This window comes from Aquamicrobium sp. LC103 (assembly GCF_001014615.2).
Lineage (GTDB): Bacteria > Pseudomonadota > Alphaproteobacteria > Rhizobiales > Rhizobiaceae > LBCQ02.
Map to the genome: position 1 here is coordinate 166374 of NZ_LBCQ02000006.1, position 55299 is coordinate 221672.

The 55299-nt window shown below is 64.3% G+C and carries 64 protein-coding genes (2 of these 64 running past the window's edge); 45 read left to right on the forward strand and 19 right to left on the reverse strand.

Annotation, left to right across the window (positions count from 1 at the left end; genetic code table 11):
* The 4 genes from XW59_RS13415 to XW59_RS29360 form a co-directional block, all read right to left on the reverse strand.
* On the reverse strand, positions 1-493 hold the 5' portion of the coding sequence (locus XW59_RS13415; protein ID WP_047145839.1) for a WecB/TagA/CpsF family glycosyltransferase. It extends 311 nt beyond the left edge of the window; 493 of the gene's 804 nt are visible here — the first part of the coding sequence; it begins with the start codon at positions 491-493; its stop codon lies off the left edge, out of view.
* Positions 494-497: 4 nt separating this feature from the next.
* A complete protein-coding gene (locus XW59_RS13420) occupies positions 498-1574 on the reverse strand; it encodes an NAD-dependent epimerase/dehydratase family protein (RefSeq protein ID WP_047145840.1) in 1077 nt (358 codons plus the stop codon).
* Between the two features lie 40 nt (positions 1575-1614).
* On the reverse strand, positions 1615-2607 hold the full coding sequence (locus XW59_RS13425; RefSeq protein WP_047145841.1) for a UDP-glucuronic acid decarboxylase family protein: 993 nt from the start codon (positions 2605-2607) through the stop codon (positions 1615-1617).
* Positions 2608-2893: 286 nt separating this feature from the next.
* Positions 2894-3214, reverse strand: coding sequence for a hypothetical protein (locus XW59_RS29360; RefSeq protein WP_170990150.1), 321 nt, complete (start codon positions 3212-3214; stop codon positions 2894-2896).
* Here XW59_RS29360 and XW59_RS13435 point away from each other — a divergent pair.
* A complete protein-coding gene (locus XW59_RS13435) occupies positions 3213-3833 on the forward strand; it encodes a helix-turn-helix transcriptional regulator (protein ID WP_170990151.1) in 621 nt (206 codons plus the stop codon). The two genes, XW59_RS29360 and XW59_RS13435, sit on opposite strands and share 2 nt — an antisense overlap.
* Positions 3834-3835: 2 nt before the next feature.
* Complete coding sequence (locus XW59_RS29630; protein WP_047145843.1) at positions 3836-4561, forward strand: helix-turn-helix transcriptional regulator; 726 nt, start codon at positions 3836-3838, stop codon at positions 4559-4561.
* On the opposite strand, the gene XW59_RS13445 is transcribed toward XW59_RS29630, so the two are convergent.
* From XW59_RS13445 to motA, 6 genes are read right to left on the reverse strand one after another with little or no spacing between them, the layout of a single operon-like run.
* A complete protein-coding gene (locus tag XW59_RS13445) occupies positions 4562-5002 on the reverse strand; it encodes a hypothetical protein (protein ID WP_047145844.1) in 441 nt (146 codons plus the stop codon).
* On the reverse strand, positions 4999-6087 hold the full coding sequence (flhB, locus tag XW59_RS13450; RefSeq protein WP_047145845.1) for a flagellar biosynthesis protein FlhB: 1089 nt from the start codon (positions 6085-6087) through the stop codon (positions 4999-5001). The genes XW59_RS13445 and flhB overlap by 4 nt, the downstream gene beginning before the upstream one ends.
* Positions 6088-6101: 14 nt before the next feature.
* The gene (locus XW59_RS13455) at positions 6102-7112 is read right to left on the reverse strand and encodes a FliG C-terminal domain-containing protein (RefSeq protein ID WP_047145846.1); all 1011 of its coding nucleotides are present in this window, start codon (positions 7110-7112) and stop codon (positions 6102-6104) included.
* A 42-nt stretch (positions 7113-7154) separates the two neighbouring features.
* Positions 7155-7562 (reverse strand): flagellar motor switch protein FliN, encoded by a 408-nt coding sequence (gene fliN, locus XW59_RS13460; protein ID WP_047145847.1) that lies wholly within the window; start codon positions 7560-7562, stop codon positions 7155-7157.
* 37 nt (positions 7563-7599) lie between these two features.
* Positions 7600-8535: a FliM/FliN family flagellar motor switch protein gene (locus XW59_RS13465; protein ID WP_047146043.1), complete on the reverse strand. Its 936-nt coding sequence runs from the start codon at positions 8533-8535 to the stop codon at positions 7600-7602.
* 36 nt (positions 8536-8571) lie between these two features.
* The gene (motA, locus tag XW59_RS13470; protein ID WP_047145848.1) at positions 8572-9447 is read right to left on the reverse strand and encodes a flagellar motor stator protein MotA; all 876 of its coding nucleotides are present in this window, start codon (positions 9445-9447) and stop codon (positions 8572-8574) included.
* A gap of 146 nt (positions 9448-9593) precedes the next feature.
* On the opposite strand from motA, the gene XW59_RS13475 reads away from it, so the two are divergent.
* The 37 genes from XW59_RS13475 (at position 9594) to XW59_RS13655 (ending at position 41082) form a co-directional block, all read left to right on the forward strand.
* Positions 9594-10715: a DUF1217 domain-containing protein gene (locus tag XW59_RS13475; protein ID WP_047145849.1), complete on the forward strand. Its 1122-nt coding sequence runs from the start codon at positions 9594-9596 to the stop codon at positions 10713-10715.
* Positions 10716-10725: 10 nt separating this feature from the next.
* Complete coding sequence (gene flgF / locus XW59_RS13480; RefSeq protein ID WP_047145850.1) at positions 10726-11451, forward strand: flagellar basal-body rod protein FlgF; 726 nt, start codon at positions 10726-10728, stop codon at positions 11449-11451.
* Positions 11452-11459: 8 nt separating this feature from the next.
* A complete protein-coding gene (fliI, locus tag XW59_RS13485) occupies positions 11460-12887 on the forward strand; it encodes a flagellar protein export ATPase FliI (protein WP_082137589.1) in 1428 nt (475 codons plus the stop codon).
* Between the two features lie 64 nt (positions 12888-12951).
* On the forward strand, positions 12952-13494 hold the full coding sequence (locus XW59_RS13490; protein WP_052958163.1) for a hypothetical protein: 543 nt from the start codon (positions 12952-12954) through the stop codon (positions 13492-13494).
* 76 nt (positions 13495-13570) lie between these two features.
* The gene (gene flgB, locus XW59_RS13495; RefSeq protein ID WP_047145851.1) at positions 13571-13951 is read left to right on the forward strand and encodes a flagellar basal body rod protein FlgB; all 381 of its coding nucleotides are present in this window, start codon (positions 13571-13573) and stop codon (positions 13949-13951) included.
* A 2-nt stretch (positions 13952-13953) separates the two neighbouring features.
* Positions 13954-14370, forward strand: a complete 417-nt coding sequence (gene flgC, locus XW59_RS13500; protein ID WP_047146046.1) for a flagellar basal body rod protein FlgC — start codon at positions 13954-13956, stop codon at positions 14368-14370.
* Positions 14371-14420: 50 nt separating this feature from the next.
* Positions 14421-14681, forward strand: a complete 261-nt coding sequence (locus tag XW59_RS13505) for a flagellar hook-basal body complex protein FliE (RefSeq protein ID WP_348639313.1) — start codon at positions 14421-14423, stop codon at positions 14679-14681.
* Between the two features lie 12 nt (positions 14682-14693).
* Positions 14694-15482, forward strand: coding sequence for a flagellar basal-body rod protein FlgG (gene flgG, locus XW59_RS13510; protein ID WP_047145853.1), 789 nt, complete (start codon positions 14694-14696; stop codon positions 15480-15482).
* 1 nt (position 15483) lies between these two features.
* Complete coding sequence (gene flgA / locus XW59_RS13515) at positions 15484-15957, forward strand: flagellar basal body P-ring formation chaperone FlgA (protein ID WP_047145854.1); 474 nt, start codon at positions 15484-15486, stop codon at positions 15955-15957.
* Positions 15954-17195, forward strand: a complete 1242-nt coding sequence (locus XW59_RS13520) for a flagellar basal body P-ring protein FlgI (RefSeq protein ID WP_047145855.1) — start codon at positions 15954-15956, stop codon at positions 17193-17195. The genes flgA and XW59_RS13520 overlap by 4 nt, the downstream gene beginning before the upstream one ends.
* Positions 17196-17204: 9 nt before the next feature.
* Positions 17205-17744, forward strand: coding sequence for a MotE family protein (locus tag XW59_RS13525; protein WP_136068231.1), 540 nt, complete (start codon positions 17205-17207; stop codon positions 17742-17744).
* Positions 17744-18445: a flagellar basal body L-ring protein FlgH gene (gene flgH, locus XW59_RS13530; protein WP_047145856.1), complete on the forward strand. Its 702-nt coding sequence runs from the start codon at positions 17744-17746 to the stop codon at positions 18443-18445. The genes XW59_RS13525 and flgH overlap by 1 nt, the downstream gene beginning before the upstream one ends.
* 13 nt (positions 18446-18458) lie before the next feature.
* Positions 18459-18944, forward strand: a complete 486-nt coding sequence (locus XW59_RS13535) for a flagellar basal body-associated FliL family protein (RefSeq protein WP_047145857.1) — start codon at positions 18459-18461, stop codon at positions 18942-18944.
* Positions 18941-19678, forward strand: coding sequence for a flagellar type III secretion system pore protein FliP (gene fliP, locus XW59_RS13540; protein WP_047145858.1), 738 nt, complete (start codon positions 18941-18943; stop codon positions 19676-19678). The genes XW59_RS13535 and fliP overlap by 4 nt, the downstream gene beginning before the upstream one ends.
* A 437-nt stretch (positions 19679-20115) precedes the next feature.
* On the forward strand, positions 20116-21372 hold the full coding sequence (locus tag XW59_RS29800; protein ID WP_047145859.1) for a flagellin: 1257 nt from the start codon (positions 20116-20118) through the stop codon (positions 21370-21372).
* Between the two features lie 230 nt (positions 21373-21602).
* Positions 21603-22862 (forward strand): flagellin, encoded by a 1260-nt coding sequence (locus tag XW59_RS13550; RefSeq protein WP_047145860.1) that lies wholly within the window; start codon positions 21603-21605, stop codon positions 22860-22862.
* Between the two features lie 115 nt (positions 22863-22977).
* A complete protein-coding gene (fliF, locus tag XW59_RS13555) occupies positions 22978-24627 on the forward strand; it encodes a flagellar basal-body MS-ring/collar protein FliF (protein ID WP_047145861.1) in 1650 nt (549 codons plus the stop codon).
* On the forward strand, positions 24627-25271 hold the full coding sequence (locus XW59_RS13560; protein ID WP_047145862.1) for a hypothetical protein: 645 nt from the start codon (positions 24627-24629) through the stop codon (positions 25269-25271). The genes fliF and XW59_RS13560 overlap by 1 nt, the downstream gene beginning before the upstream one ends.
* Entirely contained in the window at positions 25268-26506 is a 1239-nt protein-coding gene (locus XW59_RS13565; protein WP_047145863.1) for a MotB family protein, read from the forward strand. Before XW59_RS13560 ends, XW59_RS13565 begins: the two co-directional genes overlap by 4 nt.
* Positions 26506-27723, forward strand: a complete 1218-nt coding sequence (locus XW59_RS13570) for a hypothetical protein (protein WP_047145864.1) — start codon at positions 26506-26508, stop codon at positions 27721-27723. Before XW59_RS13565 ends, XW59_RS13570 begins: the two co-directional genes overlap by 1 nt.
* Complete coding sequence (locus XW59_RS29645; protein WP_052958164.1) at positions 27720-29015, forward strand: flagellar hook-length control protein FliK; 1296 nt, start codon at positions 27720-27722, stop codon at positions 29013-29015. The genes XW59_RS13570 and XW59_RS29645 overlap by 4 nt, the downstream gene beginning before the upstream one ends.
* On the forward strand, positions 28981-29535 hold the full coding sequence (locus XW59_RS13580) for a transglycosylase SLT domain-containing protein (RefSeq protein ID WP_047146049.1): 555 nt from the start codon (positions 28981-28983) through the stop codon (positions 29533-29535). The genes XW59_RS29645 and XW59_RS13580 overlap by 35 nt, the downstream gene beginning before the upstream one ends.
* 181 nt (positions 29536-29716) lie before the next feature.
* Positions 29717-30385 (forward strand): response regulator transcription factor, encoded by a 669-nt coding sequence (locus tag XW59_RS13585; RefSeq protein WP_047145865.1) that lies wholly within the window; start codon positions 29717-29719, stop codon positions 30383-30385.
* A 131-nt stretch (positions 30386-30516) separates the two neighbouring features.
* On the forward strand, positions 30517-31803 hold the full coding sequence (locus tag XW59_RS13590) for a flagellar hook protein FlgE (protein ID WP_047145866.1): 1287 nt from the start codon (positions 30517-30519) through the stop codon (positions 31801-31803).
* Positions 31804-31835: 32 nt separating this feature from the next.
* Positions 31836-33227 carry a flagellar hook-associated protein FlgK gene (gene flgK, locus XW59_RS13595; RefSeq protein ID WP_047145867.1) on the forward strand — a complete coding sequence of 464 codons (1392 nt, stop codon included), beginning with the start codon at positions 31836-31838 and terminating at the stop codon, positions 33225-33227.
* 5 nt (positions 33228-33232) lie between these two features.
* Entirely contained in the window at positions 33233-34294 is a 1062-nt protein-coding gene (locus XW59_RS13600; RefSeq protein ID WP_136068233.1) for a flagellar hook-associated family protein, read from the forward strand.
* Between the two features lie 39 nt (positions 34295-34333).
* Entirely contained in the window at positions 34334-34681 is a 348-nt protein-coding gene (flaF, locus tag XW59_RS13605) for a flagellar biosynthesis regulator FlaF (RefSeq protein WP_047145868.1), read from the forward strand.
* Entirely contained in the window at positions 34678-35115 is a 438-nt protein-coding gene (flbT, locus tag XW59_RS13610) for a flagellar biosynthesis repressor FlbT (protein ID WP_047145869.1), read from the forward strand. Before flaF ends, flbT begins: the two co-directional genes overlap by 4 nt.
* A 5-nt stretch (positions 35116-35120) precedes the next feature.
* Positions 35121-35513: a flagellar hook assembly protein FlgD gene (gene flgD / locus XW59_RS13615; protein WP_047145870.1), complete on the forward strand. Its 393-nt coding sequence runs from the start codon at positions 35121-35123 to the stop codon at positions 35511-35513.
* 4 nt (positions 35514-35517) lie between these two features.
* A complete protein-coding gene (gene fliQ / locus XW59_RS13620; protein ID WP_047145871.1) occupies positions 35518-35784 on the forward strand; it encodes a flagellar biosynthesis protein FliQ in 267 nt (88 codons plus the stop codon).
* Between the two features lie 97 nt (positions 35785-35881).
* Complete coding sequence (gene flhA / locus XW59_RS13625) at positions 35882-37972, forward strand: flagellar biosynthesis protein FlhA (RefSeq protein ID WP_137327024.1); 2091 nt, start codon at positions 35882-35884, stop codon at positions 37970-37972.
* A 4-nt stretch (positions 37973-37976) separates the two neighbouring features.
* Positions 37977-38735, forward strand: a complete 759-nt coding sequence (fliR, locus tag XW59_RS13630) for a flagellar biosynthetic protein FliR (RefSeq protein ID WP_047145873.1) — start codon at positions 37977-37979, stop codon at positions 38733-38735.
* Position 38736: 1 nt separating this feature from the next.
* Positions 38737-39123: a hypothetical protein gene (locus XW59_RS13635; protein WP_047145874.1), complete on the forward strand. Its 387-nt coding sequence runs from the start codon at positions 38737-38739 to the stop codon at positions 39121-39123.
* Positions 39124-39188: 65 nt separating this feature from the next.
* Complete coding sequence (locus XW59_RS13640; protein ID WP_047145875.1) at positions 39189-39737, forward strand: rod-binding protein; 549 nt, start codon at positions 39189-39191, stop codon at positions 39735-39737.
* Positions 39738-39788: 51 nt separating this feature from the next.
* Entirely contained in the window at positions 39789-40175 is a 387-nt protein-coding gene (locus XW59_RS13645) for a hypothetical protein (protein ID WP_047145876.1), read from the forward strand.
* Positions 40175-40678 carry a hypothetical protein gene (locus tag XW59_RS13650; protein ID WP_047145877.1) on the forward strand — a complete coding sequence of 168 codons (504 nt, stop codon included), beginning with the start codon at positions 40175-40177 and terminating at the stop codon, positions 40676-40678. Before XW59_RS13645 ends, XW59_RS13650 begins: the two co-directional genes overlap by 1 nt.
* A 122-nt stretch (positions 40679-40800) precedes the next feature.
* The gene (locus XW59_RS13655) at positions 40801-41082 is read left to right on the forward strand and encodes an SCP2 sterol-binding domain-containing protein (RefSeq protein ID WP_047145878.1); all 282 of its coding nucleotides are present in this window, start codon (positions 40801-40803) and stop codon (positions 41080-41082) included.
* A 25-nt stretch (positions 41083-41107) separates the two neighbouring features.
* On the opposite strand, the gene XW59_RS13660 is transcribed toward XW59_RS13655, so the two are convergent.
* Positions 41108-41719 (reverse strand): N-acetyltransferase, encoded by a 612-nt coding sequence (locus XW59_RS13660; protein ID WP_082137604.1) that lies wholly within the window; start codon positions 41717-41719, stop codon positions 41108-41110.
* A gap of 172 nt (positions 41720-41891) precedes the next feature.
* On the reverse strand, positions 41892-43025 hold the full coding sequence (gene odc2 / locus XW59_RS13665) for an ornithine/lysine decarboxylase (protein WP_047145879.1): 1134 nt from the start codon (positions 43023-43025) through the stop codon (positions 41892-41894).
* A 542-nt stretch (positions 43026-43567) separates the two neighbouring features.
* Between odc2 and XW59_RS13670 the strand changes: the two genes are divergently transcribed.
* From XW59_RS13670 to XW59_RS13685, 4 genes are all read left to right on the forward strand, one after another.
* Positions 43568-44767, forward strand: coding sequence for an amidase (locus tag XW59_RS13670; protein ID WP_047145880.1), 1200 nt, complete (start codon positions 43568-43570; stop codon positions 44765-44767).
* A gap of 3 nt (positions 44768-44770) precedes the next feature.
* The gene (locus XW59_RS13675) at positions 44771-45670 is read left to right on the forward strand and encodes a LysR family transcriptional regulator (RefSeq protein WP_047145881.1); all 900 of its coding nucleotides are present in this window, start codon (positions 44771-44773) and stop codon (positions 45668-45670) included.
* A gap of 98 nt (positions 45671-45768) precedes the next feature.
* Positions 45769-46413 (forward strand): DUF1007 family protein, encoded by a 645-nt coding sequence (locus tag XW59_RS13680; protein ID WP_281406229.1) that lies wholly within the window; start codon positions 45769-45771, stop codon positions 46411-46413.
* Positions 46414-46483: 70 nt separating this feature from the next.
* Positions 46484-47488 (forward strand): nickel/cobalt transporter, encoded by a 1005-nt coding sequence (locus tag XW59_RS13685; protein WP_082137605.1) that lies wholly within the window; start codon positions 46484-46486, stop codon positions 47486-47488.
* 12 nt (positions 47489-47500) lie between these two features.
* Here XW59_RS13685 and XW59_RS13690 read toward each other — a convergent pair whose 3' ends face one another.
* Genes XW59_RS13690 through XW59_RS13705 form a run of 4 tightly spaced genes read right to left on the reverse strand, consistent with a single transcriptional unit; the run spans position 47501 to position 50120 of the window.
* Positions 47501-47710: a hypothetical protein gene (locus XW59_RS13690; RefSeq protein ID WP_170990152.1), complete on the reverse strand. Its 210-nt coding sequence runs from the start codon at positions 47708-47710 to the stop codon at positions 47501-47503.
* On the reverse strand, positions 47707-48462 hold the full coding sequence (locus tag XW59_RS13695) for an SDR family oxidoreductase (RefSeq protein WP_047146053.1): 756 nt from the start codon (positions 48460-48462) through the stop codon (positions 47707-47709). The genes XW59_RS13690 and XW59_RS13695 overlap by 4 nt, the downstream gene beginning before the upstream one ends.
* 10 nt (positions 48463-48472) lie before the next feature.
* Entirely contained in the window at positions 48473-49426 is a 954-nt protein-coding gene (locus XW59_RS13700; RefSeq protein ID WP_047145884.1) for a cation diffusion facilitator family transporter, read from the reverse strand.
* Between the two features lie 10 nt (positions 49427-49436).
* Positions 49437-50120: a GNAT family protein gene (locus XW59_RS13705; RefSeq protein ID WP_047145885.1), complete on the reverse strand. Its 684-nt coding sequence runs from the start codon at positions 50118-50120 to the stop codon at positions 49437-49439.
* A gap of 84 nt (positions 50121-50204) precedes the next feature.
* Here XW59_RS13705 and XW59_RS13710 point away from each other — a divergent pair, with 84 nt between their 5' ends.
* Complete coding sequence (locus XW59_RS13710) at positions 50205-51398, forward strand: pyridoxal phosphate-dependent aminotransferase (RefSeq protein ID WP_047145886.1); 1194 nt, start codon at positions 50205-50207, stop codon at positions 51396-51398.
* Positions 51399-51407: 9 nt separating this feature from the next.
* Here the strand turns inward: XW59_RS13710 and XW59_RS13715 are convergent, their stop codons facing one another.
* Positions 51408-53186, reverse strand: a complete 1779-nt coding sequence (locus XW59_RS13715) for an SLC13 family permease (RefSeq protein WP_047145887.1) — start codon at positions 53184-53186, stop codon at positions 51408-51410.
* Between the two features lie 383 nt (positions 53187-53569).
* On the opposite strand from XW59_RS13715, the gene XW59_RS13720 reads away from it, so the two are divergent.
* On the forward strand, positions 53570-54193 hold the full coding sequence (locus XW59_RS13720) for a TetR/AcrR family transcriptional regulator (protein WP_047145888.1): 624 nt from the start codon (positions 53570-53572) through the stop codon (positions 54191-54193).
* A gap of 15 nt (positions 54194-54208) precedes the next feature.
* Here the strand turns inward: XW59_RS13720 and XW59_RS13725 are convergent, their stop codons facing one another.
* Positions 54209-54937, reverse strand: a complete 729-nt coding sequence (locus XW59_RS13725; RefSeq protein WP_047145889.1) for a tellurite resistance TerB family protein — start codon at positions 54935-54937, stop codon at positions 54209-54211.
* Positions 54938-55046: 109 nt separating this feature from the next.
* A protein-coding gene (locus tag XW59_RS13730; RefSeq protein WP_047145890.1) for a rhodanese-related sulfurtransferase crosses the window boundary here: on the reverse strand, positions 55047-55299 show its final stretch. Its footprint extends 677 nt past the window's final position; the window shows 253 of its 930 coding nt (coding positions 678-930); its start codon lies beyond the right edge, outside the window; it ends in the stop codon at positions 55047-55049.

Below are 55299 nucleotides of genomic sequence, written 5' to 3' on the forward strand. Positions count from 1 at the left end.
CGATCGCGGCGCCGCTGTCGCGGATTTCCTGCACGATCTGCAGTTTCTCCTCCGGCGTGCTCTTGCGGAACAGCGACGGCCGCCTGCCGCAGATCGTCAGGCCGGGAATTCTGATCGCCAGATTGGCCGCCAGCTCATCGAGCACCTCGGGCCGGCTGCCGTACAGGAAGACCGGCAGGTCTTCACGCGCTGCCTGCCTGCATACCTCGATGGTCAGGTCCGGGCCGTAGACGCGCTGGCGCAGGCCGCGGCGGTGGAGAAGGTTCATCGCCCAGCGCACCGGCTGGCCGTCAGGCGTGACGAGGTCGAAGCGGTTGAGCCGCCAGCGATGCAACGGATCCATGACGCCGGTCATGATACCGTGCACGGCAAGCGCCGTCACCTTCAGCGGGCGCTTCGCCTTGGCGGCGGCGATGATCGCCGCGGTCGCGCCGGCATAATCGACGCAGCTTACGCCGATGCCGAGAACGTTGAATTTGCCGTCGTTGCGCATGGGATCAGACCGCCTCCCGCCAGCGCAGGCGATTGGCCGCGTGGATTTCTTCGAGAATCTGGCCGACATCGTGCCTGATAGACCATTCGGGATAGTGCGAGCGGAAGCGGCGGGTATCCGATATCCACCAGATATGATCGCCGGCGCGATTGGTCTCGCTGTACTGCCAGTTCATCCGCTGCCCGGTGATCGCCTCGCAAAGCTCGATCGCTTCCAGCATCGAGCAGTTGCAGTCGCGCCCGCCGCCGATATTGTAGACCTCGGCGGAGCGCGGGTTCTGGAAGAACGACCAGAAGGCGTTGACGAGATCCTCGCTATGGATGTTGTCGCGAACCTGCTTTCCCTCGTAGCCGAAGACGGTGTAGGGTGTGCAGGTCGCAGCGCATTTCATCAGATAGGCGAGGAAGCCGTGCAGCTGGGTGCCGCTGTGGGCCGGCCCCGTGAGGCAGCCGCCGCGGAAGCACGCCGTCTTCATGCCGAAATAACGACCGTATTCCTGTACCAGGATATCGGCGGAGACCTTCGAGGCACCGAACAGGCTGTGCATCGACTGGTCGATCGACATGGTCTCGTCGATGCCGTGTTCGGCGAACGGATGCTCGCGGCCGAGCTCCCAGCGCCTTTCCTCTTCCACCAGCGGCAGGAAGTTGGGCCGGTCGCCATAGACCTTGTTGGTGGAGGTGAAGATGAACGGCGCCTCCGCGCAATAGCTCCGGCAAAGCTCCAGCAGGTTGAGCGTGCCGTTGGCATTGATGGTGAAGTCCGCCAGCGGATCGCGCGCCGCCCAGTCATGCGACGGCTGCGCCGCCGTATGGATGATCAGCGCGATACGCGGGGCGAACTGTCGGAAGACCTCCTCCAGCGCCGCCTTGTCGCGAATGTCGGCACTGACGTGGCGATAGGTGGGGATCTGCTCCTGGAGCTGCCGCCGGTTCCACGCCGTCGACGCCTCGGCGCCGAAGAGCTGCGCCCGCATATCGTTGTCGATGCCGACGACATGATATCCGCGGGCCGAGAAGAACCGTGTCGCTTCCGAGCCGATCAATCCGGCGGAACCTGTAACGATGACGACGTCGAGCACTGTGTTTCCTTTCGAAGAAGATCGATCCGGGGCGAGCGGCCTATTCGGCCGCCTGCCTGCTGTTCGCCTGCACGAGCAGCTTCTCGAAATAGGCGATCGTCCGCGTCAGCCCCTCGCGCAGCGAGATGCGCGGCTCCCAGCCCAGCGTAGCCTTGGCCTTGGTGATGTCCGGCCGGCGCTGCAGCGGGTCGTCCTGCGGCAGCGGGTGATAGACGATCTTCGATTTCGAGCCGGTGAGATCGATGATCGTGCTCGCCAGCTCGTTGATGGTGATCTCGTGCGGATTGCCGGTGTTGATCGGCGAACCGTCGGACGTTGGCTGGTCCATCACCCGCACGATCGCGTCGATCAGGTCGTCGACATAGCAGAAGCTGCGCGTATGCGTGCCGTCGCCATAGACGGTGATCGGCTGATCGGTCAGCGCCTGCATGATGAAGTTGGAGACGACGCGGCCGTCCTCCGGCTGCATGCGCGGCCCGTAGGTGTTGAAGATGCGGACGATGCGCGTGTCGACGCCATGAAGCTGGCGGTAATTGTGAAAGAGCGTTTCCGCCGAGCGCTTGCCTTCGTCGTAGCAGGCGCGCGGTCCCATCGTGTTGACATTGCCGAGATAGCCCTCGTGCTGCGGCGAGATCGTAGGATCGCCATAAACCTCGCTGGTCGAGGACTGCAGGATCTTGGCGCGCGTGCGCTTGGCCAGCCCGAGCATGTTGATGGCGCCGTTGATCGACGTCTTCATCGTGTGGATCGGATCGAACTGGTAGTGCACCGGACTCGCCGGGCAGGCCAGGTTGTAGATCTCGTCCACCTCGACGAAGAGCGGCATCGTCACGTCGTGCCGCATGAAGTCGAACCTGGAATGGCTACGCAGATGCTCCAGATTGGACCTGGCGCCCGAGAACAGGCTGTCGACCGCGAGCACTTCCGTCGTCTCGTCGGAAGCCAGCAGCCTGTCGCACAGGTGCGAGCCGAGGAAGCCCGCGGCTCCCGTCACCAATATTCTGCGGCCCGATGAAGTATTGAACCCACTCATTGCTACCTCGCTGACTCTCTGCCTTGCGGCGACACCCCGTCGGCGAGAGCTGTGCATGAAGCGTGCCAGAGGTTTTTTCTGTGGATTCAGCGCCGAAACGGCCGGCCATGGCCCGGTTTGAAACAGCAGCCTGCCCCAAATCGGGAACCGTCGCGAACATGACGAAATTCAGCCGCGCCAAGGCATCCAGCGGGTTCGATGCAAACGTGCAACAGCCGGAGATCACGGAAAATATCGAACTTTACAATAACTTGACGCGAATCAAGCGATTACCTAACACTTTGCATCAGGCGGGTTTCAAAGGGGCTGCAAGCGTCGGATCGACATCGATCCGGCTCGTTTGCAGGGGGTGAACGTATCTTCTCCTAAACGCCTGCTCCGCGGATTTCGTCCGCTCCATGTTGCGTTGGGTTTCCATCGTTTTCAGACCGTTCCAATCGGTACGGCTGCGGGTCGGTTTGCATCCGGATCCGAGCCGCCCGCCCGTGCGGACATGGCGTTGGGAGAGGTTTGCTTCGGCAATGGCAATGGCGAGTTTCGATACCCAGCCGGCTTCGACACGGTTCGCCTCCGATCCGGCGAGCCAAGGCGAGCTTTTCCGGCTCATGCGCGAGATCTGTCGCGACACCGATGCCGACCACTACATGATCGTCGAATTGGCACGCGAGCGCGGCCGGCAATACCCGAAGATCATAACCTCGAATTGGGTGTTCGACGCCATCGAGGCGCTCGGCTGCGAGGCAATCGAGAAGATCCTGGACAGCGCCCTGGCCACCGATGCTGGGCGGTCGCCCCTGCCCCTCGACGTCGCCATGATGAACCTGATCTGCGCTCGGCAGTCGGCATCGCTGCGCGAGCACGGACATGGCGAACTCTACTGCCTGAAGCTTCAGACGGGCAAGCGGCGCGTCTACGCGCTTCTGACCTCCGGCACGCCCGGCAAGATGAACGTGGCGGCGGTTTGGCGCGCGCAGATGGTCTGCTCCTATGCCATCAGCCGCCATCTCGCGGCGACCGCGAACGCCGCCACGGCCGACCGGCTTTCGGACCGCGAGCGCGAATGCCTTCGCTGGGCTTCGGAAGGAAAGACCACGGACGAAGTCGCGGTCATCCTCGGCGTCTCGTCCAACACGGTCAACAGCTACGTCGCCAATGCGATCCAGAAGATAGGCGCCAGCAATCGCGCCATGGCGATCGCCACCGCGATCCGGAACGGGATCATCTGAACATGTATGACGAGCCCAAACCCGCCGCCGCCGGTTGCTTCGCGCAAGCCGAGGCGGACACGTCGACCGGAATGCCGGATTGGGTTCGTCGATGCCGGCGCATCGCCGGCGAAATCGGCGCCGAGGAGTTCAGCCTGCTCCTCCTGGCTTCGAATGCCGACGGCACGCGGCTCGTTCCGGTTTTCGACGCCGGCTTCCCCGGAATAGCGGACCTGTCCAGGAAATTGTCCACGAGAGCCGCCGAGGGCTTTGCCCGCGCGGCGACGGCATCCTCCATTCCGATCTGGTGGAGCGGTTCCGCGAACAACTCCTCGCTGCAAGGGCTGCGCTGGGCACGGGAGACCGCCAGCGCGGATTTCGACGCGCCCGGGCTTGCCCTGCCCCTCTTCGAGGAAACCGGCAGATGCGGGCTCTTCGCCTGCTCCGGCCCGAACATCGAGCTGGACGACCGAATCCTCTGCGACGTCCACCTCCGCTGCCTCGCCGTCTTCGCCGAGGTGGTCAAACTGCGCATGACGGAGCTTTCCCGCTTTCCGGTGATTTCGAAGCGCGAGTTGGAATGCCTGAAGCTGACCGCCAACGGGCTCACCAGCGACGCCATCGCGAGCACGCTCGGCCTATCGGTCCACACGGCCAACCAGTATCTCACCAATACCACGCAGAAGCTCAATGCGGTGAACCGCATCCACGCCGTGGCGAAGGCGCTGAGAAGCGGCCTGATCGATTAGCTATTTGGCCATATCCGCGGGCTCGGTCTTCATGATCCGCACGTCGCGGATCGCCGCCTTGAGGAAATCGTCGTTCTCGAAAGGGTCGTCGGAGGGGTCGTCGAAGGCCACGTAGTTCACCTCGACGCTGGCATGGCGCGCCGTCATCGTCAGGGTGAAATAGACGGTCACGCCGCGCGGCCTCAGTTCGAGATCGAGCAGGATGCGCGGCAAGCTCGACCATGTCGCATGCGCCTCGCCGCCGTGGCCCAGCTTCAGCGCGCCGGGCATGAAATAGAGTTCGGTCGCGGAATCGACGATGTCGGCGATATTGGCGAACCGCTCCAGTCGTATGAAGGCGATGTAGTCGGCAACGTCGACCATGCGGAGTTCGCTGACGACCTCCCGGATGGCATCGGCTACGATCTTCTCGCGTGTCGAGGAATGTGGTTGACGGTTCATGTCAAGACCTTGCCAGCCGAAGGTGTCTTGTCTGCGTACACGATCCTAACAAGCTCGGCGACTGCCTGGTAGAATTGAGGTGGGATCATACTATCCACCGAAACTTGATTGTACATGGAGCGGGCGAGCGCCACGTCCTCGAAAATCGGTATTCCATGCTGCTCGGCGATTTCCCTGATCTTCAGGGCGACGAGGTCCTGGCCTTTGGCGATGACCACCGGGGCCGCCGTTTCCTCCCGCGCGTAGCGCAGCGCGATCGAGAAATGGGTCGGGTTGGCGATGACGAGCGTCGCGCGCGGCACGTCCGCCATCATGCGATGCCTCGCCCGGTCCCTGGCGATCGAGCGCATGCGCGCCTTCATGATCGGATCGCCGTCCGACTGCTTGATCTCGTCCTTGACCTCCTGCCGCGTCATGCGCAGGTCCTGGCGCCAATGGAAGCGCGACCAGAGGAGATCGGCGACCGCGATCACCACCATCAGCAGCGTGACGGCGAGCACGACGTCGATCGCGATGCTCCGGATCACGCTGGTGAATGCTTCCGGCTGGGTGATCATGCCGGAAAGCAGGTGATCCTTCGCCCCGCGCATCGCGAGCGCAAGGATGAGGCCGGCGAAACATAGCTTGGCCAGCGACTTCAGGAATTCGGCCATGCCCTTGGCACCGAACAGACGGTTCCAGCCCTCCTTCAGGGAAAGCCTGGACAGTTTCGGCTGCACTCTGTCGAGCACCAGGCGGGGGATGTTCTGGAAGACGGACGCGGCGACGCCCGCGAAGATCAGCAGCGCCATCAGCGCCGCGAGCAGCTTGGCGATCTCCCAGAAGACGAGCTGATAGAGCAGCATCGCGTCATGCTCGGTCGCCAGCGGCCAGGCTTCCGGCCGTTCAAGGAATATCGAGAGGAAGTTGCCCAGACGGACGGCCCCGCTCTCCGCGAAGAACACCATGAAGACGAGGATCGCCAGGAAGGAAGCCATGACAGGCACCTCCTTGGCGAAGGGGAGCTGTCCCTTCTCGATGCTGTCACGGATCTTCTTTTCCGTGGCTTCTTCGGTTTTGCTTTCCTTGTCGGGCTTTTCCGACATCAGGGCTCAGGCCTTCAAGCCGCCGACTGCACGTTGGGCAACTCGACGAGGCCCTTCGCTGCAAGCTCGATGGCCGCCTGCGCGATCTGCTTGCGCGCCCTGAGCACGTCGTCCTTCAGCACTCCGTCGACCATGATGCTGAGCTCCGATTCGATCATGCGGCGCGAGCGGGTGCCGATCGCCGAAAGCGCCGCCTCCATGAGCTCCGTGTCGGTATCGCGCAATGCAAGCGTGACCAGCTCGGTCGAAAGCCCGTCGAACAGCGCGACGCGCGACTTCTGGTTGAGCTGCACGATATCCTCGAACGAGAAGAGCCTGGCGCGGATCGCTTCGAGGCCGGTCGTGCCGGACGCCTCGAGATCCTGCATGAGCTCCTCGAGCTTCTCCTTCTCGAGCTCGTTGAGGAGGCTAGCGACGCGCGCCTGCCCGGCGGAGACGTCCTTGCCGGAAGCCTCGGCGATCATGGCCGCCCGGATCTGGTTCTCGACCAGCTTGCGCACCGCTGGCTGCACCGTCGTCATCGACAGCATACGCTTGAGAACTTCGCCACGCTGCTGCTTCTGGAAGGTCAGCAGCGCGTTTGCGGCGGCCTGCGGCTGGAGATTGGAGAAGATCATGGCGACCGTCTGCGGGTGCTCGTTCTCGAGCATGGCCCCGAGACGTTCCGGCTCGAGTTCCTCCAGTTCCGGCCAGATCGGCACGGATTCGTCCTGCGCCAGCGACGGCTTGCCCCAGCCCATCAGGGCGCTGAACTCTTCCGGAGACAGCGACTCGTTGAGGATCGTGTCCATCTGGTCGCCCGAATCGAGCAGACCCGCGCCCTCGGTAAACTCGTCCTCGAACTCGGCAACGATGTTTTCGAGCTCGCTTTGGGGAATGGTGCGCAACATGCGCGCCGCATCGATGAGCGCCTTGAGTTCCTCATGCTTGAAGAAGCGCAACAACCGGCCCGCCGACGGCTTCCCCATGGCGACCAGTACGGCAGCAGCTTTCTGAGCCTGCGTCAGCTTCCCCTCAAGGCTCATTGCGACCCTTCCCCGACTCGCTTTCACACGGATTATACATGCTTACCCGGGTTTGGTCGCATCGATGATCTGCGTCAGCTTGATGCCGAAGCGGGACGGATCGTTGTCCAGCACGGTGATCTCGCCGCAGGCGATCTTGCGCCCGTTGACGACGACGTCGACCGGCTCGCCTATCCGCCTGTTGAGGGCAACGGTGGAGCCCTTCTGCAGCATCATCAGCTCCGAAACCGGCATTTCCGCGCTTCCGAGCACGATCTGCACGTCGACCGGAATGCTCATGATGACGCCGGTGTTCTGCATCCGGCCTTCCGGCAATATCGTCTGGTCGACGGTCTCGGGCGCGGCCATGGCCTCGGCTTCCGGCTCATGCAGCACGCCGCGAAGCTCCTCGATAGCCTTGCTGAGCTCGTCTTCCTGAGAGTCCTGGGTTTCGGGTCGCGTCGAATTCATGATCGTTCTCCTTACGGGCGGGCTGCGGTGAAGCGGTTCACCGGGGCAGCAACCCGTCGATAAATTCCTGTCCTTCGTCGAACGGCTCGGTGATGCGAACGGTGAAGTTCTGCCCGAGCTTGCCGAACTCGCAGGTGAAGAGGCTCTTCTTTCGGGCCGACAGCCGCGTACGCGATTGCGCGCTCTCCGGGAATTCTATGACCTGTCCCACCACGAGCCGCGACAGCTCGTCGAGCGTCATTCGCGACAGCGGTATCGTGGCGTCCAGCCTGACGCTGGAGCGCATCACCTCTTCGCTGAACCTCGTCCGCCACCGCGCTTCCTGGGCGTGGTCGACCTGGCCGGAGCCATCCTCGCTCCTGTGCAGCAGCAGGACGCGCTGCGGCATCATCACCGTGAACCGCCCCTCGCCAGAAGGCGCCGTCATGGAGAAGGCGATGCGCACGGCGGGCCCGTCGCGTATCACCAGCTTCTTCAGTTCCTGGCCGGAGATCGCCGACTGCATCGGAAAGCGGATGCTGAGCGCGCGATCGCCCGAGCCGTTCAGCGCCTGCGCGGTGGCCTCGAAGACCACCGTCGCGAGCTCGAGCTCGATATTGGTGAGGTCGCGCTCGATCGGCAGCACCGGCATGTCGGGGTCGCCGCCGAACAGGGCGCTGACGAGAAGCGCCACCGCATGGGAATCGGCGATCAGCATCAGCGCGTCCGGCGAGGTCGCCGAGGAAGCGATCGCCAGCGCGTCGTTCGTAACGCCGGTCCGGCGCGCGTCGACCAGCCGGGCAAGCTCGACCGTGTCGACCTCGATCTCGATCGGATAGGAAAGCTGCTCGTTGAGGCTCTGCCGGATCGCGGGCAACGCCCTCATCGCCAGCGAGCGCGCAGCCATTATGATGTGCCCCGGTTCGCCGGTGTCCCCGACGAGCCGTTCGACGATGAAGCTGTTGGTATCCGCGGCCGCCGCACGTCCGGTCATCGTCACGCGGCCTTCTTTTCGCAAACAGGCATCGCGTCAGGCCGCCTTCCTGGTGATGTCGGCGCCATGAAGCGTGCTCTGCTCGACCGCGTCGATCGAGGGACGGTCGTAGGCCGAGATGGTCTTGCGTCCGAATTCGAGCGCGACCTGCGGCAGCGAACCGTTCATGTAGGCCAGCAGCGTCTGCTTGACGATCGTATAGAGGCGGTTCTTCTTCTCGCGCACGATCTTGATCTTGGTGGCGATCGGGCTGACCACGGCATAGGACAAGAAGATGCCGAGGAAGGTGCCGACCAGCGCGGCGGCGACCAGCGCGCCCAGGATCTCGGGCGATTGGTCGAGAGCGCCCATCGCCTTCACCACGCCGAGCACGGCGGCGACGATGCCGAGCGCCGGCAGGGCGTCGGCAACGGTGTTCAGCGCATGGTACGGCTTCAGCTTGTCGGTCTTGATCGTATGGATTTCCTCGTCCATCAGCGCTTCGATCTCGAACGGCCTGGCATTGCCGATGATGATGATGCGGCAATAGTCGCAGATGAAATGCGTGAGATCCTCGTTCCGCAGCACCGTGGGAAAGGCTTGGAAAAGAGGCGATTCCTGCGGATTGTCGATATGCGCCTCGACCTCGTTGCGCGACTTGGTGCGCAGTTCGCGCATCAGGCTGTGCAAGACGCCGAGCGTTTCGAGATAGTCCTGTTCGGTCGGAACCTGATGGCGGAAGGCCTCCATCATCGCCTTGCCGGTGTCCTTCACCGTGGCGAGCGGATTTGCGACGAGAAACGTTCCCAGCGACGCACCACAGATGATGACGACTTCCCAGGGCTGCAACAGCACCTCGATATGGCCGCCCATGGCCATGTAGCCGCCCAGCACGCAGCCGAAGGTAACGACCAGTCCAATAATGATGCCCAAGGTCCGCCCTCTTGCACGAATTTCCTCGTTGCTAATTACGGACCATGCCTTGCGCGAAGCTTGACCTTCGCTCACCTCGCCGGTTCAGCTTCGCGCAAGCAAGCCCGGCTACCCCTGCGTGACGGATTCGTATCGTGGGGGCACGAATGATCAACACCTATACCAACTACCAATTGATCACGCGTGACATCTCGAAGTCGCTTGCTCGGGTCCAGAACCAGCCGGTCGTGCAGCGCGAGACGCGGTATTATCTGGACAATATCGGCAAGGTCACCTCGATCGAGGAGTTCGTCAACGACACGCGGCTCTTCAACTACGCGATGAAGGCGCACGGGCTCAGCGACATGGCCTACGCCAAGGCCTTCATGGTCAAGGCGATGGAAGGCGGCATCGAGGACCCCGGCAGCTTCGCCAACAAGCTGACCGACAAGCGATACGCTGATTTCGTCCGCAGCTACAATTTCGCCGCCTACGGAAGCAGGGCGACGACGTACAGCCCCGCGCTCGACGGCACGGCGGACAAATATCTCGAAAAGGGGCTGATGGGACAGAACGGCATCCCGTTCCTGACGATGGAGGCCGACACCGCCTATTATCGGAAGAACATCGTCAACGTGCAGTCCGTCGACGATCTCCTGGCCGACGACCGGCTCTTCAACTACGCGATGCGCGCCCACGGCCTGCAGGATTTCATCGACGACGAGACCTTCATGCGGCGCGTGCTCGAGGGCGGGATCGAGGACCCGGACAGCTTCGCCAACCGGCAGGCCGACAAGCGCTTTGCCGAATTTGCCGGCGTATTCGATTTCGCCAAGCACGGCGAAGCAGCCATCGTCCACGTGCCATCGCACCAGGCCGTCGTCGACAAATACATGCGTCAGACGCTGGAGGAGGATGCCGGCGCGCAGAACGAAGGCGTGCGCCTCGCGCTCTATTTCGAGCGCAAGGCCGGGTCCATCACCTCCGCCTATCAGCTTTTGGCCGACACGGCGCTCGCCGAGGTCGTGCGCACCGTGCTGGGCCTGCCGGCTTCGATGGCCTCCGCCGACATCGACAAGCAGGCCGCGCTCATCAACGAGCGTCTCGACATCGCCGACCTCCAGGACCCGGAGAAGCTCGAAAAGCTCATGACGCGCTTCACCACCATGTGGGAGATCAACAACCCGAGCTCGCCCCAGATTTCGGCGGCGAGCATCCTGATTTCCCAACCGCTCGAATTCGGCATCTCGACGGATGCGCTGATGGCTATCGCCAAGATGAAGAGATGAGGCTGAAACATTGCAGATAGGTCTTTACGTTGGATTGTCCTCGCAACTGGCGCTCGACCGGCGCCTGAACACGATTGCCGACAATGTCGCCAACACCAGCACGGTCGGCTTTCGCGCGACCGGCGTGAAATTCGAGGACGTGGTGTCGGGCTTCGGCCAGCAGGCGATCTCGTTCGCCTCGACCGGCGACACCTATCTCTCGACGAAGACCGGCCCGTTGCGCGAGACCGGCAATCCGTTCGACTTCGCGATCCAGGGCGAGGCCTGGTTCGCGATCGAAACGCCGAGTGGTCCGGTGATGACGCGCGACGGTCGCTTCACCATGCTCGACACCGGCGAATTGGTGACGCTGGAGGGCTATCCGGTGCTGGACGCTGGCGGCGCCCCGATCCAGCTCGACGCGCAGGGCGGCCCCCCCGAAGCCGGAGCGGACGGAACGCTGCGCCAGAACGACCAGCTCATGGGCGCCATCGGCCTCTACGAGTTCCAGCCCGGGCTGAACTTCACCCGTTACGGCAATTCGGGCATCATACCGCAGGGCGAGCCCGAGCCTATCGTCGACCGCATCGACATCGGCATCGCGCAGGGCTTCGTCGAGGATTCCAACGTCAATCCCATCCAGGAGATCACCCGGCTCATCCAGGTGCAACGCGCGTTCGAGCAGGTCTCCGCCATGATGCGCGACAGCGAGAACGCGCTTGACCAGGCGATCTCGACGCTCGGCGGATCACGCTGAACCGCGCAATGGTCGACGCATTCTACGACCAGTCGGAAACGCCCGCCGCGCCAGATGACGAACCCGCCGCCGAGCCGAGGCCGGCCGGCGAGACGCCGCTGCACGATCTGGAACGCATCTTCAGGCGCTTCTCCGACGAACGCACCCTGCTTCGCGCGGGCGGCCGCATCGTGGAAATTTCGCCGAGCCACTTCCGCGTGAGCGGCATCTCGGCCAAGGCACGGCTGGGCGACGTGGTCGAGCACCGTTCGAGTTCGGGCGCGCGCGCGGGAGAGATCGTGCGCATAGGTCCCGACGACGTACTGGTCGCTCCCTTCGAACGCAGCGCCGACGCCGGCATAGACGACCCCGTCTTTCTTCGCGACGCCTATGGCGCCGCCCCGCACGAAAGCTGGCGCGGCCGGGTCATCGATTCGCTCGGCAGGCCCGCCGACGGCAAGGATCGCCTCGTGGACGGCACGCCGAGAGGAGCGACCGCTCCGCCCTCGGCCATGTCCCGCCAGCGCGTCGCGACCGGCTTCCGCACCGGCGTTCGGGTGATCGACATCTTCACGCCGATCTGCTTCGGCCAGCGGCTTGGCGTCTTCGCGGGCTCGGGCGTGGGCAAGTCCACGTTGCTCGCAATGCTCGCCAGCGCGGACGCCTTCGACACCGTCGTGGTTTCGCTGGTCGGCGAACGCGGGCGCGAGGTTCGTGAGTTTCTCGAGGACACGATCGGGCCGGCCCTCGCCAAGACGGTGGCCGTGGTGGCGACCAGCGACGAAAGCGCCATGATGCGCAAGCGCGCGCCGGACATGGCGATGCGGGTCGCAGAATTCTTCCGCGACCGCGGCGACAGGGTGCTTCTCATCATCGATTCCATCACCCGCTTCGCGCATGCCCTGCGCGAGGTGGCGATCGGCATCGGCGAGCCGCCGGTGGCGCGCGGCTATCCCGCCTCCGTCTTCACCGACCTGCCCAAGCTGCTCGAGCGCGCCGGTCCCGGCATCGACGGCACCGGCTCGATAACGGCGATCCTGTCCGTGCTGGTCGACGGAGACGATCACAACGACCCGGTCGCCGATTCCATTCGCGGCATTCTCGACGGCCATGTGGTTCTCAGCCGATCGATCGCCGAACAGGGCCGTTACCCGCCGGTCGATCCGCTTGCCTCGATCTCGCGGCTTGCGCCGAAGGCATGGACCCGCGAGCAGCGCGTACTGGCCGAGCGGCTGAAGAGCATGATCGCCCGTTTCGAGGACACCCGCGATATCCGCCTTCTGGGCGCCTACCAGCCGGGAACCGACCCGGAACTCGATCAGGCGGTCCGTCAGGTCCCCTGGATTTACGAAGCGCTGATGCAGTCACCGCAGGACGACCCCTCGCCCGATCCGTTCACCGATCTCGCGCGACACCTGAAGAGCAAGGAGCAGCCGGTCGATGAAGCGTCCGAGTAAGTCCATCCTCTCGGCCTGGAGGCGAAAATCCGCTTCCCCGGCGCAAGAAGGAAGCGATGCCGCGATGGCGGCACTCTTCCCCGCGCAGCCGACGCCGAAGATACCGCGCAAACGCGGACCTTCGAGCGATCTCATCATCGCCGGCGCCGGGGTGGCGCTCGGCCTCACCTGCGCGCTGTTTCCCTGGTACATCTTCATCAACCAGGACGAATTCGGCGTGACCGCTCTGAAATTCGACGGCGACAATTCGACCAGTTCGCGCTCGGGCGTCCAGCACGACGCGGTGGTTGCGAGCGGAGAACCCGTCGCCGACGATGCGCTGGCCATGCAGTTCGACCTGTTTCCGACCGGCACCTTGCCCGACAGGTCGCGGGAGCGGCCGGAACCTGTTTCCGTGGCGGAACAACCCTTTCCCGCAAGCCCGGCCGACTTCAAGCTCCTCCACGTCGCCAATGGCCGTGCCCTCATCGAGGATGAGGACGGCCTGTGGGTGATGCGGCCGGGCTCACGACTCCCCGATTCAAGCAGGGTCGTCTCGATCGAACAGCGCGAAGGGCGCTGGGTGGTGGTGAATTCGCTCGACCAGACCATCGAGATAACCCGCTAGCCAAACCGTCGGGAGCACGCAAGTTCCGCGCAAGACTGGCTGACTAGAGTGCCGGCTATTCGCCAAAGGAGTAGCGATGCAACCCGTCAACCTGTTCGAAGTGGCAGCGCAGCAGGCAAGATGGCTGACGGTCCGCCAGACGACCGTCGCCAGCAATGTCGCGAATGCCAATACCCCGAATTATCGGGCGCTGGATGTCGAGCCGTTCGAGAGCGTGTTGAAAAACACCAACATCTCGATGCGCACCACCAATGCCCGGCACATTTCGCTCGGTATGACCAGGGACAATCTCGCCGTTCGCCAGACAGACGCCGACACGCCGATTTCCCCCTCGGGCAACTCCGTGGTTCTGGAGACCGAACTGATGAAGGCCGGCGAAGTGCGGCGCGACTACGAGCTCAATTCCGCGATCGTGAAATCCTTCCACCGCATGCTGATGCAGACGACGCGGAGCTGATGATGGATCCGTTGGTTGCATCCCTGAAGGTGGCGGCGTCCGGCCTCGGCGCGCAGTCGGAGCGGCTGCGTGTGGTTTCGGAAAACCTGGCGAATGCGCAGTCGACCGGCAATTTCCCCGGCGCGGATCCTTATCAGCGCAAGACGATCACCTTCACCAGCGAGCTCGATCGCGCCAGCGGCGCGCATACCGTCGACGTTTCGGCCATCTCGCCGGACCGCACGGCATTCCCCTCCGAATTTCAGCCCGGTCATGAGGCGGCGGACGAGTTCGGATATGTGAAGATGCCGAACGTGAACGTGCTGGTCGAAATGGCCGACATGCGCGAGGCGAACCGCAGCTACGAGGCGAACCTGCAGGTCATCAAGCAGGCGCGCGAGCTGATTTCCATGACCATAGACCTTATGCGAGGCCAGTAATGATCCAGGCGTTGTCCGCCCTCGAGAGAACCGCCCCGACGGGGCCGGCCATGACGGGCCTTGCAGGCGCGGGCGCGGCCGGCGCGGCCGCCGAGACGACTTTCGCGCAGGCAGTCTCCGCGGCCGCCGAGCGGGCCGTCGGCACGCTGGAAAGGGCACAGGGGCTTTCGCTCGACGCCCTGCAGGGAGAAGCCGATACCCGTGAGGTGGTCGATGCCGTCATGAACGCCGAGCAGACCTTGCAGGCCTCGATCGCCATACGTGACAAGATCGTCACGGCCTATCTCGAAATCAGCCGCATGCAGATCTGAGGAGTTTGACTGATGAAGGCACTTGCAATCGCGGCGACGGGCATGAACGCCCAGCAGACCAATCTCGAGGTGATCGCGAACAACATCGCGAACATCAACACCACCGGCTTCAAGCGCGCCCGCGCCGAATTCTCCGACCTGCTCTACCAGACCGAACGGCTCCAGGGCGTGCCGAACCGCGCGAACCAGGCACTGGTACCGGAGGGATCGCATGTCGGCCTCGGCGTAAAGACCTCCGCCATACGCAACGTCCACACCCAGGGATCGCTGACCAACACCGGCAACTCGCTCGATCTCGCGCTGATGGGCAAGGGCTGGGTGCAGATCGACGGCGCCGACGGCGAACCGGTCTACACCCGTGCCGGCAGCTTCAACACCAATGCCGAAGGCGAGCTCGTCACGGCCGACGGCTATGTCGTTTCCGCCGGGATCGTCATCCCGGAGAACGCCCTGGAGATCATCGTCAACAAGTCGGGCCAGTTCTTCGCGCGTATAGACGGTCAGTTGGAGCTGCAGGAACTCGGGCAGCTCACCATCGCCAACTTCGCCAACGAGGCCGGTCTGATGCCGCTCGGCGACAATCTCTTCCGCGAGACCGTCGCATCCGGCCCGGCCAATATGGGCGTTCCGGGAGATCCGGGCTTCGCCACCGTCGAGCAGGGCTATCTGGAGAATTCCAACGTCGACCCGGTGAAGGAAATCACCGAGCTGATCTCGGCGCAGCGCGCCTACGAGATGAATTCGAAGGTCATCAAGGCGGCGGACGAGATGGCCGCCACAGTCACCCAGGGCATGAGATAAGATGACGACGCGGCCTCGGCCTTTCGCGGGAATGCTGGCGGGCGCCCTCGCGCTCGCGACGATGCTGGCCACGCCGGCGTCGGCACAAGAGACGGTCGTGGTCACCAACCGCGTCGTCTATCCGGGAGAAACCGTGACGACCGAGACGCTCGACGAGGTGCCTCTGCGCCGGCAATTGAAGAACCCGGCGGCGGTGGTCTATTCCCGCGTCGAGCTCGAAGGAAAGGTCGCGCGCCGCACCCTGCTGCCCGGCCGCCTCATTCCAGTCAATTCCGTCCGCGAGGCCTATCTCGTCGAGCCGGGCTCTCCGGTAACGGTGATGTTCGTCCATGGACCGCTGTCGATTTCCGCAACCGGCGTTCCGCTGCAGGCCGGCGCGGCGGGCGATCTCATCAAGGTACGCAACCTCGACAGCGGCACGGTCGTCTCCGGAACCGTGATGGCCGACGGCACCGTCAGGGTCGGCGCTTCATGAGACGCTGGCTCGCACTTGTCCTCGTCACGATGCTCGGCTTGCAGCCGGCGCTGGCCGATGGCCTGACCGACAAGGCCAGGAAGGAGATCGCGGCCAAGAACGGCGGCGTCTTCGAGGATCCCAGATACGACGCGGCGACGCTCAACCGCATGTTCCAGGTTTCGGCGGGGCCCAGCTCGTTGCCGCCCGGCCAGGTCGCCGCGCGCATCAAGGACGTCGCGGCGCTGCAAAGCGCCCGCGACAACCAGCTCGTCGGCTACGGTCTCGTCATCGGCCTTCAGGGCAGCGGCGACGGCCTGCGGAACTCGCCGTTCACCGAACAGTCGATGCGGGCGATGCTGGAAAACCTCGGCATCGCGACGCAGGGCGCCGCTGCACGGGCAAGGAATGTCGCGGCGGTGATCGTGACGGCCAATCTGCCGCCCTTCGTCCAGTCCGGTGCCCGCATCGACGTCACGGTGTCCTCGCTTGGCGATGCCACGTCGCTGGCCGGCGGCACGCTGGTGATGACGCCGCTGCGCGCGCCCGACGGCGAGATCTATGCCGTTGCGCAGGGAAGCGTGCTGGTGTCCGGCTTCTCCGCGCAAGGGCAGGCCGAGACGCTGACGCAGGGCGTGCCGACCAGTGGGCGCGTTCCGAACGGCGCCATCGTGGAGCGCCAGGTGCCCGCCTCCTTCAACAGCGACAGCATGCTGACGCTGCAACTCCTCAACCCCGATTTCTCGACGGCCGTGCGCGTCACCGACGTGATCAACGCCTATGCGCTCGACCGCTTCGGGCAGCGGGTCGCCTCCGAGCAGGACGCGCGCACCGTCCTGATCAAGCGCCCGAAGGGTATCTCCACCGCACGCTTCTATGCCGAACTCGAAAACCTGGTGATCGAATCGGATGCGCCCGCGCGCGTCGTGGTCGACGAGCGCACCGGCACCATCGTCATCGGTCAGCAGGTGCGGATTTCCCGCGTCGCGATCAGCCACGGCACGCTAACGGTGCGCATCACCGAAATGCCGCGCGTCGTGCAGCCCGAGCCGTTCTCGCGCGGCGAGACGGAGATCGAGCCGTTCACCGCCATCGAGGCGAACCAGCCGGACGCCCGCGTCGCCATGCTCGACGGTCCCAACCTGGAAACCCTCGTTTCCGGCCTCAACAAGCTCGGCGTCCGACCCGACGGCATCATCGCCATCCTGCAGGGCATAAAGACCGCCGGCGCGTTGCAGGCCGAGCTGGTCGTTCAATAGGACAACGCCATGAGCATGTTCGACCTCGAAGGGACCAAACGGGCGAAGGCGCCGATCGCCGCCGGCACCCTCCTCGCCCTCTCGGTTCTGCTCGGCGCGGCCTCCCCCGCGGCGACGCAAACGGCCGAAACCACGGCAGAGGCAAGCGAGTCGCCTTCGGACGTCCAGCGCTTCTGCTCGAACATCGTCGATGCCGCGCGCGATCGCCGTTATGCGCTCCAGGCAAAGGAGCTGGAGGAGCTGCAAAAGGACATCGACCGGCGGATCGTGGCGCTCGAGGAGAAGCGGCGCGAATACGAGGAATGGCTGCAGCGCCGAAACGATTTCCTCACCAGGGCCGAGGACGGCCTTGTGGAGATCTACTCGCGCATGCGCCCGGACGCCGCCGCTCAGCGCCTCGCCGAAGTCAATGTCGAGCTCGCGGCCGGCATATTGATGAAGCTGCAGGCGCGCCAGGCCGGCGTCATCTTGAACGAAATGGACAGCAAGTCCGCCGCCACGCTCACCGGCATCATCGCCAGCGCGGCGCGCAAGCAGGATCCGACCTAATGCGCAACATTCTCCTCGTCCTGTCGGCCCTGGCGCTCGCCGGCTGCACCACCGCCAAGGAAGAGATCGGCGTGCCGCCGAAGCTCTCGCCCGTCGGCTACGGGATCAACACGGACGCGCCGGCGGCGTATCAGTACCCGACGCCGCCGCGCACGCCGGTGAAACGCTTCTCGCTGTGGGACGACCGCCAGAGCAAGCTGTTCGCCGACGCCAGAGCGCTTTCTGCCGGCGACATACTGACGGTCAACATCTCCATCAACGACCGCGCCCGCTTCCGCAACGAATCCGAGCGCAAGCGCACCGGCAACCGCTCGCTCGGCGTCGCCGCCAATTTCGGCTGGGGCTGGGCGGGAACCAGCGGTTCCGCCGACGGAGAGGTCAATGGCGAGACGGAATCGAAGGGGACCGGCGCGACCGCACGATCGGAGGACATCAGGCTTTCCGTCGCCGCCGTCGTCACCGACGTGCTGCCCAACGGAAATCTCGTCATCAGCGGCACGCAGGAAGTGCTGGTCAATGCCGAGGTGCGCATCCTGACGATCGCGGGCATCGTGCGGCCGATGGATATCGGCCCCTACAACACGATCTCCTACGAGCGGATCGCCGAGGCACGGATTTCCTATGGCGGCAGGGGACGCCTGAGCGAGGTGCAGCAGCCCGCCTACGGCCACCAGGTCCTCGACGCGGTCCTGCCGTTCTGATCCGGAGTCGACCATGGCGATCATCGACGATACCGCTCCGCCGAAGCAGGAACCCTCAATGCTCCTCCAGGCCGCGCTTCTGGCGGGCCTGACGGTCGCGGCCTTGGGGATCGGCTGGCTTTCGGGCGTCTATCTCTCCAGCCGACAGCCGGAGCGCGCGCCCGCCGGGCAGGCGCAGCAGGCGATCGAGACCACGGTCGAGCAGGCGAACGAACAGCTCGGCATCATTGCGCTCTCGCCGATCGTCACCAACCTTGCCGGACCGGGCGACGTCTGGGTGCGGCTCGAGCTTTCGCTGATCTTCGAAGGCACGCCGGATGCCACGGTCGCCCAGGACGTGCATCAGGACGTCCTCGCCTTCCTGCGCACGGTCAAGGTCTATCAGATCGAGGGCGCGAGCGGCTATCAGCACCTGCGCTCCGATATCGAGGAGCGGGCCGTCATCCGCAGCGAAGGCAAGGTCAAGGGCATCCTCGTAACAACATTGCTGTTCGAATGAAACGACTGATCGGCTCCGTCCTCTTCCTGCTGCTGTCGGCGACGGCGGCATCGGCCCAGCAGCTCGACCTGGGCAACATCGCCGGGCAGGCCAACGGCTCGACCGTCGGCTATATCGTCCAGCTCTTCGGGCTTCTGACGATCCTGTCGATCGCGCCGGGCATCCTGATCATGGTCACGAGCTTCACGCGCTTCGTGATCGCCTTCTCGATATTGCGCGCCGGCATGGGCCTGCCGACGACGCCGGCGAACCTGATCCTCATCAGCCTGTCCATGTTCATGACCTTCTACGTCATGGCGCCGACCTTCGACCGCGCCTGGAGCGAGGGCGTGCGGCCGCTGGTCAACAACGAGATCAGCGAGGCCGAGGCGCTGGAGGCGATCTCCGATCCGTTCCGTCAATTCATGGTGCAGAACGTCCGCGACAGGGATTTCGACCTCTTCGCGGATCTTGCCGCCGAGCGCGGGCAGATCGACGTCTCGGCCGAGAACGTCGATCTGCGCGTCCTCGTGCCGGCCTTCATGATCTCCGAGATACGCCGCGGCTTCGAGATCGGCTTCCTGATCGTGTTGCCTTTCCTGGTGATCGACCTGATCGTCGCCACCATCACCATGTCGATGGGCATGATGATGCTGCCGCCGACCGTCGTCTCGCTGCCGTTCAAGATATTGTTCTTCGTCCTCATCGACGGTTGGAACCTGCTCGTCGGCAGCCTGGTGCGATCGTTCGTCTAGCTGCGTCCTTCGAGGCTCGCTGCGCTCGCTCCTCAGGATGAGGGAGGGAGTGCATCGAGCCCGTGAGGTCGTGGGCTCGAGATCGCTTTATCCGCGAACAACCATGGTTCCCTCAACTAACCCGTGCCCTGGTCTGCCCGCGCGCCCAAGACGATCGCACATGATGGTGTGCCCTCGAACCCGCCGTGCTGCGGCTCTATACGCAACCTCCTCATCCTGAGGTGCTCCCCGCAGGGGAGCCTCGAAGGACGCATCACCCACGCCACATCCGGTAAAATTTAACCGACCCGCTTAGCCATTTGGTAGGGATTGGCGGCATACAACTCGCCATGCGTGACGGGTTGAGCGCGATGGTTCGCTCAAGGGCATGATGCCGCCCCGTCAAACCGGTCGGCCCGGTATGTCCCATAGTATCTCTTTCGAGGGGCATTTCTCCCATGGCAAGCATCAACACCAACGCCGCCGCTATGACGGCTCTCCAGACCTTGAAGACCACCAACAAGGCGCTGGACACCACACAGGGCCGCATCTCGACCGGCCTGCGCGTCGCAAACGCTTCCGACAACGCGGCCTACTGGTCGATCGCGACCACCATGCGTTCCGACAACTCGTCCATGTCGACGGTGCGCGACGCGCTCGGCCTGGGCGCCGCCCAGGTCGACATCGCCTACACTGCGATGGACGCCGTCAAGGACACGCTCAACACGATCAAGACCAAGCTCGTCGCCGCCTCCCAGCCGGACGTCGACAAGGCCAAGATCCAGGAAGAGATCAAGCAGCTCCAGAACGACCTGTCGACCTATGCCAAGTCCGCCAGCTTCTCCGGCGGCAACTGGCTCAACGTCGAAGGCTCCAGCATCGAGAAGGTCGTCGCCTCCTTCGTTCGTGGCGCCGACGGCGCGATCTCGCTCGGCACCATCGACGTCGACACGTCGAAGACCGCGCTGTTCAACTCCGGATCCAGCAATGGCCTGCTGCAGGGCACCGGCGCCTATTCGGTCGGCGGCCTCGAAGTCGGCGCATCGACCGCGGCCACGTGGGATACGGCCGGCAACGCCGCTGGCGATGATGCATCGGTCAGCCTTGGAAACCTGACCGACGGCTTCACGCTGGCCGAAGGCGACGCGCTGACCTTCGACGTCAGCTACAACGGCACGACGCACAAGATCGTCGTCACCGCGGCCGATCCCGACGCGGGATTGGAGGCCACCGACCTTCAGGCCGCGCTCGACGGCGCCTTCGGAGCGGACTACTTCACCGCCGGCATCGATGCCACCACCGGCGCGGTGACCATTTCCCGCACCGCCGAGGATGCCACCGAGAATGGAAAGTCGATCCAGGTCACCAATCTGAGGGCCACGTCCGAGAACGGTCTCGACGTCCTCGGCATGGACATCACCGATCTGTCGCAGGGCGACCTCACGAGCTTGATCAACGCCGTGGACAAGGCGCTGGGCTCCGTCACGACGGCTGCCTCCGACCTCGGCGCGATCAAGACCCGCATCGACTCGCAGCAGACCTTCGTGGGCAAACTGATGGACGCCGTCGACCGCGGCGTCGGCCAGCTCGTCGACGCCGACATGAGCGAGGAATCGACCCGTCTGCAGGCGCTTCAGGTCCAGCAGCAGCTCGGCATCCAGGCGCTCTCCATCGCCAACGGCAACGCACAGTCGATCCTCTCGCTCTTCCGTTAAGAGCGAGCATCGAGACAATCGGCAACAGCCGATCGGAAGGCCGCGCCCTCGGGCGCGGCCTTTTTTCTTGGCCGAGATGTCTCATTAACCATTTGGTAACCTTACCGAAGCACTAATCGCTTGGTGACGGGTTGAGCGCGATGGTTCGCTCAAGGGCATGATGCCGCCCCCGTCAAACCGGCGAGCCCGGTATTTCCCGATTTCAGCAACGACCAAGAGGCATCTCGCATATGTCGAGCATCAATACCAATGCCGCCGCCATGACGGCTCTCCAGACCTTGAAGTCCACCAACAAGGCGCTGGACATCACCCAGGGCCGCATCTCCACCGGTTTCCGGGTTGCGGAGGCTTCCGACAACGCGGCCTACTGGTCGATCGCGACCACCATGCGTTCCGACAATTCGTCCATGTCGACGGTGCGCGACGCGCTCGGCCTGGGCGCCGCCCAGGTCGACATCGCCTACACCGCGATGGACGCCGTCAAGGACACGCTCAACACGATCAAGACCAAGCTCGTCGCCGCCTCCCAGCCGGACGTCGACAAGGCCAAGATCCAGGAAGAGATCAAGCAGCTCCAGAACGACCTGTCGACCTATGCCAAGTCCGCCAGCTTCTCCGGCGGCAACTGGCTCAACGTCGAAGGCTCCAGCATCGAGAAGGTCGTCGCCTCCTTCGTTCGTGGCGCCGACGGCGCGATCTCGCTCGGCACCATCGACGTCGACACGTCGAAGACCGCGCTGTTCAACTCCGGATCCAGCAATGGCCTGCTGCAGGGCACCGGCGCCTATTCGGTCGGCGGCCTCGAAGTCGGCGCATCGACCGCGGCCACGTGGGATACGGCCGGCAACGCCGCTGGCGATGATGCATCGGTCAGCCTTGGAAACCTGACCGACGGCTTCACGCTGGCCGAAGGCGACGCGCTGACCTTCGACGTCAGCTACAACGGCACGACGCACAAGATCGTCGTCACCGCGGCCGATCCCGACGCGGGATTGGAGGCCACCGACCTTCAGGCCGCGCTCGACGGCGCCTTCGGAGCGGACTACTTCACCGCCGGCATCGATGCCACCACCGGCGCGGTGACCATTTCCCGCACCGCCGAGGATGCCACCGAGAATGGAAAGTCGATCCAGGTCACCAATCTGAGGGCCACGTCCGAGAACGGTCTCGACGTCCTCGGCATCGACATCACCGATCTGCCGCAGGGCGACCTCACGAGCTTGATCAACGCCGTGGACAAGGCACTCGGCTCCGTCACGACGGCCGCTTCCGACCTCGGCGCGATCAAGACCCGTGTCGAATCCCAGCAGACCTTCGTCTCGAAGCTGATGGACGCCGTCGACCGCGGCATCGGCCAGCTCGTCGACGCCGACATGAGCGAGGAATCGACCCGTCTGCAAGCCCTCCAGGTCCAGCAGCAGCTCGGCGTCCAGGCGCTCTCCATCGCCAACGGCAACGCACAGTCGATCCTCTCGCTCTTCCGCAGCTAGGAGCATCGGCGTTCCAGAACTTGATGGGGTCGCGCCACGGCGCGGCCCCATTTCATTTTCGCACAAGCTTCGCGACCTATTCTCGCCCGAGCCGTTAATCCCGGAGCGCGAAGCCTTGCCTGTTCAGATCCAGACCATCATCGACAATCTCCGCAGTTTCGGGCCGAAGCGCCTCGCGATCCTCGGCGGCGTCGGCGCGGCCATCGTCGCGGTGATCATCACCGCCTCGATCTATCTGAACCGGCCTGCCTACGAGACGCTCTATGTCGGTCTCGACCGCAGCGACATCGGCCAGATCGGCATGGTGCTCGGCGAGGCCGGCATCCGTTTCGACATTTCGAGCGACGGAACGAGCGTGCTCGTGCCCGCCGGCAGCACTGGCCAGGCGCGCATGCTGCTCGCCGAGCGCGGCCTGCCGACGAGCAGCAATGCGGGCTATGAGCTCTTCGACAATGTCGGCTCCTTCGGGCTCACCTCCTTCATGCAGCAGGTCACCCGCCTGCGCGCCCTGGAGGGCGAGATCGCCCGCACCATCCAGTCGATCAACGGCATCAAGTCGGCGCGCGTGCACCTGGTGATGCCGGAACGCGCAAGCTTCCGCCAGCAGGAGCAGCAGCCTTCCGCTTCCGTCGTCATCCGCGCCGAAAGGAGGGACGCCACGGGCGCCGCCTATTCGATCCGCCACCTCGTCGCGGCGGCCGTTCCCGGTCTCGACGCCGACAAGGTGACCGTGCTCGACGCTTCCGGCCAGCTTCTCGCCGCCGGCGACGACCCCAACAGCAACGGCGCCAGCCGCTCGATCGGCGTCGAGCGCACGATCGAGACGCAGATCGAGGACAATATCCGACGCGCCCTGGCACCCTATCTCGGCCACGAGAACTTCCGCACCAGTGTCCGCGCCGAAGTGAACACCGACACCCGCCAGATCGAGGAAACCATCTTCGATCCGGAATCGCGCGTCGAGCGCTCGGTCCAGGTGGTGCGCTCGAACGACGTGGCGAACCAGCGCCAGGCAGCGCCTCCGACGACCGTGCAGCAGAACCTGCCTGAAGAGGAGGCCGCGGCGGCCGAAGGCCCGCAATCCTCCGAGCAGCGCGAACGCCGCGAGGAAACCACCAATTACGAGCTGAACACCAAGCGCATAGCGACCGTCAGCAACGGCTATTCCGTCACCAAGCTGTCGATTGCGGTGGTCGTGAACGAGCAGCGGCTGGCGGGCATCCTCGGCGATGGCGCGACGCCCGAGAACATCGCGGCGCGCGTCCAGGAAATCCAGACCATGGTGGCATCCGCGACCGGTCTCGACACCGCGCGCGGCGACGTCATAACCGTGTCGGCGGTCGAGTTCATCGAAGGTTCCGACGGCATCACGGTCGAAACCCCGGGCATCATGGAATCGCTTGCCCGCCACGCCGGTACGATGATCAACGCGGCCGCCTTCATCATCGTCGTCTTCCTCGTCACCTGGTTCGGCCTGCGTCCGCTCATTAATGCCGTGGTGAAGCCCGCCGACACCGCCGGCGACGCCACCGGCTTCGACGATTTGCAGCTTTCGCTGCCCAATCCGCTCGACAATCTGCAGCTGCCCGACCCGATGGCCGACGGCGGCATGGGCGGCATGGCCTTCCCCGACCACATGGCCAACGACATCCGCTTCAAGCTGAAGCCCGCGCCGCAGGATCGCCTCTCGCAGATGGTCGATCTCAATGAGGAGCGCTCGGCCCTCATCCTGCGCAAATGGGCTAACCAGGAGGTCGCAGCCTGATGGCCCGCCGCGCATTGGCCGACGCGCTCGTCGATTTCGCGGCGGCTCCTCCCCTGGCGCCAGCGCCGGTGCCGTATTCCCTCGGCGAGTTCGGCCCAGGGAGCGGCATGGAAAATCCCGAGCCGGTCGAACTGCCCGACATCGACGGCATGATCGCCGCGGCGGTAACGGAGGCGGAAGCAGCCCTTGCCGAGCGCCTGTCGCAGGAACACGCGGAGGCACTGGAGGCGCAGCGCGAAAGGCACGCCGCCGAGCTTGCGGAACTGACGAACCAGCTCGCCGCCGAGGCGAGCGCGAGGGTCGCCTCGCGGATCCAGGAAATGGAGGAACGGATCGTGGAACTCACCACCTCCGTCACCGCGCGCATCCTCGGCATGACGTTGACCGAGGAGTTGCGGGACCGCTCCATCGAAAGCCTCGGCCGGACGATCCATGACGCGCTCCTCGACGACGAGGCCGTGCGCATCAAGGTGCGCGGTCCAGTCACCCTCTACGAAGCCTTGAAGGCGGCCATGCCCGCGCATGCCGGCCATCTCGACTTCGCCGAAAGCCCGGGCATGGACCTTTCCGTCTCGATTGACGGCACGATCTTCGAGACGCGCCTCGCCGACTGGCGCGAATCTCTTGCGGAGGCCCTGTCATGAGCGCCTTCGACGCCGGGGATTCACGCAAGGAGATCATCATCGTCAAGCGCCGCCGTGCGGAGGAGGACGAGGGCCATCACGGCTCGGCCTGGAAGATCGCCTTCGCCGACTTCATGACCGCGATGATGTGCTTCTTCCTGGTGATGTGGCTGATCAGCGCCGCCAACGAGCAGGCCAAGGCGTCGATCGCCGCCTATTTCAACCCGATGACGCTGGTGGACCGCACCCCGCCCTCCGCCAAGGGCATAGACGATCCCGGCGAGACGCGCGGCCAGGAGAGCCCGGCCTCGCAGACCGAGCAATCGGAGGAGGAACCCGAGAAGCGCATGCACGACCGGGCCGGGCCGGGCCAGCACGCGAACTCGATAAACACCGCCGACACACGGCAGACCTCGGACGAGCACCTCTTTTCCGACCCCTATGCCGTGCTCGCCGAAATTGCGGCGCAGACGGCCACCTTGCAGAACGTGAGCAGCAAGGGCGACGGCGGCATGCAGACCTCGGGTCCCGCGACCGGCGCGGAGGGCGGCGAATCCTACCGCGATCCGTTCGCGCCCGATTTCTGGTCGCGCGAGATCGGCAATCCGGAAGAGCCGGAGGTGTTCGAGGAGCGGGTCGAAGCGCCCGCGGGGGAGACGCCGGCGGAGGCCGTTGCCGACACCGCGGCCGAAATACCCGCCGAAGCGCCCGCCCCCACGGAAATCGCGAGGTTGGAAGCACCGAAGCCCACGCCGGCGGAAACCGGGACAACGACCGAACGGCCGGCGGACGCGACCACGCGGATGGCGGAAGAAATCCGCGGCGAGATCGCGACCGCCTTCGGCGCCGACAACCGGCTCAACCAGACCATCTCCGTCGTTCCGCAGCGTGACGGCGTGCTGATCTCGGTCACCGACGAGCTCAATTACGGTATGTTCGAGATCGGTTCGGCGGTACCGCAGCGCGAGCTCGTGCTCGCCATGGAAAGGATCAGCCGGGCGCTCGGTGGGCAGCCCGGCAGGATCGTCATCAAGGGCCATACGGACGGGCGCCCGTTCCGCGGCGCGAATTACGACAATTGGCGTCTCTCCACGGCGCGCGCCCATGCCGCCTACTACATGCTGGTCCGCGGCGGCCTGGAAGAGACCCGCGTGCGCGAGGTCGCCGGCCATGCCGACCGCGAGCTGAAGGTCCCGGCAAATCCGCTCGCCGACGCCAACAGGCGCATCGAGATTCTTCTGGAGACCGGAAACTGATGGCCACGCCGCGCTTCAAGCCCGCATCGCTCGCATTCGCCGCGTCGCTCTCCCTGCCCTTGCTGGCGGCGCAGGCGGGCGCAAGCTCGCTGCCGCCCTACAAGATGGTGCGTTCGCTCCAGCTCGTGCAGGACCTCATCGCCGACGGCGACCACGCCGTCCTGCCGATGCAGCGCAAAATACTGGAGCTTATAGACCGCAGGTTGCGGGCGAGCACCGCCACCGATTTCGAGGATGACCGGAACTTTCGCGCGCTCCTGGTCTACGCCATGAGCGGCGGCAACCCGGCGACCGTCGGCAGTTTGCTCGATAAGCTCACGCTGGAGGAGATCGAGAGGACGGCCGGCATCGGCGTCGTCAGCTATTTGAACGGGCTCGTGTTCGAAGCGCGCGAGGCGATGAGCGGGTTCGACCCGGAACAGTTCCCCCATGAGGTTGCCGCCTTTCTCTACCTGGTGAAGGGCTCCGTCGTCGGAGCGGAGAACGCGGGCGAAGCGATCGGCCTGCTCGACAAGGCGCGGCTTCTCAGCCCCGGAACCTTGGTCGAGGAAGCCGCATTGCGCCGAACGCTGTCGCTCGCCGTGTCGGAAAGCCAGCCGGAGCGCTTCTTCCCGGCCTCGAGCCAATATGCGCGGCGCTTCCTGCGTTCGCCCTATGCGGGCCAGTTCGCGGATACTTTCGTGTCAGGCGTGGCCGAGATGGCTACATCGGCAAATCTCCCGCAGATCACGGAAACCGTCTCCTGGATGACGAGGGAGCAGGCCAAGACGATCTATCTGCGGATCGCAAGACAGGCCGCGATCGACGGCAAATCCGAGCTGCTCGCGTTCGCCGCGGCCAAGGCCAACGAATATGACGGCGCCGACACTGCGCCGGATCCCCGCAGCGATCTCTATGCCGGCATTTCCTCGGTCACCTCCGAATCGGTCGACGAGGTGCTGGAATCGCTGACGAAGCTCGATCCCGCAACGCTTTCGGCGCGGGACCGCGAGCTTCTCAAGGCCGCCAAGGGCATTGCCAAGGACGTTCTTGCGCCGCCGCTGGAACAGACGAACGCGAAACCTTCGCCCTCACCCGCACGGATCGCCGACGCGCCGGGCGGGAACGAGACTGCCGAAGATCTCGAGAACGAACTGGGCATCGACAGGGACATCGTGGCCTCGACCCGATCGAAACTCGAAGCCATCGACAAACTGCTGACGGAGACGGAACGATGACCGGACAGGTTTCCTTCGGCGTGCTTTCGCTTGCGGCTCCGGCCAAGACCAGCGAGCGTGGCGGCCAAGCGGGCGATGCCGGCGGTTTCGACGACGCACTCAATCCGCGCGACCGAAAGATTCCGAACCGGTTTCATGGCGACGAGGCGGAAGGCTTTGGCAAGGAACAGCGGATCGCGCCGCACCTGCCCTGGCGCGCCGGCATGCTGCATGAAGCGCTGCAGGCCGGCAAGATCGTCAAGCTGGAAGATGCCGCCGCCTTCGACGACATCACTGAGCTCGAGTTCGACGCCGAAGCTCTTCCCGTCACTGAAATAGAGGAAGAACCCGTAGTCGTCGCTCCGGACGAGGAAAACGTCGCGCCCGACGATGCCGATGCAGCCCTCGGCGCGCTCGCGGCCGCGCTTCCGCCGGCGCCTCCGAAGGAAGCGGCCGGTCGCGCCGCCGGCCAGAGCGATCCACAGTCCATCCCCGATGCCGAAGCCGACCCGGAAGCCGGCGGAGGAACAAGGCGCGACATCATGGCGGCCGGTACGACGCAGGCCAAGCCAGCCGCGCCCGTTACCTCGATTGCTTCGGATCGTCCGGCAGCTAACCCGCCAGCCAATCCGCAGGCCGCGACGCGCGGCACGGAAACCGGGCAGCCAGCCGCACGGGAACAGACCGCGTCCCGCGCTCCGATGCCCGCCACGGATGCTTCAGCCGCGCCGCAGCCGCGCGTCACCGTGGTCGGCGCGCAGAACGCTCCGGCACCGGCGACACCCGCGGTGCTCGCACTCAACCCGACGGCTGCGAGCGTCGTCGGCGCGATCGAGGCCGAGCCGGTGTGGCGGAGCGTCGCACAGGAAGCCGCCGCAAATCAGATGCAGCGCGGCACGGGTACGCTCGCCTCCGTCAGCACGCTGAAAATACAGCTTCACCCCGCCGAATTGGGTGTCGTGACGGCTCGTCTGACGGCGACCGGATCACAACTATCAATTGAAATCCAGGTCGACAATTCGGATGCCCGTCATCGCCTTGCCAACGATTCCGAGGCGATCGTCAAGGCGCTCCGATCGCTCGGATACGACGTCGACAAGATCACCATTCAGCAGACCGCAAACACGAGCGCGAACAATGGCCAGGCAAGCTCCGGACGCGATCTCTCCTTCTCCAACCAACAGGCATCGGGCGAGGGCGGCGAAGGCCGCAAGGGCGGCGGAGGACAGTCCCAGCAGTCCGGCGACGAGGCGAGGAACGCGGCGATGGACGGCATGGCTGAGCGCGCTTCTGGCGGCGGGATATATATCTAACGCCGCGCCTGGAACTGCCCTCGCGGCTACAAATGCCTGCGAGCCCGAAATTCTGCGGGCGGCGGAAAAATACGGCATTCCGGTCGGCATACTCTACGCCGTCGGCCTCACCGAGACGGGCAAGAAGGGGAGCCTCCAGCCCAATGCGCTCAATATCGAGGGCCGAGCGGTATTCGCGAGAACCCCCACGGAAGCGCTCCTGGAGTTCAGCAAGGCGCGGGCAAGCGGGGTCAAGCTCATCGATCTCGGCTGCATGCAGATCAACCATCACTACCATGCCGACAAATTCGCGAACGCCAGGCAGATGCTCGATCCACGCAGCAATGTCGACTATGCCGCGCGCTTTCTCGTGCAGCTCAAGCGGCAACACCAGACCTGGTCGATGGCCGTCGCGCGCTACCATGCCGGCCCGAACAACGATCCCGCGCAGAAGCGCTATGTCTGCCGGGTGATCACCAACATGGTGGCGACCGGCTTCGGAAAATGGACCCCGGAGGCCAGGAAGTTCTGCAATTCCTAATTGTATTGGAAGTTCCGAATCCAAACGCGAGATTCCTGCTTTGCCGGCTTGCGAGCGTATGCTGAGGAGCGCGCGGAGACTCCCAAGAAACTAGCTATAGGAAATTACAGTTGCCGGGGATTCCTGCCACCGGTTACCCCTTGCTCCAGGAAATAGCACAACTGATTCGGAGGGCGGGCCGATGATTGTGATCGTGGACGAGCGCGAGCTCGTAAAGGATGGCTATCATTCACTTTTTGAGCGCGAGGGCGTGGCTAGCGCCGGCTTCGGCTCGAATGAATTCCAGGAGTGGGTATCAAGCGCTCCGGAAACCGATCTGAAGGCGGTACGCGCCTTCCTGATCGGCGAATGCGCGCAGGACATGGTCTCGCCTCGCAAGATTCGTGACCGCACTTCCGCGCCGGTGATCGCGCTCAGCGATCAACCTTCCCTCGAGAACACCTTGCGCCTGTTCGAGGCAGGCGTCGACGACGTGGTTCGCAAGCCGGTCCACATCCGCGAAATCCTGGCGCGCATCTCCGCGATCAGCCGCCGCAACCATGACGAGATCAGCTTCACGCAGGTAGGCGCGATGCGGATATTCGTCGACGGCCGCGATCCCGAGATCGACGGCCAGCCGCTGCCCCTGCCGAGGCGCGAGCGCCGCATCCTGGAATATCTGGCGAGCAATTGCGGACGACGGGTGACGAAGACCCAGGTCTTCAATGCCATCTACGGCATTTTCGACGAGGAGGTCGAGGAGAACGTCGTCGAAAGCCACATCAGCAAGCTGCGCAAGAAACTGCGCCAGAAGCTTGGCTACGACCCAATCGATTCCAAGAGATTCCTCGGCTACCGCCTCGTCGTCTGAACCCTGCAAGGATGCCGATGCCCGGGAGCTTCCGATGACTGCGAACGGCGCCGGCGATACGAATACAGCTTCACGCAAGTCAAGACGCCTATCCTCATGAGAAGCCGACAGAAATCTGAGGAGAAGTCTCAATGAGCTTGTATGGAATGATGCGCACCGGCGTGTCGGGCATGGCGGCGCAGTCGAGCCGCCTGGCCACCGTTGCCGACAACATCGCGAATTCCGGAACCACGGGGTACAAGCGCGCAAGCGTCGAGTTCTCCTCGATGGTCATTCCGAACACCGGCGGCAGCTACACCTCCGGCGGCGTCGCCACGCAGGTCCGCTACTCGATCTCCCAGGCCGGCAACATCCAGTACACCACGTCGGCGACCGACCTTGCCATCAAGGGCAACGGTTTCTTCGTGGTGCAGGACGCGAGCGGCCAGCCCTTCCTGACGCGCGCCGGCTCCTTCGTGCCGGACGGCCAGGGCCGGCTGGTGAACGCGGCGGGCTTCTACCTGATGGGCTACAATTACGAGAACGGCATCCCGAGCCCCGTGGCCAACGGTTATGCGGGTCTCGAGACCGTCCAGATTTCAGGCAAGGAGCTGACGGCCACGCCGACGACCAGCGGCAAGTTCACCGGCAACCTTCCTTACGGTTCTCCGGTATGGACGGGACCGGACCTGTCGACGAACCCCAACATCAATCCCGAGGAGCTGGAAGCCGGCATCAAGGCGGGTTCGGTCGTCAAATCGTCGGTGATCACGTACAACAATGTCGGCGAGGAAGTGCTGGTCGACCTCTATTTCGCCAAGACCGCCGCAAACGAATGGCAGGTCACCGCCTACTACCAGCCGGACGCGAGCGCGGGAACGTCCTTTCCATATACCGGCCCCGCGATCGGCACCGGGGAAATCACCTTCGATCCGACCAATGGAAAGCTGCTGTCCGGCGGCAACATGAATATCGATCTGACGGGCCTGAACGGCCAGATGATCGATCTCGACCTTTCCACCATGACCCAGCTCGCGACGGACTACACGCCCGGCCCGGCCACCATGAACGGCAACGCGCCGGCCGCCATCAAGCAGGTCCTGATCGGAGCGGACGGCATCATCTATGCCGAATACGAGAACGGCGCGACCTCGCCGCTCTACAGGCTGCCGCTGGCGACCGTGCAGAGCCCCGACCAGTTGCGGGTTCTGCCGGGCAACGTTTTCTCGGCGGGCCTTGAATCCGGCAACGTCCAGATCGGCTTTGCCAACCAGGGCGGCTTCGGCGCCGTCACTTCCGGCGCGCTGGAAAACTCCAACGTCGATATCGCCGAGGAACTCACCAACATGATCGAGTCGCAGCGCAACTACACCGCGAACTCGAAAGTGTTCCAGACCGGTTCGGATCTCATGGACGTACTCGTGAATCTGAAAAGGTAATCTGACGGCGACGAGCATTTGATAGAGGGGCAATGTCACTTTCAACAGCACTAAGCATCGCGCAGAACTCGCTTCTGAACACCTCGCGGCAGTTGGGCGTGGTCTCGCGAAACCTTTCGGAAGTCGGCAACCCTGACTATGCCCGTCGCAGCGCGACCCTCTCGAGCCTCGCGCCGGGAGCCCGCATCGTCCAGATCCAGCGGGCGATGAACGATGCGCTGTTTAAGCAGAACCTGACTGCGCTGTCCGGCTGGACGGCGCAGGACACCATCGTCTCCGGCCTCGATCGCCTTCAGATCTCCGTCAACGGCGTCGACAACTCCACCTCCGCCGCCAAATCGCTCGGCGAGTTCCAGAACGCGCTGCAGCTCTATTCGGCCAATCCGTCGAACCGGACGCTGGGCGAGAACGCCGTGGAGATCGCGCGCACTCTCGTGCGCAATCTCAACAACGGCACATCGTCGATCCAGTCGTTCCGCACGGACATGGACCGGCAGATCGCGGCCGGAGTTGACGAGCTGAACGGGCTGCTGGCCGATTTCAAGACAGCCAACGACGAAATCACCGCAGGCACGCGCGCGGGCCGTGACGTCCTCGACGCGCTCGACCGGCGCGACGCGCTCCTGAAGAAGATTTCCGAGCTTGTACCGATTTCAACGATCACGCGCGGCGACAACGACGTCGTGATCGTGACGAGCGACGGCGCAACCCTGTTCGAGACCTCGCCGCGCGCCGTGACCTTCGAACCGACGCCCGCCTATGGGGCGGGCTCGACCGGCAACAATATCCGCATCGACGGCGTGCCGCTCACCGCCGGTGCAGGCGGCAACACCACCGCCGGAGGTTCGCTGGCTGCGATGATGCAGCTTCGCGACCAGACCGCGGTCGGCATGCAGTTGCAGCTCGACGAGACCGCGCGCGCGCTCAACGATGCGATCCCCGGGCTTCTCACCTTCACCGGAAACATCACCGATCCCGGCTTCGCCGGCAGGATCTCGGTCAACGCGGCCATCGATCACAATGCCGGCGGCAACCCGGAACTCCTGCGCGACGGCATTCTCGCCAACGCCAATCCGGACGGCAATGCAAGCTTCAACGATCTGTTGATCGGCTATCTCGAAGCCCTCGAAGCGCCACGGACCTTCCAGACCGCCGCCGGCGCGACCGCCAGCATGAGCCTTATGGGCTACACCGCGGACTCGGTGAGCTGGCTGGAGGCGAACCGCAAGGCAGCCGCCAGCGGAGCGGAGGCAAAGAGCGCGCTGCTGATGAAGACGAGCACCGCGCTTTCCAATGTCACCAACGTCAACGAGGACGAGGAAATGGCGCTGCTGCTGGAGCTGGAGCACTCCTATGCCGCCTCGGCCCGCCTGCTCCAGACCATCGACAACATGCTGGCCGTATTGCTCGACGCTACGAGATAATTGTCATGAAGATTTCCTACGTTTCCACCCAGGCCGTCTCGCAGGCGATGCGCTACCAGATGCTGCGCATGCAGGCCGACCTCGCCAAGGCACAGCAGGAAAACACGACCTGGCGCCACGCCGACGTCGGCGTGGCCATCGGCGCGCGCGCCGGCCAGTCGCTTTCCATGTCGCGCGAGATAGATCGCCTCAAGGGGCTGGTGGATTCCAACCAGCTCGCCAAATCACGCCTTTCCTCGACGCAGCTCACCCTGCAGGAAATGACCAAGGCATCGCAGGAATTGCTGTCGGCACTGACGACCGCGATGTCCGGCACGTCGGATCTTTCGATCGTTCAGGCACAGGCGCAGGCCACGCTCGACAAGATGACGGCGGACCTGAACACGAATCTGAACGGCGAATACATCTTCGCCGGCATCAACACCGACGTTAAGCCGGTCAACGATTTCCTCGACGAGAACTCGCCGAACCGGCAGGCCTTCGACGCGGCATTCGTCGCAAGGTTCGGCTTCGCGCAGGACCATCCCGACGCGGCGAACATTTCCGCCGAGGACATGGCCGATTTCATCGAGACCGATCTCGAGCCGTTGTTCCTCGGCGCCGCATGGAACGACCCCGCGACCGGTTGGTCGAACGCCACCGACCAGACGATCACGAGCAGGATCACGCTCTCCGAAACGGCACAGACTTCCGTCTCGGCCAACATTCCCGGCGTGCGCAAGCTGGCCATGGCCTCCGCGATGGTGACGAACCTCTTCGCGGACGGCGCGATCGGCGGCGAGGCGGCGGACGTGATCCTGGAGAAGGCGGCCGCGCTCGTGGGCGAGGCCATCGTCGATCTTGCCAACCAGCAATCCTACACCGGCATCACCGAGCAGCGCCTGACGAATGCCAGCGAGCGCATGTCGATGCAGAAGGATCTTTTGACGAAGAACATCAATGACCTCGAAGGGGTCGACCCCTACGAAGCATCGACGAGGGTTTCCGGCCTGCTCGCGCAGATCGAGATATCCTACGCACTTACCTCAAGAATCCAGCAACTCAGCCTGGTCCGCTACCTCTCCTAGGGTTGCGGCGGGCGGCCATCGAGCGAAAACGGAAATCCGATGTACCAATTCTCCTATGCCGAAGTTCAGGACGATTCCGTCGCGGAAGCCAAGGACCGCGAACGGCAGTTGCTTGACCGCTCGATCAATCTTTTGACAGCGGCGCGGGAAAAGGGGCCGCAGTCGATCGAGGCCGCCCAGGCCATCCATTTCCTCAACCGTGTCTGGTCGGCCTTCGTCGAGGATCTCGGCAGCCCGGAAAACGAGCTTCCGAAGGAACTGCGCGCCAACCTGATCTCGATCGGCCTGTGGCTGCTGCGCGAGGGCGAGGAAGTACGCCAGGGACGATCCGAGAATTTCGACGGTCTGATCGAGGTGTCCCAGATCATCCGCGACGGCATTCAATGAAGCCCAGACTGAAGATAACGCTGAAGGCGAACGAGAAGATCTACGTCAACGGCGCGGTCATCAAGACGGACCGCAAGGTCTCGCTGGAATTTCTCAACGACGTGCAGTTCCTCCTGGAGGGCCATGTGCTCCAGGCGGAAGACGCAGTCACCCCGCTGAAGCAGCTCTACTTCATCGTCCAGATCATGCTGATCAATCCGGAAGGCGCCGACAGCGCGCGCGCGATGTTCCGCAGCTCGCTGCCGATGCTGCTGGACTGCTTTTCCGACGACCAGATCCTTTCCTCGCTCAAGCACATCGACCGTCTCGTCGGCGAAGGCCATATCTACGAGGCGCTGAAGGCTATCCGGTCGCTTTACAAGCTCGAGGCAGAAATTCTCGAAAGGGGCGAGGCGCCCAATTCCATGCCATTGCACGTGGCCGCAGCGGAGTAATCAAGATGAACGTCCCTCCCATAAGCACCACCAACACCGGCACGACGAATACGACCAACGCCGCACAGACGGTGGACTATCAGTCCTTCCTGCGGCTGCTCGTCGCGCAGATGAAAAACCAGGATCCCACCAGCCCGATGGAATCGACCGACTACGTCGCCCAGCTCGCGACCTTCTCGCAGGTCGAGCAGTCGGTGCAGATGAACAACAGGCTCGAGCAGATCCTGCAGGCCTCGACCTTCTCGCAGGCCGGCGACCTGATCGGACGCGAGATCGAATCCGCCGACGGCAAGATCAAGGGCAAGGTCGAGAGCGTTCGACTGTTCAGCGACGGCATCATGGCGATCCTCGACAACGGCGAGCAGCTGCCGGTCTGGGCCGGCGTCATCATCCGCTGATTCCATGAACGAGGCCGACGCGCTCGACATCGTGCAGTTCGCCATCTGGACCGTGCTGACCGCCGCCGGCCCCGCGGTGGCGGTGGCGATGCTCGTCGGCGTCGGCATCGCCTTCTTCCAGGCACTCACGCAGGTGCAGGAAATCACGCTGACATTCGTGCCGAAGATCGTCGCGATCCTGCTGACCGTCGCCTTCTCCGCCCCCTTCGTCGGGGCGCAGATAAACGCCTTCACCACGGTGATGTTCCAGCGCATCGAAAACGGCTTCTGATCGCCGTCATCTCACCCTCGCGCAAGCTTGGGCGGCTAGTCTCTCCGCAAAGGCGTCCTAGCGGCGCGTCACAGCATAGAGACGGTCAGTCCCAAGCATGGCAATAATCGACACCGCCGCCCCCGTCACCGACCCCCGCCGCTACGGCAGGGACGTGGCATTCGCGATCGGCATCATCACGATCCTTTCGATCCTGTTCCTGCCGATACCGGCCTTCCTCATCGACATGGGTCTGGCGTTCTCGATCGCCGTGTCCGTCCTGATCCTCATGGTGGCGCTGTGGATCCAGCGGCCGCTGGACTTCACCTCCTTTCCGACGATCCTCCTGATCGTCACCATGCTTCGCCTGGCGCTCAACATCGCCACCACGCGTGTCATCCTTTCACACGGAAACGAGGGAACGGACGCCGCCGGCTACGTGATCGGCGGCTTCTCCAGGCTGGTCATGGCCGGCGACTTCGTCATCGGCCTCATCGTCTTTCTGATCCTGATCGTGGTGAACTTCATCGTCATCACCAAGGGCGCGACGCGCATCGCCGAGGTCGGGGCGAGGTTCACGCTCGACGCCATTCCCGGCAAGCAGATGTCGATCGACGCCGACCTCTCCGCCGGCATCATCGACGAGAAGCAGGCCCAGCTTCGCCGCCGCGAATTGGAGGAGGAAAGCTCCTTCTTCGGCTCGATGGACGGTGCTTCGAAATTCGTCCGCGGCGACGCCATCGCCGGCCTGATCATCACGGCGATCAACATCATCGGCGGCATCGCCATCGGCTACACGCGCCACGGCATGGGTATGGGCGAGGCGGCGGACGTGTTCGTCAAGCTGTCGGTCGGCGACGGCCTCGTGACGCAGATCCCCGCGCTCATCGTCTCGCTCGCCGCCGGCCTGCTCGTCTCGAAAGGCGGAACCCGCGGGTCGACCGACCAGGCCGTGTTCGGCCAGCTCGGCGCCTATCCGCGCGCGCTCTCCGTGGCCGCCCTGCTGCTGCTGCTGCTGGGCCTGATGCCCGGCCTGCCGCTCTTCCCCTTCCTTCTGCTCGCGGCCGCCATGGCGACCGTAGCCTACGTCATCCCGCTCCAGCGCAAGCGCGCGGAGGCCGTCGTTCAGGAGGCAGAGAAGCAGACGGCGCTCGCGAAGGAGGAAGAGGAGAAACAGTCGGTCAAGTCCTCCCTCAAGACCGCCGAAATCGAGCTTCTGATCGGCAAGCAGCTCTCGACGAGGCTGCTGACCTCGCATCAGGAACTGTCGTTCCGCATGAACAAGATGCGCAAGAAGTTCGCCAGCCAGTACGGCTTCGTCGTTCCCGAGGTGCGTCTGACGGACGATTATTCGATCCCGCCGAAGAGCTACCAGATCAAGGTGCACGGCACGGTGGTCGCGGAATACCAGATGCGCGTCGGCGAGCTGATGGTCCTGCTCGGCAACGGCAAGCTGCCCGAGATGCCTGGCGAGGAAGTGCGCGAGCCCGCATTCGGCATGCGCGCCTATTCCGTCTCGGAAACCTTCGCGGAAGATCTGAAGCGCGAACGCCTTACCTTCGCAGACAACATGTCGGTTCTGCTCACCCATCTGAGCGAGGTGATCCGCAACAACCTGCCGCAGCTTCTCTCCTACAAGGACATGAAGGCGCTGATCGAGCGGCAGGACCCCGAATACCGCAAGCTGATCGACGAGATCTGCACCTCGCATATCTCCTACCCGGGCTTCCAGGCGGTGCTCAAGCTGCTGCTCGCAGAGCGCGTCTCGATCCGCAACCTGCATCTCATCATCGAGGCGATCGCCGAAATCGCGCCGCATGTCCGACGCACCGAGCAGATCGTCGAGCATGTACGCATCCGCATGGCGCAGCAGATCTGCGGCGATCTCTCCGAGAGCGGCATGCTGAAGGTGCTCCGGCTCGGCAATCGCTGGGATCTCGCCTTCCACCAGGCGCTGAAGCGCGACAACAAGGGAGAAATACGCGAATTCGACATCGACCCGCGCCAGCTCGAGGAATTCGGCCAGGATGCCGGCAAGGCGGTCCGCGAGCATCTCGACGCCGGCGAGCGCTTCGTCCTGGTCACGGCGCCCGACGCGCGACCCTATGTCCGCATGATCGTGGAACGGCTGTTCCCTACCCTGCCGGTGTTGTCGCATGTGGAGATCGCGCGCGGCGTCGAGGTCCGGGTTCTCGGCTCGATTTCCTGAGATCATGCTCGAAAGCCTCCCGCTCGAAGCGATCGCGACGGCCGCGTTCCTGGCCTTCTGCCGCATCGGCGCGTGCTTCATGATCATGCCGGGGCTCTCCAGCGCCCGCGTGCCGCTCCAGGTCCGCCTGTTCGTGGCGATCGCCGCCACCTGGGCGCTTCTCGCCCATCTCTGGGACGCGATCCTGCCGTTCACGGACCGGCGCCCGGACAATCTGCTGCTGCTGGTCGCCTCCGAGCTGCTCGTCGGCGGCCTGATGGGATTGGTGGCGCGCCTCTACATGCTCGCCCTGGAATTCATCGGCTCGGTGATCGCGATGAACATCGGCTATGGCGGCATGCTGGGATCGTCGATCGAGGATAACGAGCCGCAATCCGCTCTCGGCGCGATCATCTCGTTCTCGGCGCTGCTGCTGCTCTTCGTGCTGGATTTCCACCACCAGATCGTGCGCGCCCTCGTCTCCTCCTATCAGGCGATACCGATCGAGGCCCTGTTCGACCCGCGCGGCTCGCTGGTCGACGTCACCGACACGTTGCGCGAATCCTTCTACATCATGATGCGGCTCGGCAGCCCCTTCGTCGCCTACGCCATCCTGGTCAACCTGGCGACCGGCTTCGTCAACAAGCTCACGCCGCAGATCCCGGTCTATTTCATCTCCCTGCCCTTCGTCATCGCGGGCGGACTGACGCTCCTTTATTTCGGCATAACCACCTTCCTCAGCCTCGCCATGGACGGCTTCATTCCAACGACGATCGGACGCTGACATGTCGGCACGCACGGACAGGCTGAAACGACTGGTGAAGCTGCAAAAGCAGATCAAGGCGCTGCACGAGACCAGGCGCGCAACGCACATCGCCCAGGCGGCCGCGGCCGACGACGAGGCCAGGGCATTGCTCGATTCGCTCAACGCCGCCTCGCCGCTGCCCGGCCTCTTTCCCGATATCTACAACCGGCGCATCGGCTCGGCGATCGGACGCAAGGAAGCCCATACGGTGAAGGCGAAGGAGGAAAGCGGGCGCGTCGCCACGGCCAGGGCCCGCACCACAATGGTGGAGAACGCCTATCGCGAAGCATCGCGCCTGGACGAGAGGGAATCCGCGGAACGCGAGCAGATCGAAGCCCTCGAACGCAAGCTCACCGGCCGCAAGTAAGCCTGCCACAAGCTTAGCCGGGCATATTCGGCCCCGAATCCTGTAAAAGATGGGAGGTTTATTCCTTGGCTATCTCTCCACCCGGCGACATCATCCTCGACGTGGTCCGCGCGGCGGAGCCTGCCTCCGTGGAGGCCGCGCAAAGCCGGCTGAAGGCGATGGCCGGAGCGAGCGGCGCCGAAACGCCATTTCAGGTGGCAACGGCGGAAGCGACACGTGAACCGGTTTCGCGGAAAAGCGGCAAGGCCGACAGCTTCCAGAAATTCGAAGCGCTCGTCCTCCAGACCTTCCTCAAATCCATGCTGCCCGCGGACACGAGCTCGGTCTACGGGCAGGGCCTTTCGGGGGAGATGTGGCAATCGATGCTCGCCGAGCAGCTCGGCGAGACGATGGCGAAGCGCGGCGGCATCGGCATCGCCGACCGTGTCCTGCGCGACCACTACAAGAACGGCGAGGTCAAGGTGCCGCTGCAGGGCGTCTCCCACGACCCGGCCAAGCCCGAAATCGACAAACAGAAGATGCTTTCCGCGGCGCGTGTCCAGGAAATCCAGCGCGAGATGGCGCGAAGCCTGAACGAGGACATGGCCGCGCCTGCAAATGGCCCGCGTGGATGAACAACGTAAGAGCAAGATGAGACATTCCATATGGCAAACGATGCAGCCTCAATGCAGCAAGTCGACCTGGCAACGAGCGGGGCGGCGCTCATGAGCCTTTCATCGATATTGGAACGCATCGAAGAGGCGGTCGAGGTAGAGACCGCCTCCATCAGGACCGACGCGCATTTCGACATAAAGGCGTCCAACGCGCGCAAAAGCCGCTATCTGTACGAGCTCAACAAGGCGATCTCGGGCCTTAACGGCGTGCAGATCATCGGCGAGCATCGCGAAGGCATCATCCGACTTCGCGAGAAGCTGGCGGCCAACGAGCAGGCGATCCTCGCCCATCTCAACGCCGTCAACGAAGTGGCCACCATGCTCCGCGACGCCATCCAGCGCTCGGAAGCCGACGGGACCTATACGGAACGCGAATTCGGCGGGGCGAACGGCGCCTGATGCTCAAGCTCGTCGTCGCAGCAATCTGGATAAGCATCGCCACGACCGGTGCCGTGCTCTACTCTTTCCAGTCGAGGCAAAGCCCGGAGGACACGGCGGCGGAACCGAACGCGTTCCAGGGTCTCGACTATGTGAAGAGCGGCGTGATCTCGGTGCCGCTCTTCAGCGACGGCAAGGTCTTCGGCTATTTCCTGGCGCGGCTGGTCTACACGGCGGAGGCGAAGCGGCTCAACCAGCTCAAGCTGCCGGCCGAAGCCCTTCTGACGGACGAAGTCTATTCCTACCTCTTCGCCAATCCGCAGATCGATTTCACGAAGCGCGACGATGTCGATCTGAACGCCTTTCGCGACGGCATCCGCAATGCGGTGAACGAGCGTATCGGCGAGCCGCTGATCCGCGACGTGCTGGTCGAGCAGATGGATTTCCTGCCCAAGAAGGATGTCAGCCCGAACACGGTCCGCGAGGCGAGCATCCCCTCGCCCGCCGAAGCGCCGGCGCAGTGATCCAAGGTCGCTTCCATACCGGCCGGCTGCCCTGAATCACATTGACGTAAACGTCAATCGGCTGTTAAGTTTCGCCGATCTTCCAACAGCCGCGATGCGGCGCGCCTAGAAGGAGTTTCCTCATGAGCCTTGACGATATCGCAGCCAAGATTCGCCAGCGCGTCGCCGACAGCGATTTCGACAAGTCGGTCAAGTTCGACCTCGGCGGCGACGGGGTGATCGTGATCGACGGGAGCGAAGTGACCACCGAGGACCGCGGCGCCGACTGCACCATCACGCTTTCCAAGGACGATTTCGAATCGCTCGTGGCCGGCGAGCTCGATCCGACCGCCGCCTTCATGCAGGGCAAGCTGAAGGTCGATGGCGACATGTCCGTCGCCATGCAGCTCAGCCAGGTGCTCTAGGAAGTCACCGACGCGAGGACGATCTTCAGGCAGCCCGCGCCGAACGCGCGGGCTTTGCTTTTCTGCCGGTCGGCGCGAGCACGCCCGAAGCGCCGCTGAGAGCGCCTTGCGACAGTTCGAGCGCCAGGAAACGCTCCCGCTCGTAGGGGCCGGGCATCGCCAGCGCCGCCGTCTTCTCCGCCGAGAAGCCGAACCGCGCATAGTAAGGCGCGTCGCCGACGAGCAGGATCGCGCCATGGCCGAGCCGCCGCGCCTCGTTGACGGCATGACGCATCAGCGCGGAGCCGATGCCGGCCGATTTCAGCGCGGGGTCGACGGCAAGCGGTCCGAGCAGAAGTGTGTTGGGCCCGTTGTCGCCCAGCCGCACGTCCCACAGCCTGACCGTGCCCACAAGGTTTCCGCCCGCATCCTTCGCGACGAAGGCCAGCCCTTCGGAAGGAACGCGGCCGCGGCGCAGCTTCTCCGACGACTTGCGCTTGCGCATCGGCCCCATGACGCGGTCGAGCAGCGCCTCGCGCGCCAGAACGTCCGTGGAGATTTCGGCAACGACGGTGAATGCTGGATTGGCATTGGCAGCCCCCTCACCCGGCACGCGCGAGCCACCCTCTCCCCCGTGGGGAAAGGAGGGCGCAGCCATCGCGGCCGGCATCTTCTCCCCGCCCGGGAGAAGGCGGCGCGAAGCACCGGATGAGGGGGAAACGTTATCGAGGACTTGCATCGGCGTGATCCTTCACGAGCGGAGGCTGTTCCACAGGCGAGCCCGCCGCCGGCGAGGCCGGCGACAGGGCGATCCGAACGGCCGGAGCCGTTCAGATCACGTAGGATCGGAGAGGCTCGAACCCGTTGAAGGCGACGGCCGAATAGGTCGTCGTGTAGGCGCCGGTGCCTTCGATCAGCACCTCGTCGCCGATGGTCAGCGACAGAGGCAGCGGATAGGGCGTCTTCTCGTAGAGCACGTCGGCCGAATCGCAGGTCGGGCCGGCAAGCACGCAGGGAGACTTCTCGTCGCCGTCGCGTTCCGTCACGATCGGGTAGCGGATCGCCTCGTCCATCGTCTCGGCAAGGCCGCCGAACTTGCCGATGTCGAGATAGACCCAGCGCACATTGTCGTTGTCGGCCTTCTTGGAGATCAGCACGACCTCGGACTTGATGACGCCGGCATTGCCGACCATGCCGCGACCGGGCTCGATGATCGTCTCCGGAAGGCGGTTGCCGAAATGCCTGCTCAGCGCCTCGAAAATCGCCTGGCCGTAGGCCTGCGCGGACGGCACGTCCTTCAGGTAGCGGGTCGGAAAACCGCCGCCCATATTGACCATCCGCAAGGTGATGCCTTCCTCCGCCAGTCTCGCGAACACGGCCTTGGCGTCGCCGAGCGCCTTGTCCCAGGCGGTAAGGTCGGTCTGCTGCGAGCCGACATGGAAGGAGACGCCATAGGCGTCGAGGCCGAGGCGGCTGGCGTGACGCAGCACGTCCACCGCCATGGCAGGAACGCAGCCGAACTTGCGCGACAGCGGCCATTCCGCGCCCTCGCCGTCGGTGAGGACGCGGCAGAAGACGCGGCTGCCGGGCGCCACGCGCGCGACCTTCTCCACCTCTTCGACGCAGTCCACCGCGAAGAGCCGGATACCGAGTTCGTAGGCGCGCGCGATGTCGCGCTCCTTCTTGATCGTGTTGCCGTAGGAGATGCGCTCGGCCGGCGCACCGGCATCCATCGCCATCTCGATCTCGGCGACCGAAGCGGTATCGAAGGACGAGCCGAGACCGGCAAGCAGGCGCAGGATCTCGGGCGCGGGATTGGCCTTCACCGCGTAGTAGATCCTGGATTCCGGCAGGGCCTTCTCGAAGGCGTGATAGTTGTCGCGCACCACGTCGAGATCGACGACGAGGCAGGGGCCGGTCGGACGTCGGGTGGCGAGGAAATCGATTATGCGCTGCGTGGCCATCGGCGTGCTCCATCCTGCGCTTCCTTGCGGTTGCGCATCATCAAGCTGCGACGGAGGCTGTGTGCCTGGACGTCGCGGTTGGACAAAGGCGCTCACGCAGTCACGGAACCAGCCGGTGGAAATACCGGAACCATGAAGACGCTTCGCGCGGTTATGGATCATGGCCGCACCTGGCCTTGATCCGCTTTGTCTGCCTTGGCTTGGATGGGAAACCCTGTCCGCACTGCCGGCAAGGAAGGTGTGCCTCTTCAGTAACCCCGGTCTATGGACGACCGGCAGAACACCAGAAAGGCCCGCACCGTCGTTGCTTCAAGATGTCCTCGATCTGGCGGTTGGCCATCAGACCGACTGGAGGGGTTAGTTCCAGGTACCTTACCGGTTCCCTCACCATTCGAGGGTTCGGCGGACACCCACAGGCACGTGCGACTTTGGGCAAGCGGGATATATGCAGAAGGTCTGTCACAATCAATGAAAAATTCGGCGACGGTTGAAAAAAATTCCGCACTGAACAAAGGTGGGTTTTCGTTTCACAGGATCGAACGATGACCGGCACGCGTGACCCCCTGAATGCCTTCCTAGACCGCCCCGATACGCCGGTTGCGAACGCGCAGGATGGTCCGCTGGCCGGGCTCACGCTGGCCGTCAAGGACATCTACGACATCGCCGGCCAGAAGACCGGCTGCGGCAACCCGCAGCGCCTTGCCGACGCCGCACCCGCGCGCGAAACCGCCCCCGCCATCAAGGCGCTGCTCGAGGCCGGCGCGCGATTCGTCGGTCGCACCCAGACCGACGAGCTCGCCTTCTCCCTCATGGGCCAGAATGCGCATTATCCGGAACCGGTGAACCCGGCGGCACCCGAACGGGTCACCGGCGGTTCCTCTTCCGGGTCGGCGGCAGCCGTCGCCGGCGGCCTCGCCGACATCGCGACGGGCTCCGACACCGGCGGATCGATTCGCGCGCCGGCGAGCTTCTGCGGGCTGGTGGGGCTCAGGGCCACGCATGGGCGCATCCCGCTCGATGGCGCCATGCCGCTGGCGCCTTCCCTCGACACTTTCGGCTGGTTCACGAAGGACATCGCGATTTACGAACGGGCTGCGGAGGTGCTTTTGCCGCCGCTTTCGCCCGGCGAGGGGAAGCTGTCGCGTCCTTTCCGTCTCGCCGCGCTCGACGCGCTGCTCCTCGGCGAAGCGGAAGCCGGCGAATACCGCCGCATGGCTGGAACCGTCGCGCAAGTCGTGGGCAAGCCGGAGACGGCCCCTGCCCTCTCCCATTCCATCGACGACCTCTACTGGTGCTTCCGCAAGCTTCAAGCCCATGAGGCCTGGGCGAGCCACGGCACCTGGATATCGCAAGCCGACCGCGGGCTCGGCCCCGGCGTCAAGGACCGGTTCGAATTCGGTGCGTCGATCACCGACGAGGTTGCGGCACGGGAGACCGCCCGCCGCGACGCCTTCCGCGCCGAACTCGCCGGGTTGCTCGGCGAGGACGGCATCCTCGTCATGCCGACCGTGCCGGGAGCCGCGCCGCTGAAGAGCGGCACTTTCGAGGAACTGCAGGCCTATCGCGAACGGGCGCTGCGCCTTCTCTGCATCTCCGGCCTTTCGGGCTTCCCGCAGATCACGCTGCCGCTCGGCAGTGTCGACGGCGCGCCCTTCGGGATTTCCCTTCTCGGTACCGCAGGGTCGGACATGGAGCTGATACGGCTCGGGCGGCGGATTTTCGAGCAGCGGCGGGGAACGTGAACGATGGACACGCTGACCCGCATGCGCGCCTTCCTCGACGTGGTGGAGGCCGAGGGCTTTTCCGCCGCCGCCCGCAAGATCGGCCGCTCCAAGGCGCTGCTTTCCAAATATGTGCGCGAGCTCGAGGATGAGCTTGGCGCGTTGCTGCTCAACCGCACGACCCGGCAATTCTCGCTGACCGAGGCGGGGCATACCTATTACAAGCGGGCCTCCGAGATCGTTCGCGAGATCGACAGCCTCGCCGACACGGTCCGGGAATCCTCCGGCGACGTGCGTGGCAGAATCAAGCTTTCCGCTCCGCGCACCTTCGCCGACGCGCCGATCGGCAAATCGCTGATCGATTTCGCCAGGGCCCATCCCGACATCGTTCTCGAAATCCACCTGGACGATCGTTTCGTCGATCTGGTCGAGGAAGGCTTCGACCTGGCGATCCGTATCTCTCGTCTGGAGAACTCCTCGCTGATCGCGCGGCGGCTCTCGCCCTTCTCGGTCGCGATCTGCGGCTCGCCGGCGCTCATCGAGAAGCACGGCGCGCCGAAGCAGCCGCAGGACCTCGCCAATCTGCCTTGCATCATCGACACCAATGGGCGCTGGCTGTCGAACTGGCCGTTCATGAAGGAGAACGGCGAGATGATGAGTGTGGCGGTCGCCGGCCCGATCGAGGTCAACAGCCCGCTTTCCACCCGCGCGGCGGCGATAGAGGGGCTCGGCTTCGCGCCGCTGCCGGATTTCATAGCCGCGCCCGCGCTGGAAACCGGGGAACTCGTCTCCGTGCTCGGCGAATGGATGCCGCGCGGCGGCGGCATCTTCGCCGTCTACCCGCACCGCCGTTACCTGCCGGCGAAGATTCGCGTCTTCGTGGACTTTCTCGTGCAATGGTTCAAGGAACGCGACCAGGACTGAAATCGCAGGCGGGGAGGTCCCAATTTCGCCCGGTTTTTGATAATGCTCGGGCGCTCACGCGAAGGGGACGAATCTTGAAGCGAACGACATCGCACGCATTGACCGCGGCCGTCGCCCTGTTCGGCTTCGCCATGATGCCGACGCCTGCCCTGGTCCATCCCCACGTGTTCGCGGAGGCCAATCTCGAAGTCGCCGTCAAGCCGGACGGCACGGTCGAGGCGCTGCGTCATGTCTGGCGTTTCGACGACCTGTTCTCCAGCACGGTGCTGCTCGAATTCGACCAGAACAAGGACCTCCAGCTCGACGATGGCGAGCTGGAAACCGTCGCCTCGGTCGTGCACGAATCGCTGGCCGAGTTCGGCTATTTCCAGATGGTGACCGTCAACGGCAAGGATGTCGCCATGCAGGCTCCGGAGCGGCTGATGGCGAATTTCGAGGACAACCAGCTCATCATCCTCTTCGAATCCAAGCCCGTCGAACCGCTCGAGCTTTCGGGCAAGGTCGATTTCGGCGTCTACGACCCGACCTTCTATACGGCGATCGATTTCTATGAAGATTCCAACCTCGTCGTGAGCGAACTGCCGCGCAATTGCAGCCGCGCGGTCGTGCGTCCCGACCCCGACGAGGCGATCGCGCAGAACCAGCAGACGCTGACCGACGCCTTTTTCAGCGATCCGAGCGGCAACGACCTGAGTAAGATCTTCGCGACAAGGCTGGAAGTGAACTGCACCGGCGAAGGATAGAAAGTTGAAGAAATTTACCGTCCGCGCGGTCTTCGCGCTCCTGCTCCTGACCTATCTCGCCACCCATTTCATGGGCCACGCCCATGCGCAAAGCTCGCTGGGCATCGGAACCAACGAGGCGACGCTGCCTTCCACCGGCTTGTTCGCCGGCCTGCTCAACTGGATCAATTTGCACCAGCAGCAATTCTACCGCTCACTGACCGGCGCGCTGCGTTCGATGCGCGATGGCGGCGGCGGTGTCTGGCTGCTCGTCGGTCTGTCCTTCGCCTACGGCGTCTTCCATGCCGCCGGCCCCGGCCACGGCAAGGCGGTGATTTCGTCCTACATGCTCGCCAATGAGGTGGCGCTTCGCCGCGGCGTCTTCCTGTCCTTCATCTCGGCGATTCTGCAGGGTGTCAGCGCCATCGTCATCATGACGCTGGTCTTCCTCGTGCTGCGCGGCACTTCGGTCTCGATGACCGACGCGACCCGCTTCCTTGAACTCGCGAGCTATGCGCTCGTCACCGCCTTCGGCGCCTGGCTGCTCTGGCGCAAGCTCGGCCCGCTGCTTCGCGGGATGATCTGGGGCCGGCCCGTACATAGCCTGTCATCGGCCCATGCCGGCCACGCCCATGATCATGATCATCACGATTGCGGTCATGACCATCACGCGGATGACCATGGGCATGACGACCACCAGCATCACCACCACGCCCATGGCGAGGTATGCGCGACATGCGGTCACGCGCATGCGCCCGACCCGGCTCTGATCTCCGGCGAACGCTTCGACTGGAAAACCGCCTGGGGCGCGATCGTCGCGGTCGGCCTGCGCCCGTGTTCCGGCGCGTTGATCGTGCTAAGCTTCGCCTTCCTGAACGGCCTATGGGCGGGTGGCGTGCTTTCCGTCTTCGCCATGGCGCTCGGGACGGCGATCACCGTCTCGGCGCTTGCCGTCATGGCCGTCACCGCCAAGAACTGGGCAGTCGCTTTCGCCGGGGACGGGCGCACAGGCAACCGCATCCACACCACGATCGAGGTGGCAGGCGCCGCCTTCGTCTTCCTTATCGGGCTGACGCTGCTGACGGCGAGCCTGTAGGGCGCGCCTGCCTCACTCGTCGTTGCGTCTCTGGCTTCGTCCGCGAAGCCAGAACACGAGGAAGAAGGCCGCGACGAACACCGCGGCAAGCACGCCCGCGGCAACCGGCGATTCATTGCCGAGCGCTATCATGAAGGTCGGCATGAAATAGGCGACGAGCCCGAAGCCGAAAAGGATGACCGCCGCGGCGATCAGCGAATTGCGGGTTTTCTGATCCATCATAGCGTCCAACCGCCGTCGATCGGTATGGCGGTTCCTGTGGTGAAGGCGGATTCGTCCGCCGCCAGATACACGGCCAGCGCCGCGATCTCGGTCGGCTCCCCTACCCGGCCCATGGGCTGACGGGAAACGAATAGTTCCATCGCCTTGTCCTTGCCGCCGACATTCCTGCCAAGGTCTTCCACCCGCGCCTCCCACGACGGCGAGCGCACCGTCCCGGGGCAGATCGCGTTGCAGCGAATGCCCCGGGCGACGAAGTCGGCGGCGACCGACTTGGTGAGGCCGATGACGGCCGCCTTGGTGGCGCCGTAGACATAGCGGTTCGGCGCGCCCTTCAGCGACGACGCGCCCGACGAAAGGTTTATGATCGAGCCCGAGCTACCCTGCTCCGCCGCCCGGTCGAGCATTCCCGGCAGGAAGGCGCGGATCGTGCGGTGCATGGATTTGACGTTGAGGTCGAAGGAGAAGTCCCAATCCTTGTCCGAGCAGTCGAGCACCGTGCCGTGGTGCACGAAGCCGGCGACATTGGCGAGGATGTCGACCTGGCCGACGCTCGCGGCATAGGTTGCCACGGCCTCGTTCGACAGGACATCGAGCGCCGCCTTCTCGGCGTTCAGGCCTTCGAGCTTGGCGAGGTCCAGATCGGAAGCATGCACGACCGCGCCCTCGGCGGCGAACGCTTCCGCGATCGCCCGGCCGATGCCCTGGCCGGCCGCAGTCACGACCGCGATCTTCCCCTTCAACCTTCCCGACATCATTTCCTCCTTAATGAAGATGAACGTGCTGCGACCCGTCGGCGCAGTGGCCGAACTCCGGCTCGACGGTTACGTGATCGATGCGATGCACCTTGGACAGCCGAAGCTTGATATCGCAGATCGCCGAATGGGCATCCACCCCGTCCTGCAGGCAGGCATGCAGCGTCGCCATGTTGCGCGAGCCATCCAGCGACCAGACGTGCACGTGATGCACGCTGACGACGCCGTTGACGTTCTTCTCAAGGTCGCTGGCGATCATGTCGCGGTCCAGTCCCGAGGGAACGCCCTCGAGCAGCATATGGCCCGATTCCTTGACGAGCGACCAGGCGCTGCGGAAGAGCAGCAGAGCCACGAAGGCGGAGAGGATCGGATCGATCGGATACCAGCCGGTCAGGAGGATGACGCCGGCCGCGACGATCGCGGCGACGGATCCGAGGAGATCGCCGACCACATGCAGGATGGCGCCGCGCATGTTGAGGCTCTCGCGATCGCCCCCGTGCAGCACGAAAAAGGCCGCGATGTTGACCAGCATGCCGATGATGGCGATGGCCAGCATCGGGCCGCCGAGCACCGGCGACGGATCGGACATGCGATGCCACGCCTCGTAGACGATCCAGGCACCGATGGCGAAGACGGTCAGGCCGTTGGTGTAGGCGACCAGCGTCTTCACCCTGTCGAAACCGTAGGTCAGACGCGACGTGGCCGTGCGGCTCGCAAGCTGGAAGGCGTACCAGGCAAGGACGAGCGACACAGTGTCGGTCAGCATGTGTCCGGCATCGGCCAGCAGCGCCAGCGAACCGGTGACGATGCCGCCGACGGCCTCCGCGATCATGAAGCCCCCGGTCAGGCAGGCCGCGATCAGCACGCGCGTCTTGTCGCTCGTTCCGTTTGCGCGGCCGTACCCATGGGAGTGGTTGTGGGAGTGATCGTGCCCGCCATGGCTGTGCGAATGACCGTGGCCCATAGATAGACTCCTAGCCTGGATCGGCCCGAATCTCCTCGAGCCGCCGCTTTTGAAGTCCTTCATTATCGAAATTGGCGGGATCTAGCCACTCCTCGAAGGCGCGACGAATGGGCTCCCACTCCTTGTCGATGATGGAAAACCATGCCGTGTCGCGATTTTCGCCCTTCACGATCAGATGCTGGCGGAAGACACCCTCGAAGGAGAATCCGAAACGTAGCGCCGCCCGCTTCGACGGCTCGTTCAGATTGTTGCATTTCCACTCGAAACGGCGGTAGCCGAGATCGTCGAATGCATGGCGGGCGAAGAGAAAGAGCGCCTCGGTCGCCGCCGGCCTGCGCGCCACCGGGTCGTTCCAAAGGATATTGCCGATCTCGATGACGCCGTAGGCCCTGTCGATGCGCATGAAAGTCTGGCGACCGGCGATGCGCCCGCTCGCCTTGTCGATGACGACGAAATAGAGCGGGTCCTCGCTCGTCGCCGCCTTTTCCAGCCAGGGCCGGTAAGCCTCCCGGCTTTCAGGCGGGTAGTCGTAAAGCCACTGGAACCGCTGTTCGGCGTCAAGGGTGGCCGAGGCGGCGAAGAGCCCGTCGCCATGGCGCGCCGGGTCGAGCGGCTCCAGCCGAACGTAACGTCCCTCCATCGACTTCCGCGCCGGCGCTTGCCGCGGGGTCCAGTCCTTCAGATCGACGCTCATGGGATATTCTCCGCGATTGACATTCAAGGCCCGACACTCGCAAAAACACCATTGGAACCATAAGCACCAGATTTGGGGGGAGACATGCTCCAAACCATCGCCGCGTTCGACCGTATCGGAGAGGAAAACGCCTTCGCGGTCCTTGCGCGCGCCACCGCCCTCGCCCAATCGGGCAAGGATATTGTCAATCTCGGCATCGGGCAGCCGGATTTCCGCACGCCGGAGCATATCGTCGAGGCGGCGATCAAGGCGCTGCGCGACGGACATCACGGCTACACGCCGGCCACCGGCCTTCTCGCCACGCGCGAGGCGGTGGTGCGCCGGACACTGGCGACGACCGGCATCGAGGTCTCTCCCGAAACAGTGATGATCATGCCGGGCGGCAAGCCGACCATGTTCGCCGCGATCCTGATGTTCGGTGAACCGGGCGCGGAAATCCTCTATCCCGATCCCGGCTTCCCGATCTACCGCTCGATGATCGAGTTCACCGGCGCCAGGCCGGTGCCAGTGCCGATCCGCGAGGAGAACGGCTTCGCCTTCTCCGCCGAGGAGACGCTGGCGCTGATAACCCCGCGCACCAGGCTCCTGATCCTCAATTCGCCGGCCAATCCCACCGGCGGCGTAACCCCGCGCGGCGAAATCGAGAAGCTGGTCAGGGGGTTGGAGGCGCACCCGCACGTCGCCATCCTCTCGGACGAGATCTACGACGTCATGACCTATGACGGCGAGAAGCACTGTTCGCTGCTGACCTTCCCGGAAATCCGCGAGCGGCTGATCGTGCTCAACGGCTGGTCGAAGACCTGGGCCATGACCGGCTGGCGCATGGGCTGGTCGATCTGGCCGAACGCGCCGGAGGGCGGCAGGCTCTACGACAAGGTCCGCAAGCTGGCGGTCAATTGCTGGTCCTGCGTCAACGCGCCGAGCCAGTTCGCCGGCATCGCCGCGATCGACGGCCCGCAAGACGAGGTGGAAAAGATGATGCGCGCCTTCGACCGGCGCCGGACCATCGTCGTCGAGGGGCTGAACGGCCTGCCCGGCATTTCCTGCATCACGCCGAAGGGCGCGTTCTATGCATTCCCGAACGTGTCAAAGACCGGCTGGCAGGCGAAGAAGCTCGCCAATGCGCTTCTCGACGATGCGGGCGTCGCGCTCATCGGCGGACCGGATTTCGGCGTGCTCGGCGAAGGCTATCTGCGGCTCTCCTACGCCAATTCCGAGGAAAACATCCTGCGCGCGATCGAGCGCATCGGCGATTTCCTGGAGAAGAACGCGAACTGAAGCGTCCTCTCATAGGTCGAAGAAGAAGTAGATCGCGAAGCAGGTGGCGATTCCGACGAGAATGTTCATCGGAATGCCGATCTTGAGGAAGTCGGCGAAACGGTAGTTGCCGGCGCCGTAGACCAGCGTGTTGGTCTGGTAGCCGATCGGCGTGGCGAAGCTTGCGCTCGCCCCCATCATCACGGCGATCAGGAACGGGCGCGGATCGACGCCCAATTGCGCTGCCAAGCCGATGGCGATGGGTGCCACGAGCACCGCAACGGCGTTGTTCGTCACCACTTCCGTCAGGATCGAGGTGATCGCGTAGACAACCACCAGGGTCACGAAGGGGGACATGCCGGCCAGATGCGGCGTCACGCTCTCGACGATCAACTGCACGCCGCCTGATTTCTCCACGCCCGCACCGATGATCAGCATCGCGAAGATCAGCACGAGCACCGAGCCGTCGATCGATCCCCACGCCTCGTCATTGTCGATGCAGCGCAGGACGAGGATCGCCGCGACCGCCAGCATCGCCAGGATGCCGATGTCCATGACGTCGAGCGCCGCCAGAAGCACGACGACGCCGAGGGCGAAAAGCGCGATCGGCGCCTTGCCGCGCCTGTAGGGCCGCGCGCTCGGGCGCGAGATCGAGACGAGGTCGGCATCCTCGGTCAGTGCCTCGAAATTGTCGGGAGGCCCTTCCAGGAGCAGCTTGTCGGCCGGACGCAGCCTCACGCCTTCGAGGTCTGGTCCCGGAACGTGGCGGTGACGGTGCGCGCCGAGGACGCGGATGCCGTATCGCCGGCCGAGCGGCAGGTCGACGAGCCTCTCGCCGGCGGTGGCGCGGTGCGGGGCGACCACCGCCTCCACCGCGACCGTCTCGCCGCTGCGCTCCTGCCCGCGCCGCAGCCCGACGCGCAGGCCTGCCTTCTCGTTAAGGGTCAGGATTTCCGAGGTGGTCGCGGCGATGATGAGCGAATCACCCTTCTTCATGGTGCGCTCGCCGACATCCTCGCGGATCACCTCGTTACCGGTCCTCAATCCGAGGATCCGCAGTCCGGACCGCTTGAAATCGCCGATCGCGCCGATCTTGCTCTGGGTGTATTTCCCCTCGGACCGCACCGTGAGCTCGGAAAGGAATTCCGCCTCGTTGCCGACCGACGCCTCGCCTTCCGAACGGCGATCGGGCAGCAGGAAACGGCCGAAGAGGAGCATGACCAGCGTTCCCGTGATCGCGGCGACGATGCCGACCGGCGTGATCTCGAAGATCGAGAACGGCGCGAGCCCGGAGCTGCGCGCGACGCCGTCGACCAGGAGGTTGGTCGACGTGCCGATGAGCGTGCAGGTGCCGCCCAGGATCGCCGCATAGGAAATCGGTATCAGCAGCCGCGTCGCGGCAATGTCGAGGCTTCGCGCAAACCGGAAGACGATCGGGATGAGGACGAGAACGACCGGCGTGTTGTTCATGAAGGCGGATGTGATGACCGCTCCAAAAAGCAGGACTGCGATGGCGATGGAGGGATGCCTGGCGACCCGCCCCAACAGCGCGTCCGCCATGCTTTCCAGCACTCCGGTGCGCACCAGCGCACCCGAAAGCACGAACATCGCCGCGATCGTGATGGGAGCCGGGTTGGAAAAGACCGCCATCGCGTCGTCCGGCGAAACCAGCCCGAGGAGGATGAAGACCGCCGCGCCGGCCGACGCAACCACCTCCGGCGGGTAGCGCTCCATGATGAAGGCCGCCAGCAGCACGACGAGCAGACCGAGAGCGATGTAGGGCTGATATGCGCTCAGGAACGCTTCCATGTCCTCGTCGGTCTCCTGGCAAAAACGCGAACGCGCTTTCTAGCACGGACGAACCGTTCGGAAAGACGGTGTTGAGCGGTCCGGGCTGAAATTAACAGGGTCGTCGCGGATAGGTTGCGCGGGAGGCGGGACTTTTTTGAAGCCACCGTCCGGTTCTATCGGGGAAATGATCGCCGGGGGTCCGCGAAGAAAGGGCGGTCATTGGCGACCGCCCCTCATCCGGACCAAGCTTGGGAGGAGGAAAAGCCGATCCGACATCCTGCAGTTTGAACCCGCTTTCTTAACAAGCCGTTAACGATGCGAGCATGCGGAATTCGGGATTTTTGCAGTTGCGGCGCCAATTTTTACACTGCAAAGATCGCAATGAAGACCGAGGAGCAGCCATGGTAGAATCGGGCACCGAAAAGCCGCGCAAGACCGCGTATCATCATGGGGACTTGCGCGCGACCCTGCTCAGGGCCGCCGAGGAGGAGCTTGACGAACGCGGCATCGAAGGCTTCACCCTGCGCGGCTGCGCCAAGCGTGCCGGCGTCTCGCACGCCGCACCAACGCATCATTTCGGGGACGCAAACGGACTCCTGACCGCACTGGCGGCGGTCGGCTTCGAACGCTTCCTCGAAGTACAGACGCGCGTCCAGGCCGAAGCCGGAGCGGATGCCCGTGCGCGACACACCGCCGCCGGCCTTGGCTACATCCGCTTCGCGCTGGAAAACCCGGAGCTGTTCAGGCTGATGTTCTCGTCGCGTCGCGCGGACTTTTCCGACGCGGCCCTGCAGAAGACAGCCATGCAAAGCTTCGATGCGCTCCTGGGCAGCATTGCCGCCCTGCGCGGCGTGAACCCGCGCGAGGACCAGCCGGCCATGCTCGACGTGCTGGCTTCCTGGGCGCTGGCGCACGGGCTCTCCGATCTTCTCCTTTCGGGCCGCATGTTGACGCTGGCCGACATGCCCGGGGAGACGCGGGAAAGAACCCTTGCCGAGATATTCACCCGCTCGTTGCGGGATTGAGCGACGGGCTCTCTCCTACCAGGGAGAGTTGCCCGCCTGCACCGGTTCCGATTTAGCATCCGAAACCGTCGCCTCGATGTGGTCGACCAGGGCGTCGGGAAGGCTCAGCCGTCCGGCGAGCAGGTCGAGATAGCCGCGCTCGGCGCGGGTTTCCGGCTCGATCGCGATGCGCGAGGCGGTGTAGAGCTCGACCTTCTGCGCTTCCGTCTTGGCCGAAGCGATCAGATCGTCGAGGTCAACCGGCTTCTCGAGCTCCGCCAAAAGGAACTTTTCGGCATCCGAACCCACGCCCGACTGGCCCAGCCTGTCGGCGATCTTGCTGCGCTCGGCGTCGTCGATGTGGCCGTCGGCGCGGGCGGCGGCGATCATCGCCCGGACGATAACCAGGGCGAATTCGGCCTCGCCTTGCGGCGCCTGCGCGGGATGAAAGCTTGTATCTTCCGGCGGCGGCAGCAATTCCGGCTCGGCCGATTTCTGCGCGCCCGGCTCCTTGCCGGCCTGATAGTTCTGATAGGCCTTGTAGGCGAGGCCGGCGACGGCGGCGAGACCGCCGATCTTGACCGCGGATTTGGTGACGGACCTGCCAGCGCCCGTCCCCAGGAGAATTGCCGCCAGCGCGCCCGTGGCAAGCGGATTGTCCTTGGCCATCTGCACGGCCTTGCCGGCCGTGTCGCGCACGGTCGTTTCCGCGCCCGGAACCTTCGAGCCGAGCAGATCATCAAGCAATTTCTTGGGGTCGAGCATTGCGGGGCCTCCGTCGGGTCAAACAGGCGTTCTGCCTGCGCATCTTGATGGTGCCTTGCAGAAGTAGGCAGCCGATCAAGACATTACAATGACATGAGATATAGGAAGATCAACGCCCTATGTGGCGTCGGTCGCCGCGACTTTGGGCGAGCTTCACCTGTTTGTGCCGCTCGGCATAACGGGCGCGATCCGCCTCGCTGCGGCTGCCATGGCAATGCGCGCAGGATACGCCCTCGACATAGAGTGGCGATATCCGGTCCGCGCGCGTCAGCGGATGACGGCAGGCGCGGCACAGCTCGGCATCACCCTCGGCAAGCCCATGCGATACCGAAACGCGCTCGTCGAAGACGAAGCATTCGCCT

Bases quoted from the DNA above. Each gene is read 5' to 3' on its own strand.
- XW59_RS13425 (WP_047145841.1), bottom strand. From the start codon at position 2,607: ATGAGTGGGTTCAATACTTCATCGGGCCGCAGAATATTGGTGACGGGA.
- XW59_RS13435 (WP_170990151.1), top strand. From the start codon at position 3,213: ATGCGCGAGATCTGTCGCGACACCGATGCCGACCACTACATGATCGTC.
- XW59_RS29360 (WP_170990150.1), bottom strand. From the start codon at position 3,214: ATGAGCCGGAAAAGCTCGCCTTGGCTCGCCGGATCGGAGGCGAACCGT.
- XW59_RS29630 (WP_047145843.1), top strand. From the start codon at position 3,836: ATGTATGACGAGCCCAAACCCGCCGCCGCCGGTTGCTTCGCGCAAGCC.
- XW59_RS13445 (WP_047145844.1), bottom strand. From the start codon at position 5,002: ATGAACCGTCAACCACATTCCTCGACACGCGAGAAGATCGTAGCCGAT.
- flhB (WP_047145845.1), bottom strand. From the start codon at position 6,087: ATGTCGGAAAAGCCCGACAAGGAAAGCAAAACCGAAGAAGCCACGGAA.
- XW59_RS13455 (WP_047145846.1), bottom strand. From the start codon at position 7,112: ATGAGCCTTGAGGGGAAGCTGACGCAGGCTCAGAAAGCTGCTGCCGTA.
- fliN (WP_047145847.1), bottom strand. From the start codon at position 7,562: ATGAATTCGACGCGACCCGAAACCCAGGACTCTCAGGAAGACGAGCTC.
- XW59_RS13465 (WP_047146043.1), bottom strand. From the start codon at position 8,535: ATGACCGGACGTGCGGCGGCCGCGGATACCAACAGCTTCATCGTCGAA.
- XW59_RS13475 (WP_047145849.1), top strand. From the start codon at position 9,594: ATGATCAACACCTATACCAACTACCAATTGATCACGCGTGACATCTCG.
- fliI (WP_082137589.1), top strand. From the start codon at position 11,460: ATGGTCGACGCATTCTACGACCAGTCGGAAACGCCCGCCGCGCCAGAT.
- XW59_RS13490 (WP_052958163.1), top strand. From the start codon at position 12,952: ATGGCGGCACTCTTCCCCGCGCAGCCGACGCCGAAGATACCGCGCAAA.
- flgB (WP_047145851.1), top strand. From the start codon at position 13,571: ATGCAACCCGTCAACCTGTTCGAAGTGGCAGCGCAGCAGGCAAGATGG.
- flgC (WP_047146046.1), top strand. From the start codon at position 13,954: ATGGATCCGTTGGTTGCATCCCTGAAGGTGGCGGCGTCCGGCCTCGGC.
- XW59_RS13505 (WP_348639313.1), top strand. From the start codon at position 14,421: ATGACGGGCCTTGCAGGCGCGGGCGCGGCCGGCGCGGCCGCCGAGACG.
- flgG (WP_047145853.1), top strand. From the start codon at position 14,694: ATGAAGGCACTTGCAATCGCGGCGACGGGCATGAACGCCCAGCAGACC.
- flgA (WP_047145854.1), top strand. From the start codon at position 15,484: ATGACGACGCGGCCTCGGCCTTTCGCGGGAATGCTGGCGGGCGCCCTC.
- XW59_RS13520 (WP_047145855.1), top strand. From the start codon at position 15,954: ATGAGACGCTGGCTCGCACTTGTCCTCGTCACGATGCTCGGCTTGCAG.
- XW59_RS13525 (WP_136068231.1), top strand. From the start codon at position 17,205: ATGAGCATGTTCGACCTCGAAGGGACCAAACGGGCGAAGGCGCCGATC.
- flgH (WP_047145856.1), top strand. From the start codon at position 17,744: ATGCGCAACATTCTCCTCGTCCTGTCGGCCCTGGCGCTCGCCGGCTGC.
- XW59_RS13535 (WP_047145857.1), top strand. From the start codon at position 18,459: ATGGCGATCATCGACGATACCGCTCCGCCGAAGCAGGAACCCTCAATG.
- fliP (WP_047145858.1), top strand. From the start codon at position 18,941: ATGAAACGACTGATCGGCTCCGTCCTCTTCCTGCTGCTGTCGGCGACG.
- XW59_RS29800 (WP_047145859.1), top strand. From the start codon at position 20,116: ATGGCAAGCATCAACACCAACGCCGCCGCTATGACGGCTCTCCAGACC.
- XW59_RS13550 (WP_047145860.1), top strand. From the start codon at position 21,603: ATGTCGAGCATCAATACCAATGCCGCCGCCATGACGGCTCTCCAGACC.
- XW59_RS13560 (WP_047145862.1), top strand. From the start codon at position 24,627: ATGGCCCGCCGCGCATTGGCCGACGCGCTCGTCGATTTCGCGGCGGCT.
- XW59_RS13565 (WP_047145863.1), top strand. From the start codon at position 25,268: ATGAGCGCCTTCGACGCCGGGGATTCACGCAAGGAGATCATCATCGTC.
- XW59_RS13570 (WP_047145864.1), top strand. From the start codon at position 26,506: ATGGCCACGCCGCGCTTCAAGCCCGCATCGCTCGCATTCGCCGCGTCG.
- XW59_RS29645 (WP_052958164.1), top strand. From the start codon at position 27,720: ATGACCGGACAGGTTTCCTTCGGCGTGCTTTCGCTTGCGGCTCCGGCC.
- XW59_RS13585 (WP_047145865.1), top strand. From the start codon at position 29,717: ATGATTGTGATCGTGGACGAGCGCGAGCTCGTAAAGGATGGCTATCAT.
- XW59_RS13590 (WP_047145866.1), top strand. From the start codon at position 30,517: ATGAGCTTGTATGGAATGATGCGCACCGGCGTGTCGGGCATGGCGGCG.
- flgK (WP_047145867.1), top strand. From the start codon at position 31,836: ATGTCACTTTCAACAGCACTAAGCATCGCGCAGAACTCGCTTCTGAAC.
- XW59_RS13600 (WP_136068233.1), top strand. From the start codon at position 33,233: ATGAAGATTTCCTACGTTTCCACCCAGGCCGTCTCGCAGGCGATGCGC.
- flaF (WP_047145868.1), top strand. From the start codon at position 34,334: ATGTACCAATTCTCCTATGCCGAAGTTCAGGACGATTCCGTCGCGGAA.
- flbT (WP_047145869.1), top strand. From the start codon at position 34,678: ATGAAGCCCAGACTGAAGATAACGCTGAAGGCGAACGAGAAGATCTAC.
- flgD (WP_047145870.1), top strand. From the start codon at position 35,121: ATGAACGTCCCTCCCATAAGCACCACCAACACCGGCACGACGAATACG.
- fliQ (WP_047145871.1), top strand. From the start codon at position 35,518: ATGAACGAGGCCGACGCGCTCGACATCGTGCAGTTCGCCATCTGGACC.
- flhA (WP_137327024.1), top strand. From the start codon at position 35,882: ATGGCAATAATCGACACCGCCGCCCCCGTCACCGACCCCCGCCGCTAC.
- fliR (WP_047145873.1), top strand. From the start codon at position 37,977: ATGCTCGAAAGCCTCCCGCTCGAAGCGATCGCGACGGCCGCGTTCCTG.
- XW59_RS13635 (WP_047145874.1), top strand. From the start codon at position 38,737: ATGTCGGCACGCACGGACAGGCTGAAACGACTGGTGAAGCTGCAAAAG.
- XW59_RS13645 (WP_047145876.1), top strand. From the start codon at position 39,789: ATGCAGCAAGTCGACCTGGCAACGAGCGGGGCGGCGCTCATGAGCCTT.
- XW59_RS13650 (WP_047145877.1), top strand. From the start codon at position 40,175: ATGCTCAAGCTCGTCGTCGCAGCAATCTGGATAAGCATCGCCACGACC.
- XW59_RS13655 (WP_047145878.1), top strand. From the start codon at position 40,801: ATGAGCCTTGACGATATCGCAGCCAAGATTCGCCAGCGCGTCGCCGAC.
- XW59_RS13660 (WP_082137604.1), bottom strand. From the start codon at position 41,719: ATGGCTGCGCCCTCCTTTCCCCACGGGGGAGAGGGTGGCTCGCGCGTG.
- odc2 (WP_047145879.1), bottom strand. From the start codon at position 43,025: ATGGCCACGCAGCGCATAATCGATTTCCTCGCCACCCGACGTCCGACC.
- XW59_RS13670 (WP_047145880.1), top strand. From the start codon at position 43,568: ATGACCGGCACGCGTGACCCCCTGAATGCCTTCCTAGACCGCCCCGAT.
- XW59_RS13675 (WP_047145881.1), top strand. From the start codon at position 44,771: ATGGACACGCTGACCCGCATGCGCGCCTTCCTCGACGTGGTGGAGGCC.
- XW59_RS13685 (WP_082137605.1), top strand. From the start codon at position 46,484: ATGGGCCACGCCCATGCGCAAAGCTCGCTGGGCATCGGAACCAACGAG.
- XW59_RS13690 (WP_170990152.1), bottom strand. From the start codon at position 47,710: ATGATGGATCAGAAAACCCGCAATTCGCTGATCGCCGCGGCGGTCATC.
- XW59_RS13695 (WP_047146053.1), bottom strand. From the start codon at position 48,462: ATGTCGGGAAGGTTGAAGGGGAAGATCGCGGTCGTGACTGCGGCCGGC.
- XW59_RS13700 (WP_047145884.1), bottom strand. From the start codon at position 49,426: ATGGGCCACGGTCATTCGCACAGCCATGGCGGGCACGATCACTCCCAC.
- XW59_RS13705 (WP_047145885.1), bottom strand. From the start codon at position 50,120: ATGAGCGTCGATCTGAAGGACTGGACCCCGCGGCAAGCGCCGGCGCGG.
- XW59_RS13710 (WP_047145886.1), top strand. From the start codon at position 50,205: ATGCTCCAAACCATCGCCGCGTTCGACCGTATCGGAGAGGAAAACGCC.
- XW59_RS13715 (WP_047145887.1), bottom strand. From the start codon at position 53,186: ATGGAAGCGTTCCTGAGCGCATATCAGCCCTACATCGCTCTCGGTCTG.
- XW59_RS13720 (WP_047145888.1), top strand. From the start codon at position 53,570: ATGGTAGAATCGGGCACCGAAAAGCCGCGCAAGACCGCGTATCATCAT.
- XW59_RS13725 (WP_047145889.1), bottom strand. From the start codon at position 54,937: ATGCTCGACCCCAAGAAATTGCTTGATGATCTGCTCGGCTCGAAGGTT.